Genomic DNA, 56,222 nt, shown 5'->3' with positions numbered 1-56,222 from the left:
CGCTACAAGACCACGGATACGTATTTCGGCACCTCGTTCTATCACCTGGATATCAGCGCGCAACAGCCGCTGATCACGCGCAAGAAGGTGGTACTGAAAAACGATTACATCCATCAGGTCATCGACATCTATCACGTCTGAGGACAGACCCATGAAGTATTCCATAGCGCTCAATTTTGAGGACGGGGTGACCCGTTTCATCGACTGCAAAGTAGGTGAAAAGGTGCTGGACGCGGCCTTTCGGCAGCGCATCAATCTGCCCATGGACTGCTCGGACGGGGTTTGCGGTACCTGCAAATGCCGATGCGAAACCGGCGCCTATGACCTAGGTGACGACTACATCGAGGACGCGCTGAGTGAGGATGAAGCGCAAGAGCGGCAAGTGTTGACCTGCCAGATGGTGCCTCAATCAGACTGCGTTCTCGCCGTGCCGGTCCCTTCCAGCACGTGCAAGACCGGCACCGGCCGTTTCTCTGCCAGTATCACCCGCATTACTCGCCATGCCGATGCAGCGCTGGAAGTCAGTTTCGAACTGGATCAGGCGCCGGTTTTCCTACCCGGCCAATACGTCAACATTGACGTGCCGGGCAGTGGACAGACGCGCTCGTATTCATTCAGCAGTCGCCCGGGAGAAAAACACGCGAGCTTTCTGATCAAGCAAGTGCCCAACGGGCTGATGAGTAGCTGGCTGGAGCGCGCTCGGGAATCCGAGGAAGTCTCAATGACTGGACCATTGGGTAGTTTCTATCTTCGTGAGGTCACTCGACCGCTGCTGTTCCTGGCCGGCGGAACCGGGCTTGCGCCGTTTCTGTCAATGCTCGAAGTGCTCGCCGAACGTGATGAAATTCAGAAGGTATCGCTGATCTATGGCGTGACCCGGGATCAGGATCTGGTGATGGTCGAGGCCCTGAAAGCTCTCACTGAGCGCTTGCCCAATTTCAGCTTCGTCACCTGCGTTGCCGACCCTCAGACCTTCCATCCTCAGCAAGGCTATGTCACCCAGCACATGACCGCTGACATGCTCAACGGTGGCAACGTTGACGCGTATCTCTGCGGACCACCACCGATGGTCGACGCGGTGCGACAGTACTTCAAAGATCAGGGCGTCGTCCCGGCCAACTTCCATTATGAGAAGTTTACGCCCAATGCAATTGTTAGCGGCGACGCCGACCGAGGACAGTGAAATGAACCCACGTTTCAAAGCAAAAGTTGCGCTAGTGACCGGCGCAGCCCAGGGCATTGGTCGGCGTGTCGCCGAGCGTTTGTTGGAGGAGGGCGCGTTCCTGGTCGCCGTCGACCGTTCTGAACTCGTTCATGAACTGCAGCATGACCGTGCGCTGACCTTGACCGCTGACCTGGAGCGGCACGCAGAATGCGCGCAGGTGATGGCCACGACCAAAGCGCGTTTTGGGCGCATTGATATCCTGATCAACAACGTCGGTGGAACGATCTGGGCCAAACCCTTCGAGCACTACGCCGAGAGTGAAATCGAATCCGAAGTGCGCCGCTCTCTGTTCCCCACGTTGTGGTGCTGCCACAGCGCGTTGCCCTACATGCTCGAACAGGGCATCGGCGCCATCGTCAATGTCTCATCGATCGCCACACGGGGCGTGAATCGGGTGCCGTATGGCGCAGCCAAGGGCGGCGTTAACGCACTGACTGCCTGCCTGGCGCTGGAAACTGCCGGCAGTGGCATCCGCGTCAATGCTACCGCGCCAGGCGGAACTGAGGCTCCACCGCGCCGTATCCCGCGTAACAACCAACCGCAAAGCGAACAGGAGCGGATCTGGTACCAGCAAATCGTCAATCAAACCATCGACAGCAGTTTGATGAAGCGCTACGGGACCATTGATGAGCAAGCGGGCGCAATTCTTTTCCTGGCCTCGGACGAGGCTTCCTACATTACGGGCGTGACGTTGCCGGTGGGAGGCGGCGACCTAGGCTGACTCAGCGGTAACATCTGCGGATCCCACATATACAACAAAAATAATGAGACTAACGCCATGAAAACTATCTACGTACCTGGTTTTGCCGTAATTAAACTTTGCTATGGTTTTTTTGGTGTTGTTCTATGCACGTCGCAGGATGTATTTGCTAATAATGGCGTGATGTTGCCCGGCTACGGTTCACTCCCTAGAACTTTTCAGCGCGGATGAGGGCGTAGCCTAGGTAAGCGAACAGGCCCACGGCACATAAACCGCTGGCGACATAAATGAAGGTCAGTGTGAGCACGGTGTAACTCCCCTTGTTGAAGAAGCGGGGGGAGGTTATGCGCTTGGGTATCAAGCCCGGGCACTGATTACAGCGGGCGGTATTAAGACGGTATATAGATGAGTGATTGCCGGGCGAACGAAAACAAGGGATAGCCCGGTGTCGGGGTATCCCTTGGAAAACTGGGGTTCTGCTGATTTCAGGGATCAGCTTATTTGGCTTTCTTTTTCTTTTCGCCGCGGGTGGCGAGGTGCTCGAAGCAAAACGCGGCGGTGCCGAAGAGCGCAATCATTGACAGGACGACCATGCCTAAAGTTGAACTTTCCACGATGACTTCCTACGGGTTTTGGGGGTAGGAATTGACGGTAGAGGGTGGGGGGGGGGGGTAGTTGCTCAATAGGGACGACGGAATCGTTATGGGGAAGTTGGGATTTATACGGGTTCTTTACGGGCCGGGGGGGGGGGAGGGTGCATATCCGTTGCTGCGGTAACGGCGGCTGGCGGTTCCGCTCTTACAGCGGGTCACTTTTGGCAAATGCCCGGAATGCCGGCCCAGCCAAAGGTAACCAAAAGGTCTTTGCCCCACCACTCGGTGCCTCGCCTAGGCTCGGCATGCCTTCACTTCGGCCAGCGTGGTTGACGGGGCCTGTCAGATCACAAGCAAGATCAAAAGCAAAAGCACGGCGGCCTGAAAGCCGACCTGAGTGATAGAAGCAAAAGCACAGCAACACACTTCTACCTGATGCACAGAGCTCCAAATGTGGGAGCGGGCTTGCTCGCGAATGCGGTGGGTCAGTCAGCTCATGTGTCACTGGCACACCGCCTTCGCGAGCAAGCCCGCTCCCACAATTTCACCGAGTGCAGCCCGCCAGCACCGCACCGCTTTGATTTTCTGTGGGAGCTGGCTTGCCTGCGATGCAGACACCTCGGTGTATCAGGCATAACCAGTTGATGCCATCGCAGGCAAGCCAGCTCCCACATTTGATTGAGTTCAGCTTCCAAGATCAGGTCGGCTGTCAGGCCGCCTCGGCTCAGCTTCTACCACTCAGGTCGGCTACTAGGCCGCCGTGCTCTGCTTTTGATCTCAGGCACACCGAAGCCTAAGCGAGGTGCCGAGTGGTGGGGCAAGAGCCCTTTGGTTACTTTGGGGCTTTTCCAACGTGACCCGCCGTAAGGGCGGAACCCATACCCGCCATCACCCAAAAAACGGATATGTACTCACCCCCGACACCTCACAAATTACGACTATGCCGATAGTCGCTCACAGCCTCATACACCGCCTTACGCAACCGATTAATCCCCCCAATCGGCCGGTGCGCCTCCAGCCCAAACCACGGATTAAACGACTGGTTGTCACAAGCAAGATTCAACGCCGGGGTATCAAAATCCTGCGCCTCAACCCGCACGGTCGCCACGGTCTCATACGGCGCATCGCTCTCCTTCCATTCAATGCTGGTGTCTTCAATCGGCATGAATTTCTGCGGATTCTGCCGCTGAACCTGCAACACAAAACACGCTGGCACACGGTCGGTCGACAGCTGCTGGCTCAAGGCACTGCGCAGAAAGTTCGGCAGGTCCTGGTTCTGCTTGGGCAACACATACTCAGGGCAACTGAGCGGGTCAGGCGCTACGCGAAACTTGGCATTGGCTGCGCCGAACTTGTAGGGCGACACCGAAAAGTAAGTCGTCTGCGTCGGGCTGGCCGGGGCAGGCGACAGTGTGGCCAGCGCGATAAACAAATGGCGCACCTGCCAGCTGCGCGGGTCTGCCTTGGGAAAGAACGCCAGGACCTTCTTGCCGTCGGCCTGGGCGCCGATGTTTTGCGCGTACTCCGCCACATCGCTGACAAAGAAATTCGGATGGCTGAACATCACGAAATCCTGTTCGGTGCGCGCCTGCTGATCTGCCATCAACTGTTTGCCCGGAACATCCAGCAACTTGATCGCCATGCCCCGCGCATCGCGAATGCTGTCGAATTGCGGATAAGCATTGCCATTGGACAGACGCATCAGCGCCTGCCAGGTTTTGCCCGGCTCGGCGAACACCCCTTGGCGCAATGCCGGGTCAAGATCCGCCACTACGCTGACTTGCGCCTTCACGCAGCCGTGAGCCTTGGCATGCGCATCGCGCAGGTAGCGCGTGCCTTCGCGGTGCTGATCGACGATGCGCACGGCCGTCTGAATGATGCCCTGGGTCATGGCCGCTTCACCGGGCGGGATCTGCTCGTCCGGCGACACCGGGCCGCTGTGCTGCCAGGCAAACCAGGCGGCAGCGATCAGCCAGCCCAGCAGCCCCAGGCCCACCAGCCATAACAGGGTTTTACCCAGAAACGCGCCGAGGCGCAGCCACAGACGCGCGAGCATCGAAGATTCCTTGTAGTCAGATCGGATATTCATGGCAACTGTTGCTCCAGCGGGCCGCCCAGTACTTTGAGGTATTCCAGCAGCGCCCAGCGTTCCTGCGGTTGCAGGCCGCGGCCGATCACGCCATTGCCACGTTGGCCGGCGCGAAACTCGTGGCCGCTGTTGTGATTGCCGGTGATCTTGGTATCGAACAGGAAGCCATTCTTGAACGCCTGCGTTTCAAAGCCCAGGTGGCGCGGGTCGTAGGCGAACGTGCCTTTATAGAAAGTGGTGCTGCGCTCGTCCTGAGGCGAGAGCAATTGGTAGATCGTCGGCACCGAGCCGTTATGCAGGAAGGGCGGCGTGGCCCACACGCCGGCCAGTGGCCGCGCTTTGTAGGCACGCACCTCGCGCACACCGATAGGCAGGCCGAAACCGTCCAGGCCTGGCCGCTCGGCCGGGGTCACGCCGGCGGCGCGGTAGGCGTGGTCTTCGACAAAGGCGGTGACGTAGGCCAGGCCTTGCGCCACCGACATATTGTGCAGGTCCAGCGGCGCGGTCGGCGTGGGGTGCAGTTCGACGTTGAGCCTGGCCAGTTCCGCCGGGTCCCATTGCAGCGCGCTGAGGTCGTAGCGCTGGTCAGCGATGTTGCTGGCGGTGCCAGGGTCGGTGCCGATGTATTCAACGGGGAGCATTTTCAACTGCTGCACCGGGCGGCCATTGACCTGGCTGACGGCGGGCACATGGCAACCGGCGCAGTTCTCGGCGAACAACGCGCGGCCCTGGGCGGCGAGGGGTTTGTCGATGGCGCCGAACAAGTCTTCCGGCCAAGTGGGCGGCTTGAGGCGTTGCAGGGTTTCTTCGATCAGGTTGAGGTCACGCACGCGCACGCTGGATGGGTAGCGTGCTTCGCCTTGAAGGGGCTGACCGGCGCTGTCGAAGAAGTCCAGTGTCGCACCGACGCCGAGGGCTTCGCCGATGTTGCGCGCCATGGGTTGCTGGGCCGAACCGTTCCATTGCACCCAGTCGAAGGTCCAGATATCCCACAGGTGCGGGTAGTCCACCGGAGCATTGGCCACGCGGTAATTGTCCGGCGAGATAGCGTCGCCAAAGCTGGCATTGGCGATGCGGCCAAACGCGTCGGTACGGCCCGGGCCTTCTTCGGTGGGGTAGAGGCCGCGGTGGGTGTCATTCCAGGCGACTTTGAGGAACTGGTTGAGCGACCGTTTGAAGTCCTGACGCAGCTGGCCATGTTCGGCGTCGTATCGATCCCCCAGCACCTGGCGGGCAAAGCGCTCGAATTTCCATGGGTTGTAATAGGTGGCGGCCAGGCTGGCCACCAGTGCCTGGCCGAAGCTGCCGCCGCGCAAGGTGGGCACGCTGGAGGGCAGCACGTGCTGGGCCGAGCCGCCATCAATGCGCAGAGCCTGGCCTTTGAAGTGCAGCTCGCCGGTGTGGCAGGCGGCGCAGGTGATATCCAGGTATTCAACCTTGCTGCCGGCATTCTGATGGCGGGCAAAACCGACTGGCAGATTGCCGGGGTTCTGCGCGGTGGGGACCTGCTTGGGGTCGACCAGAAAACCAAAGCGCGCCAGGTACTCGGGCGTGGCAAAACGCTGTTCGGAGAACGGCAGCTCCAGGGCGGTGAACCAGTCGTAGTGCAGGCCTTTCACTTGAGTGCCCTGAGGCGTGAAGTAGTAGGTCTGGCGATCGGCGGCACTCCATTGATCCTGGTAGCGCACCTGCTGCACGGGCACGTAGTCGGGCAGCTTGGGGTTGATGGTGTAATAGAGCACGACGGCCAGCAGCAGGCCGAGTGCGAGCAATATCAGAAGCAAAACACGGGAAAAAATGCGCAAGATAACTATCCTTGTCGAGTTGTCGCGTTGTTATGCCACTACGCCATAGGTGCGGCAAGTGGCCATGAGCCTGGTTGCAGGCAGTCCCGCGATCCGTCGCGGGCCTCCATCATGAATGAAAATGCTTTTAAACACGTGAACTTATCGGAAGTTTCCTGCTCACATGCCGGTAGCCATTGGTCGTGGCCGCCTGATAAGCTCGCGACTTTACTCGAATGCCCTTTTGGCGCACGAACAAGGAAATAGCATGAAACAGCATCGGTTGGCGGCGGCGGTGGCCCTGGTTAGCCTGGTACTTGCGGGTTGTGATTCGCAGACCAGCGTAGAGCTGAAAACCCCGGCGCAGAAAGCTTCCTACGGTATCGGCCTGAACATGGGCAAAAGTCTTGCCCAGGAAGGCATGGATGACCTGGACTCCAAAGCGGTAGCCCAAGGCATCGAAGATGCCGTCGGCAAGAAAGAACAGAAGCTGAAAGACGACGAACTGGTTGAAGCGTTTGCCGCACTGCAGAAGCGTGCAGAAGAACGTATGACCAAAATGAGCGAAGAGTCGGCAGCCGCCGGCAAGAAATTCCTCGAAGAAAACGCCAAGAAAGACGGCGTAGTGACCACTGCTTCCGGTCTGCAGTACAAGATCGTGAAGAAGGCCGACGGCGCTCAGCCTAAGCCAACCGACGTGGTGACTGTTCACTACACCGGCAAGCTCACCAACGGCACGACCTTTGACAGCTCCGTTGATCGCGGTAGCCCGATTGACCTGCCGGTCAGCGGCGTGATCCCGGGTTGGGTCGAAGGCCTGCAACTGATGCACGTTGGCGAGAAGGTCGAGTTGTACATCCCGTCTGACCTGGCCTACGGCGCTCAGAGCCCGAGCCCGGCGATTCCAGCCAACTCCGTGCTGGTATTCGACCTGGAACTGCTGGGCATCAAGGACCCAGCCAAGGCTGAAGCCCCTGACGCACCTGCTGCTCCAGCCGCCAAGAAGTAATCGGCGCCTGTACAGACAACGCCCCGTTTCGACGGGGCGTTGTCGTATCTGCGGCCCGGTAAATCCGCGTGATTCACACCCGACGTAAATTCAAACGAACCCCCGCAAACTGAAACAGTCTGATATAAGACTCGAGCACGGGTAGCCGCACATCAACGCCAAGTCAATGAAATCTTGGGTTTTTTTTATGTGCGCAAAAAACGCCCGATCTGACTGCAAGCCTTGTAGTCCGTGGCTTTCAGCCGATAAAACAGGCTCTGTTCACAAGGTTATCCACAATTTGTGTGGATAACCTTTTATGTCGCCTGGAACTGGAGTGACAGATGAAACCACCGTTCAATTTCACCCGTTTTTTGCCCATGGCCGCGCGTCTGCTTGGCCGTGGGCGTTTGCCAACCCTGCTGTTTGCCGTCGCCGCAAAAGGCTCAAGCCAGGGCAATCGCCTGGGTAAGCTCAAGGATGATCTCAAATTGCTTCAGGCCCTGTGCCTGGCCTACTGGCGCGGCGAATACCGGGCGATCAGCCCCAAGGCGCTGATTTCAGTGGTGGCGGGCTTGATGTACTTCCTCAGCCCGATTGACGCGATCCCGGACTTTATCCCGGTATTTGGCATGCTCGATGACATCGCGGTGCTGGCATGGGTCATGAAGACCCTGGACGGAGAACTGAGCGCCTTTCGCGCCTGGCGTGACGCCCAGCGCCCGGAAAAGCTCGCAGTGGTTGAGCGCTTGCCTGCGACGCCTGCGCTGCTGGCTGAGGAAAACCCGCAAAAAAACTGATCACACGGCTATCCCCCTGCGACCTTTGTGGCTGTTAGGATTACACTCCTAAGGAAAGAGCTTACTTAGTGAGTGTTGTTATCCTACGGGGCAGTCATGGATATTCAGATAATTTCACGCAATGGCGAACCCGAGTACGCGGTGTTGCCATGGGACCAGTACCAGGCGCTACTAAAAGCCGCCGGTCAGCAACAACCAGCACTCCCTCCTTCTTCTGACGCTCAGGTCGCTCCCGATCAGGCTTTGCGCCCGCTCGCGGACCTGCGCGGCCTGCGTGAAACCCGGGGGCTGGCCATCGAAACCCTGGCCCGCACCGTGGGTATCAGCCCCTCGTATCTCGGATTGATTGAAAGTGGTGAACGCCAGCCGGATGCCGCCATTCGCCGCAGCCTGGCCTGGGAATTGGGCGTTGCAGGTTGGAGGGATGAATCTTGAGCCTACGTATCAGCCGTCAACACTGGGATGGATTACTCAACGAACTGGATCAGGCGCGCCGCCAGCGCCACCTGCTGACCTACCGCGCGCTGCTGGAGCGTCTGCAATTTCCCACGCCGGCCATGCAGACCCTGGCCGCCGCCCTTGAGCACCTGGCCGCGCTGGACGCCAAGGCCGAGCAGCCGTTGCGCAGCTCACTGGTGATCAGCCAGGGTGCCAGCCGCCTGCCGCGTACCGGTTTCTTCGAATGCGTGGAGCGCCTGGGGCGTTTCAGCGGGCCATCCGATGGCGTGGCCGCCGCCTCCTGGCACGCCTCGGAAGTGGTGCGCGTGTTCGAATACGATTACCCGGAATCTGCCGAGGCTTAAAGCGCCTGGGCCAGCATGTCCATGCTGTCGATCACATGAATGCTGTAGCCCGCCACATCCTTGGCGTGGTGCTTGGCCTGCGAGGCCAGCTCCGCCAACTGGCTGGCATCGAGTTGCCCACAGGCCTGTGGATATAAGTGAACCACGCCGATCGACAGCGACAGCAAGGCGAATTCCTGACGCGCGCCCTGGCGGTTCAATGCCACAAAGCAGCCGGCGTCGAGGTGTTCAGCGCGGTAGAAGCGTCGGCACTGGGTGTGAAAATCATCCAGCAACTGGTTGAGACGCTTGCGCCAATCCTGTGGGCCCAGCACCAGCAAAAAATCATCGCCGCCGATATGCCCGACAAAGTCGCGGCTGGGGTCAACCCGGTCGTTGAGGCATTGCGCCAGGCAGAGCAAGACCTCATCCCCGCGCCCGTAGCCGTAGATATCGTTGAACGGCTTGAAGCTGTCGATATCCACGTAGCAGATCACTGACTCTCTTTGTTGCTGCAACAGCCGCGTCAGGCATTGCTGGATCGGCACGTTGCCCGGCAGCAGCGTCAGCGGGTTGGCGTAACGCGCCTGCTGGATCTTCAGCTCGGTGATCAGCTTGAGCACATCGATCACCCGCCCCAGGCCCAGGTAATCGCCATTGAGCGTGATGATGAAATCCTCTTCAATCCGTTGCCGTGCGCGGCTGGTCAGCAGGCGGCTGACTTGCTGCAGCGATTGGCTCAACTCAACCGCCAAAAAGTCATCGCTCATCAAACGGCTGATGGGCTTGCGTGCGAACAGATCGGTGGCGAAGGGCTTGAGCAGTGCGTCCGATAACGAATGCCGGTGCACGATGCCGACCGGGTGGCCACGCCCGTCCAGTACCGCCAGCGAATTGAGATTGGCCTGACGGCGGAACGATTCCAGCACCTGGGCGGTGGCCGTGTCCTGATCCACCGCCGGTTGCTCGTTCAGCAGGGCACTGAGGTCGCTGCCTTCTTCGCTCAGGGCGAGGTTGGCGTTGTCCTGCTTGGGCAGCATCAGGCGTGCTTCCTGGGGCGGCTGTTCCTGCGGGCGGCAGAGCAGGTAGCCCTGGACCAGGTCCACGCCCATCTCGGTCAACACCGCCAATTCTTCGGGTAACTCAATACCTTCGGCAATGACCTGTGCCCGCGACGCCCTGGCGATTTGCAGGATGGAGCCGACGAACTCACGCTTGAGCGCGTCCTGATGGATGCCGTCGATAAAATGCCGGTCAATCTTCACGTAGTCCGGGCGCAGCTCCGACCACAACCGCAGGCTGGAATAGCCGGCGCCCAGGTCATCCAGGGCGATGGCGAAGCCCATGTCGCGGTAATGGTGCAGTGCGGTTTGCAGCAGATCGAAGTCGTCGGTAGGGGTCTGCTCGGTGAGTTCGATCACCACTTGGCTTGGGGGAATGCCGACGTCGCGCAGCAGTTGCAAGGTGCGCCCCGGTTGATGCGCGGTCTCCATCAAGGATTCCGGCGAGATATTCAGGAACAGCTTGCCTGGCAGTTTCTGTTCGCTGAACCGTCGACACGCGCTTTCGCGACAGGCCATTTCCAGTTCACTGAGGCGCCCGATATGCCTGGCCACGGAAAACAGCGCGACCGGGGAGTGCAATGGGCTATTGGAGGGGCCACGGCTGAGGGCTTCGTAGCCGAGGATGCGCCGTTCAGACAGGCAAATGATCGGTTGGAACAGGCTGTGCAAACTGCCTTGAGCCAGGATAGAGCCCAATGCATTCAGCTGTTCGGTCATGGTCATGGCGATCTCGATCGAAAAAAAAGGACCGCGGGCTTGGCGCCTGCGGTCCTTCATTTCACGACAGAATGATGTCTATATGATGACACTCCGAGGAGCGTTCACATTAAACTGCCATCGTTTACTGCTTGGCCACCTGCTTGCTGATCTTCAGGTAGTCGAGCAGGATCCGGCCTGTTTCAGACAGGTAGGCGTCGTCTTCCGGCTTGGTTTTTTCCGGCTCGGTCGGCAGCGCATCTTCATCTTCTTTCTTCAGTTCCTTGAGCGGGTCTTCGCCTTTGGCCTTGCGGCGGGCGTTTTCCAGTACCAGTTGCTGATTTTCGATGCTGGTGTGCTGCGCACGGCGATCGGCTTCGTTGAGGCTGACGGTTTTCTCTTCCATCAGCTTCTTGGCCAGGGCCAGTTTGTCGCGGATGAACACAAACTCGGCATCCTTGGCGGAGCGCGCGTCATGGTCAGCCTTCAACTGCGTCAGGAACGGTTTGAACGGGTCCGATGCCGGCTTGATCGCAGGGCGGATGGTGTCCCACGGCATGGCTTCAGGCAGGGCGCTCTCGCCGATTTCCTTGGTGTCGATGATCGACGGGAAGTCGACATCCGGCAGCACACCCTGATGCTGGGTGCTCTGCCCGGAAACCCGGTAGAACTTGGCCAGGGTCAGTTTCAGCTCGCCATGGTTGAGCGGCTGAATGGTCTGCACGGTGCCTTTACCGAAGGTCTGGCCGCCGATGATCAGCGCACGGTGGTAGTCCTGCATCGCGCCGGCGAAAATCTCCGAGGCCGAAGCCGAGAGACGGTTGACCAGCAGCGCCATCGGCCCTTTGTAGAAGGCACCCGGGTTCTCGTCTTCAAGCACGTCGACGCGGCCGTCAGCGTTGCGTACCAACACGGTTGGGCCTTTGTCGATAAACAGGCTGGTCAGCTCGGTGGCTTCCTGCAGGGAACCGCCGCCGTTGTTGCGCAGATCGATCACTACGCCGTCGACTTTGTCCTTCTGCAGCTCGGTCAGGATTTTCTTCACGTCGCGGGTGGTGGACTTGTAGTCCGGATCACCGGCACGGAACGCTTTGAAGTCCAGGTAGAAGGCCGGGATCACAATCACGCCGAGCTTGTAATCCTTGCCATCCTGCTTGAGGTTCAGGATCTGCTTCTGCACGGCCTGGTCTTCAAGCTTCACCGCTTCACGGGTGATGGACACGATTTTGCTGGTCTGGTCGTTCGGTGCATTGGTGTGCGGAATCACTTCCAGGCGCACCACGCTGCCTTTCGGCCCGCGGATCAGCTTGACCACTTCGTCCAGACGCCAGCCGACCACGTCGACCATCTCTTTGTCGGCCTGGGCCACGCCGATGATCTTGTCGGCCGGAGCAACCTGCTTGGTCTTGTCTGCCGGACCTGCCGGTACCAGACGCACGATCTTGACCTGGTCATTGTCGCTTTGCAGGACGGCACCGATGCCCTCCAGCGACAGACTCATGTTGATATCAAAGTTTTCCGCGTTATCTGGTGACAGATAATTGGTGTGCGGGTCGTAGGACATCGCGAAGGTGTTGATGTAGGCCTGGAAGATATCTTCGGCACGGGTCTGGTCCAGACGTGCCAGCTGATTCTTGTAGCGCTTGGTCAACAGCTCTTGAATGGCCTTGGGCTCTTTGCCGGCGATCTTCAAGCGCAGCACTTCGTCCTTGACGCGTTTGCGCCACAGGTCGTCAAGGGCGGCGCTGCTGGTCAGCCAAGGCGCGTCCTTGCGATCCACCAGAAGGGTTTCCTTCTGGGTGAAGTCGAGCTTGTCGACGCCTTTGTCCAGCTCAGCCAGGGCGAAGTCCAGACGCGCTTTGACACGGTCCAGGTAACGCTTGTAGATGGTGAAGCCGGGCTGCAGGTCGCCGCTTTTGAGGAAGTCGTCGAACTGGGTCTTCCACTTGTCGAACTCAGCGATATCGCTGGCCAGGAAGTAGCTGCGCGACGGATCCAGCAGCTTGAGGTAGCTGTCGTAGATGATCACCGAGCGCGCGTCGTCCAGCGGCGGCTTGCTGTAGTGATGACGCTTGAGCAACTCGACGACGTTAAGGCTTGCAATCACCTCATCGCGATCAGGCTGAAGGTTGTCCCAGCTGTTGGCTGCGAACGTATTGGTCGACATCGACGCGAAGCCGAGACCAATGAAAAAAGCGAGGGCGGTGCTGGGGAACAGATGCTTCATGCTGATTCGACGCGGGGGCAATTGATAACGCATATTAGGCCGTCTTTGAGGGAGCCGGTTCCATATGATCCGGTCGCATAATGCAAAAAGCCCGGCGCTACAGCTACGGGCTCAGTCCAGACTCACTATGGAGGCACTGTGAAAGCATTGCAAGGCGTTGAAGGTCATGTGGAGTGGCTGACAGAACCCAGCCCTACCTGCGATGTAGGCCAAGTTCGCATTCGTGTGGCGGCTGCGGGCCTTAATCGCGCCGATTTATTACAGCGCGCCGGGCTCTACCCGCCGCCGCCTGGCGCCAGCCACGTGTTGGGTCTTGAGTGCTCCGGGGTCATCAGTGAGGTCGGGCCGGGGTCGTCCTGGCAGGTCGGTGACCGCGTTTGCGCATTGCTCGCCGGGGGCGGCATGGCCGAAGAAGTGGTGGTGGACGCGCGCCACGTCCTGCCGGTGCCGGAAGGCTTGTCGCTGACCGAAGCGGCGGCATTGCCTGAGGTGTACAGCACCGCGTGGCAGAATCTGTTCCAGCTGGCGGGCCTCAAGCCCGGTGAAAAAGTCTTGCTGCATGCTGGCGCCAGTGGCGTGGGTTCGGCGGCGATCCAGCTGTGCAAAGCGTTTGGCAGCCCGTGCTGGGTCAGCGTCGGCTCGGCGCAGCGCCTGGCGTACTGCGAAGCACTCGGTGCCCAGGGCGGCGTGGTACGTACTGACGGCATTGAAGGGCTAAGCGATTTCGGGCCGTTCGATGTGATCCTCGACCCGGTGGGTGGCAACTACGCCGCGCTGGACCTCAAGCTGCTGGCCCTGGACGGCCGTTGGGTATTGATCGGCTTGATGGGCGGGCGCGATGCGCAGCTCGACCTGGCGCAGGTGCTGGGCAAGCGCATTCAGTTGCTCGGCTCGACTCTGCGCAGCCGCAGCGATCAGTTCAAGGCAGATTTGTTCAGCGATTTGAGCCAGCATGTATGGCCGCTGTTTGCCGAGGGACGCTTGAGCCCGCAACTGGCCAAGACCTTCCCGATCAAGGATGCCGAGGCGGCGTTTGCTGAGTTGGCGAGCAATCAGATTTCGGGGAAATTGGTGTTGGTGATTGACGAGACGTTGGCCTGATCTCAAGTTGAATGCAGCTCCCACCGTTGATTGCATTTCAATTAAATAGAGTCACACCCAGTGATGAATCGGCCACCCAGCCTTTTGCGCATGCTCACGTAACACCGGATCCGGATTCACCACCTGCGGGTGATCCACTTTCAGCAGCAACGGCAAATCATTGCGTGAATCCGAGTAGAAATACGCGCCGTCCAATGTCTCGCCTGCCTGCTCCAGCCATTCCAGCAACCGCGTGATCTTGCCTTCACGGTACGTCAGCACGCCCACGGTATGGCCGCTGTACACGCCATGGCTGACATCCAGGTCGATGCCCAGCACTTCATCAATACCGATACGTGCCGCAATCGGTTTGACCAAGTGAGTGCCCGACGCGGAAATCACCAGAATCCGGTAGCCATTCGCGCGGTGGCGGGCGATGGTCTTGGTGGCGTCGCTGTAGATCAGCGGCTCGATGACGTCCTCGACCCATGGCTCTACCAGGTGCTCGATCTCTTCCGGCGTGCGGCCTATCATTGGCTCCAGGCTGAAGTCCATGAAGTCTTCCATGCGCAGCTTGCCCTGGCCGTAGGCGTCCATCAGTTCGTTGTTCTTGCGCATGAATGACTCGGGGTCGACCCAGCCCAGGCGGCCCATCTGCTCGCTCCACAGCGTGGCGCAGTCGCCGTGGATCAAGGTGTCGTCCAAATCAAAAATTACCAATGCCATCCGTCATGCTCTCTGAAATAAATCGTGGCGTCAGGCTACTTCACACAACGCACTGGGGTCGATGGAAAGTGCCAGGCGCTGGCCATCCGGGTGCAGATCGTCGGCGGAACGGTTGAGCACATCCACCACCAATTCCACGCCGCGCGCCTCGATGCGGTAGCGAATCACGTTGCCCAGCAGGCTGTGGCTGCGCACCAGTGCGTCCAGTTCGCCGCTGCGGCTCAGTTCGATGGCCTCTGGGCGAATCGCAATGCGCCCACTGATCGGGCGCTGCAGCAATTGGCTGGCCTTGTCGGCGTCGAGCAGGTTGTAGTTGCCGATGAAACCGGCGGCGAACACATCCACCGGCGCGGTGTAGAGCGTCTCGGCATCGCCGCTCTGCACGATCTTGCCCTGGTTCATCAGGAAGATGCGGTCGGACATGGTCAGGGCTTCTTCCTGGTCATGGGTGACGAAAATCGTGGTCAGCCCCAATTCGCGCTGAATCTGCCGGATCTGCTCGCGCAGGTGCTTGCGGATCCGCGCGTCCAGCGCCGACAGGGGCTCATCGAGCAGCAACAGGCGTGGGCGGGTCACCAGCGAGCGGGCGAGGGCCACGCGCTGGCACTGGCCACCGGACATCTGATGCGGGTAGCGGCCGGCGAGCTCCTTGAGCTCCACCAGTTGCAGCACTTCCTGCACGCGCTTGTGGCTGTCGTCGGCGTTGACCTTTTGCATGCGCAGGCCGAAGGCAACGTTCTGCTCCACGGTCATGTTGGGGAACAGCGCATAGCTTTGGAACACCATGCCGATGTGGCGTTTCTGCGGGCTGAGGGGAACGATGTCCTGGCCATCCAGCAGAATTTTGCCACTGTCTACCGACGTGAGGCCGGCGATGCAACGCAGCAAAGTCGACTTGCCGCAACCGGACGGGCCGAGCAGGGTGACGAATTCGCCCTTGGCGATCTCGCAGTTGATGTCACTGAACACCGGGGTGCCGGCGTAGCCTTTTTGCAGGTGTTGGACGCTGACGAAGCTCATTGGCTTTTGTCCTTGTTCAAGATATTGGCGGCCCAGGTCAGCACCAGCACAAAGAAGAAATAGGAAATGACGACAGCACTGGTGAAGTGGCCGCTGCTGTTGCGCATGTTGTTGAGGTACACCTGCAGGGTTTCGTAGCGGGTGCCCACCAGGATGTTGGCGAACACGAACTCACCGAACAGGAACGAGAACGACAGCAGCAGCGCCACCATCAAGCCCTTGCGCAGGTTCGGCAGCACCACTAGGATTGCTGCCTGCCAAGTGCTCGCGCCGAGCAGTTGCGAGGCGTCCATCAAGTCGCGCAGGTTGATCGCTTGCAGGTTGTTGGTGATCGCGCGGTACATGAACGGCAGGGCCACGGTGAAGTAGCAGCCGATCAGAATCCACGGCGTGCCCACCATCGCCAGCGGCCCGGAACCGTAGAGTTGCAGCAGGCCCACCGACGACACCACCGGCGGCACCGCGAAGGGCAGCAGGATGAGGATGTTCATCAGCGCATCGAGCCGAGGGAAGTGGTAATGCACCACGAACAGCAGCGGCAGAATCAGCACCACCGACAGGATCAGCGCACCCACGCACACCAGCAGCGATTGGCCAAAGGCGGCCAGAAAGCGTGGGTCGCTCCACAGTTGCACATACCATTTCACCGTGAAGCCGGCGGGCAGGATCGTCGCTGACCAACTGCTGGCAATGGAGTAGACAAAGGTGCCCACCAGCGGCAACACCAAAATCGCAAACAACAGGTACACCACTACGCGATGGTAGAGGGAGGCCGAGCCGGCTTCAGCGCGAGACATGGTAGCTCCTCTTGAGCAGCAGTTGATGAACCACGGTGACCACGGTCATCAGCGCCACCAGCACCACGGCCAGGGCACTGGCCATGTTCGGGTCCAGGGAAATATCACCGGAGACCATCGCCGCGATGCGAATCGGCAGCACGTTGAAGTTGCCGGTGGTCAGCGCGTACACCGTGGCATAGGCGCCCAGAGCATTGGCCAGCAGGATCACGAAAGTGCCTAGCAGCGCAGGGGTCAGCACCGGCAAGCCGATGTGCCGCCAGAACTGCCAGCCGCTGGCGCCCAGCAGCGAGGCCGACTCGCGCCAGTCTTCACGCAACGCATCGAAGGCCGGGTAGAGCAGCAGCACGCCCAATGGAATCTGAAAGTAGGTGTACAGAATGATCAGGCCGGTTTTGGAATACAGGTTGAAGTCCTGAATGATCCCGGCCTGCTTGAGCATGATCGTGATGCTGCCGTTGAAGCCCAGCAGGATGATGAAGGCGAAGGCCAGCGGCACGCCGGCAAAGTTGCTGGTCATGTTGGCGAAGGCGGTGACGAAATTGCGCAACGGCCCATCGACGCGGCGCAACGAATAGCTGCCGAGCACCGAGATGATGATGCCGAACACGCTGGAGTAGAAGCTGATCTCCAGACTGTACTGGATGGCTTGCAGGTAGAACTTCGAACTGAAGATCTTGATGAAGTTGGCCACGCCCCAGCCGGACTCTTCCGATTGCAGGCTGTTGATCAACACCCACACCAGCGGGGCGATTTCAAACACGATAAAGAACAGCGCAAAGGGCACCAGGCACAGGATCGCCAGCCATTTGCCACGGGTTAGGGAATTCACTTCAACAGCTCCCGGCATACAGGTTTGTCGTGGGGCACACCGAGCAGTTCGCAGACAGTGCCGCACAGTTCGGTTTGCTTGGGGGTAGCGGCAGGGTCGAAGTTGAAGGCCGAGCCCAGCACGAACAGGGGCACTTCACGCTCCTCGGGCAGCAGGCCGTTGTGCGAGCGATCGTTGTTCATGCCGTGGTCGGCGGTCACCAGCACCTGGTAGCCGGCGTCGAGCCAGCCTTGCAGGTAATCGGCGAGGATGATGTCGGCCGAGCGTGCGCTGTTGCGGTATTGCGAGGTATCGAGGCCATGCTTGTGGCCGGCGTCATCGATGTTCATCGGGTGCACCACGAGGAAGTTCGGCGCGTGTTTGCGGCGCAGGCTTTCGGCGTCGGCGAACAGGTGCGAATCCGGGTAATGGTCATTCCAGTAGAAGTGCCCGTGCTGGATCGCCAGCGCCGTGTCGTCGGTATGGCGATCACGCGCGGCAATAAAGGGCGTGCGGTTATACAACTCGCTGACCCAGTGGTAAGCCGCCGCCGCTGTGGTGAGGCCGGCGTCGGTGGCGTAATGGAAAATGCTGCGCTGGTTGGACAGGCGCGAGACATGGTTGTGGACGATGCCGCTGTCGATCGGGGGTACGCCGGTGAGGATGCATTCATACAACGGCCGGGACAGGGCCGGCAGCTCACAGTCCAGTTTGTAAAGCGCTGCGCGTCCTGCGCCGATATAGGCCTGGAGATGCCCCATGGCATGTCGGGCAACCTCGTAGTTCAGGCCGTCGAGCACCACAAGGATGACGTTGTGCTTCATAGGGGCTGGGGCTCCGCGACGGATTAATCTTGGCTCGGTTTTCTTGGAGGAACCGGGTAAAAATGTGGGAGCGGGCTTGCTCGCGAAAGCAGTGTGTCAGGCAGCACTTCTTTCACTGAACCACCGCTTTCGCGAGCAAGCCCGCTCCCACACAAGCCGCTTCCACATTGGATCTCCAGTGGAGAGCCAATGTGGGTTGAAGCCTTACTGCATATTGATGATGACTTCTTCCTGCCACTTCTGCGGCAGTGCCTTGGAGGTCTTCTCCCAAGCATCGGCATCCTTGATCGGCGTGACTTTCTTGTATTGCTCGTTCGGCAGCAGCTTGGCCTGCACGTCAGCCGGCAAGGTCAAGTGCTCGGCACGGATCGGACGGGCGTTGCCGCGCGCCAGGTTGGTCTGGCCGGCGTCGCTGAAGATGTACTCACGGGTCAGCTTGGCGGCGTTCGGGTGCTTGGCGTATTTGTTGATGATGGTGGTGTAGCCGGAAATCACCGAGCCGTCCGATGGGATCAGCACCACGTAGTCATCCGGGTTGGCCATCTTGGCTTTGTAGCTCAGGCCGTTGAAGTCCCAGACCACGCCCACTTCGACTTCGCCTTTTTCCATGGTGGCGATGGTCGGGTTGGCCAGCGACAGGCGGCCTTGCTTGGCGATCTCGGCAAACATCAGCAGCGCAGGCTGGATGTTCTTCTCGTCGCCACCGTTGGCCAGGGCTGCCGCGAGCACGCCGTTGGCGGCCTGGGCGGCGGTGCTCACGTCACCGATGGAAACCTTGTATTTGCCGGTTTTCAAGTCAGCCCAGCTTGTTGGAGCTTCGGAGCCGTGCAGCAGCTTTTTATTGACGATAAAGGCGATGGTGCCGGTGTAGGCCAGGGCCCAGTTGCCGTCTTTATCTTTTGCCCAGTCCGGCACTTGCGCCCAGGTGCTCGGCTTGTACGGTTGGGCCACGCCCTGTTTCACCGCAATCGGGCCGAAGGCGGCGCCGACGTCACCGATATCGGCGCTGGCGTTGTCTTTCTCGGCGGCGAACTTGGCGATTTCCTGGGCCGAGCTCATGTCGGTGTCGATGTGCTTGAGGCCGTAGGTCTTGGCCAGGTCTTCCCAGGTGCCTTTCCAGTTGGCCCAGTCATCGGGCATGCCGACGCTGTTGACGGCGCCTTCGGCTTTCGCGGCGGCTTCCAGAGTCTTTAGATCGGTATCAGCAGCCATGGCGGCGGTGCACATGGCAATGGTCGAGCCTAACAGTGATGCCAGGAAAAGCTTTTTCATCCGAAGCTCCTTTGGGCGTTTTCAACGCGGCGTTTTTATGAACGTTTGCGGTGGTGTTGGTCTAGGTCAGAGCAATACCTGAGCCAATCTAGGCTCGGTGCATGACAGTTTCATGTCGATGTCGTTTTTAAATCGCTTTTATCGCGCAGTGCAGGCTTAGCGTAGACCATGCTCAAGTGCCCGCAGGACCTGGACTTGGCCGATGTATTGCAGGGTGTGGTGCAGGGCGCGGACAGGGACTGTCATCTGTCGGTCATCTGTAATGCCTAGGCTGGCAAGCAGAAGCAAAAGCCCATTTACGGAGCGGTATGTGCACCTGAACGGTGCTGGTCTAGTCCAGATAGGTAACGTTGATGCGTGATGAGGCAATCAAGGCGGTGACATCCATCGGCCTGGCGCTGCAAGAGCAGATCGACCACGGTCTGTTGCCGCCTGCGAGTAAATTGCCCGCCGAGCGCAAGCTCAGCGAGTTGTTTGGTACCACTCGCATTACCGTGCGGGAAGCCTTGTTACAGCTGGAAGCCCAAGGGCAGATTTACCGTGAGGAGCGCCGTGGCTGGTTTGTCTCGCCGCCACGGCTGGCCTACAACCTGATGCAACGCAGCCACTTCCACGCGATGGTTGGGGATCAGGGCCGGGTGGCGTCCACCGAAGTGATTTCTGCGCGGCTGCAACCGGCGTCGGCGGCGGTGTGTGCGTGGTTGCAGTTGCCGGCGCTGTCGAGTGTGATCCAGATCTGCCGAGGCCGGCGGATTGATGGGCGCCTGGTGTTGTATGTGGAGCACTACCTGAACCCGCAGTATTTTCCAGGGATTCTGGCGTGTGATCTGAATCAGTCGATGACCGAACTGTATGCGCGCAAGTACGACCTGCACTATGGCCGTGTGCGCTTTGAAATCGTGCCGACGTCACTGCCGGTGGAAGCCGCCGCCGCGTTGCGCGTGTCGGTGGGCAGCCCTGGGTTGCGCATTGCTAGGGTCAACTATGACCAGCACCAGCGGTTGATCGACTGCGACCTGGAGTTCTGGCGCCATGATGCGATTCATGTGGGCGTGGATGTGGTGTAACCCGGTGGCTGGCAGGTTGGGTGTGGCGAGCAGGCTTGCCCTGCGTTGGGCTGCGAAGCAGGCCCACAGGCTGCGACGGGGATTTGTCTGAAAGGAACGCGGTGGCTTTATTGGGGCTGCTTCGCAGCCCAACGCGGGGCAAGCCCGCTCGCCACAACACGCGCGCGGTCAGTCCGGCATCAGCGTCTTGGGCGGCATGATGCGATTCATGTGGGGGGGATGTGGTGTGACTTGGTGGCTGGTGGGTTGGGTGTGGCGAGCAGGCTTGCCCTGCGTTGGGCTGCGAAGCAGGCCCACAGCCTGCAAAGGGGATTTGCCTGAAAGAAACGCGGTGGCTTTATTGGGGCTGCTCCGCAGCCCAACGCGGGGCAAGCCCGCTCGCCACAACACGCGCGCGGTCAGTCCGGCATCAGCGTCTTGGGCGGCATGATGCGATTCATGTGGGGGGGATGTGGTGTGACTTGGTGGCTGGTGGGTTGGGTGTGGCGAGCAGGCTTGCCCTGCGTTGGGCTGCGAAGCAGGCCCACAGGCTGCGACGGGGATTTGTCTGAAAGGAACGCGGTGGCTTTATTGGGGCTGCTTCGCAGCCCAACGCGGGGCAAGCCCGCTCGCCACACAAGCATGCTCGCCACAACATGCCCGCTGTCAGTCAGGCATCAGTGTCTTGATCACCTGATCCACGTTGCCTTCCAACTCCGCCACCGGGTCGGTACCGTCGACGTTCAACACCAATAGCTGCGCACCGGATGCCGTCACTGCTGCTTTCACCGCTTCGCTCGGTTGACGATGGTGCAGCACCACGGCCACGTCGCTGTCCTTCAAGCTGGCGGTTAACCCCTGTAGCGCTTCGGGTGTCCAGTCTGCGTCCGGCCGTGCATCGGTGCTGACCACTTCCAGGTTCAAACTGCTGACCAGGTACGCAAAGTGATCGCTCAGGCTGACCACGCTCAGGTTATCGGCCTGCGCCAGTCGCGCTTCGCTGTCGGCGTTGAGTTTGAGCAGGCGTTGCTTGAGGGCGGCGAGGTTGGCATCAATCGTCGGTTTGGCATTCGGCGCCAGCCGGCTCAGGTCGGCGGCCATCACATCGGCCATGCGCCCCATATTGTTGCTTGACTGCCAGGGCTGGCTGTTCAGCCCGTCGGTGCTGCCTGGTTGCACGGCAATGCCCGGCAGGCCGCCGTCCACCGGGCGCGCAGCGTCGATTTCGACGATGCGGATATTGCTGCGCCGCGCCACCGGATACAGCGGGTCATCCGACCACAACGAGCGCAGGCCGATGGCGGCGTCGGCGTCCAGTGCCAGGCTGTTCAACGCGGGTGCGCCACGGCCGGTGAAATAAGACACTTGCCGCGAGCCGGGCAAATTGGCGGGGGCGGCGCGTTCCAGTTTCACCCCGGTGCCTTTGAGCAGCACCTCGGCCAAGCCGTAAGTGATGGGCAACGAGGCCAGGACTTTGACCGGCTTCTTTGCTTTGGTCAGGGCGGCATGGCCGAGACCTTGGTTGACTTTGAAGTCGTTGGGATTAAAACCATCGACGGCGGCCAGCGCCGAAGTGCCGACCAAACAAGCGATGGCCAAGGTCAGTGGGCGAAAAAAAGGGCGCATTATCCAAGATTCCCTTTGAGGCTGGGCACGGTGCCGCGCGCGATGGCGGCGAAGGCGAAAGCGATACCGGCGACCAGAATGATCGCGGCGCCGGACGGGATAGGCAGGTCGAAGATGATCGGCAGCAAGATGCCGCACAGCGTGCTCACGGTGGCGATCACGACCGACACCCAGAAAAAACCTTTGAGCGACTGGCTCAGCAGGCGCGCCGCCGCGGCTGGAATCACCAGCAGGGCGCCCACCAGGATCGCGCCGATGACCTTGACCGCCGCCACGGTGATCAGCGTCACCAGAATCACGAACAGGTAGTCCAGGGTCTTCACCGCCACGCCGCGCACGGCAGCCAGTTGCGGGTTGAAGCTGGCCAGCATGATGCGGTTGTACAGCGGCAACGCCAGCGCCATCACCAGCGAACCCACCACGGCCAGTACCAGCAAATCATTGCCGTTGACCGTCAGCACCGAACCAAACAGCACGTTTTCCAGAATGTGCACGTTGATCTTGCCCGCCAGAATCAGCAACAGGCTCGCGCCCAACGCCAGCGACACGGAGAGGAACACGCCGATCAAGGTGTCCGGCGCCAGGCCGGTGCGGTTGCGCAGGTAATTGAGCAGGATGCCGAACAGCAGGCAGTAGCCGAACAGTGCGCCATACGGCCCGGTGTAGGGCTCACCGAGCAAAATGCCCACGGCTACGCCGGTCAGCGCGGCATGCCCGACCGCTTCGGAGAAAAACGCAAAACGCTTGACCACCACCAGCGTGCCCAGGCCACCCAGTACCGGGCCGATCAGCAAGCCGGCGAGCAAGGCATTGACCACAAACCCATAGGCCAGCGCTTGCGGCAGATAGCCGGAAGAGGCCCAGCCCTGGACCATCAGACGAAACGCTTCATAACTCATGGTGCCGGGCTCCGTGGGTGAGTGGAGAACAGGGTCAGCAGGCGATCGGGTGTCAGCGCCGCTTTCGGCGCGGCGTCGAACAGCACGCGACGGTTCAGGCCAGTCACACGGTCGGCCAGGCGACCCACGGCTTCGAGGTCGTGCTCGATCCACAGCACGGTAATCCCGGCCAGGCGCCAGTCATTCAGCAGGCGTTCGAAAACCTGGATGCCGGCTTCATCGAGCGCCGACATCGGTTCATCCAGCACCAGCAGGTGCGGAGCCGGAATCAGGCCCTGGGCCAGCAATACACGCTGACGCTCGCCGCCCGACAACGCGCCCATGCGGCGTTTACGTTTGTCCTGCATGCCCACCCGCTCCAGTGCCTCGCCGATTGCCCCGGCGTAGTGCCTGGACAGACCGAGAAACGCCGGGCGCCGTTGACACATGGCGGCCATGAAATCGTCGACGGTCATCGGCAAGCCACGGTCGAACTCCAGCGCCTGGGGGACATACCCGATGGTGCCGGGCGTGGCCTGCCAGTGCAGGCGCAAGTGGCCCTGGTGCGGCATTTGCCCCAACAGGGTCTTGATCAGCGAGCTTTTACCGCCGCCGTTCGGGCCCACCAGTGCATGGATGCTGCCCGGCTCTACCTTCAAGCTCACACCGTCAAGAATGGTCGTGCGGCCCAGGGTCAGCGATACCGTGTCGAACTCGATCGTCGGGCCAATGCTGGCCACCTTCAGCTGCTCCGCCGCCGTCATGCCCCGGACTCCTGAATCGCCCGCACCACGGTGTTGAGGTTGCCGGTCATTTCCACTTCGTACTTCTCAGGCGTGTATTGGCCATAGGAAATATGCGACAGCGGGTAAAGTTTCACGCCGGATTCGCGCTGGATGGTCTCGACATAGGTGGACGGGAAATCCATCTCCGAGAAGATCACCTTCACATCCAGCGCGCGCAGTTCGTCGATGGTCTTTTTCAACTGGCTAGGGCTTGGTTCGATGCCGTGGGCGGGCTCGACCACAGCCGTGACTTCCAGGCCGAATTCGCGCAGCAGGTAGTCGTAGGCCGCATGCACGGTGGCCACGCGCAGGTCGGGGTTGGGCGCGCTGGTCAGCTTGGCCAGGGCGTCGGCGCGCATCTGGCGCAGGCGCTTGCCGTAGGCACGCGCGTTCTGGGTATAGGTCCTGGCGTTGTCCGGGTCGAGTTTGCCCAGCTCGCGGGCGATGTTGTTGACCTGGGCAATCGAGGCGCTGATCGACAGGAAGGTGTGCGGGTTGACCACCTTGCCTGCACCGCGCGCGGCATTGCCGGTGGCAGCCAGCAGTGGCACGTTGGCGTTGGCCTCGATCACCGGGATGTCCGGGCGCTCGCTGGTGGCGATCATGCGGTCGGCGAAATCGTCATGGCCGACGCCGTTGAGCACGATCACGTCGAGGGTGCCGATGCGCTTGATGTCTTCGGCGCGCGGCTCGTAGGCGTGTGGGTTGAAACCCGCCGGTATCAATGGCACCACCTCGGCCTTGTCGCCGACGATGTTGGTCACGTAGCTGTAATAAGGGTGCAGGGTGATGCCGATGCGCAGGCGTTTGGCCGCCTCGGCGTTCGCCAAAGGCGCCAGCAGCAAGCTGAACAGGCTGACCAGCAACAGGCGCAACAGGGGAGATGAAATAGACATGGGCACTCGGTCTTCTCGGGTCAGTGACGGTGCTGGCGCGTGACGCCGGCATCGAATTGCGCGACCACCTGCTGCCAGCCGGCCGCGATCAGCGCCTGGTCAGAGAGGTCGGAAGGGGCGGCGAGGTTGGCCTGGCGGTTGAGCCAGATATCCGGCTCGGCGCCGTGCACGCGCATCAGCAGCGAGCCGCTGATGCTGGGCGTCTGGCTCACGCCCAAGTAGGCCGAAGGCTCCAGCAATTGCCAGCGATGGTCGCCACGGCTGACCGAACTGGCGTCCTGGGCAAACGGCGCAAACCCTTCTTCGGCCAATTGTCCAGGCGTCGGCAGGGCGCCTTGCTCCTGTTGCAGCAACTGGATTTCATCCAGGGTCACCCGCAGGTCGGCGTAGATGCCTTGCTCGGAGGCACTGAGGTCGCGGCGTGCATCCAGCTGGTGGCTGGGCAGCGCTGCAACTTCCTGGGTTTCACCGTGCAGGGCGACCACCGAGCCTGCCACCGCCAGGATGATCAGGCACAGCAATAGCACGTAGAGGGTTTCGTGGCCGGCACCGGCGGGGCGTACAACCTGTGTGGTGCTCATTGAGGTTGGATATCCGCTTGGTCGATTTCCACCACGTGACCGGGGCCGGCATCAAACAGCACATAGAACTCGGCCGAGGGCTTCTTGAAGGTCAGCGTCGAGTCCTGGCCGAGCTTGCCGGGCAGCAGGATGGTTTCGTCGTAGCCGATCACGTCCAGGGTCACGCCCGGGGCGCCGCTGCCGTCGGAGAAACCGCCGGTGCACTGGATCTGCTCGCCGGGGATTTCCTTGCATTCGCACATCGGGTTGTGGGCGAGGGCGGTGGTACTGAAGCCGGCGCACAGCAACAGCGCTGCACCGGCGCGGGTCAGGCGCATCAACGTCATGGTTTGACTCCTTGCTTGTTCAGCCAGGCAATAGTGGCAGGCGAGGCCTGGCTCAGCGGAATGGAACCCTGGTGCATCGTGCCGTCCCAGCCTTCCATGGTGATCCACAGTTCGGCGTCGGCCGGCGTGCGTTCCGGCACCGGCAGGGCGGCGCCCATGCGGTACGGCGTGCCGAAGAAGATCACTCCGGCGGCGCGCAGGCTGCGGGGCTTGCCGATACGCAGGTAAGTGGCCTTGACCTGCTCGGCGCAGGTGTCGCACAGGGCGGCATTGAAAAATTTCATCGGGCCGGCCGGGTCCGGGCGCGGGCCCTCATTGCGGAATTCGGCGAGTTTCAGGCTCCAAGGCCCGACCTGCACGTCACCGACCACTCGCTCACCAATGCCGGTGTCGCCGCGAAACAACGCGGCATCGGCAAAGTACTTGGGCATGAACCCCAGCGGCACCAGCAACAGCAGGATGTTGATATGAAACCGCCATTTCAGCCAAAAGGCGCGCAGCGGCGAAGGCGGTGTTGCAGCACTGACCTTGCTCATTATTTGGCCTCCGAGGTTTCAGCCTGCAGGGCTGCAGCGGCAGCAGGCACACGTTGGGTCTTGGCTTCGCGCTTGAGGGCATTGAGGGTCGCCAGCGCGGTGCGTTTGGTCCAGATCAGCAGGCCGCTCAACACCATCATGCTCAGCACCAGGCCGAAGAACGCCCAGATCAGCTTGATCCACAGCCCGCCAAAGTCGCCGGTGTGCAGCGGGCGCATGGATTCGGTGACGAACTCCAGCGTCGAGCGATCGGAGAGCAGATGCGACACCGCGATTTCACCGCTGTAGGGGTTGAGTTGAGCGGTCTGGAACATCAACGGGTACCAGCCGCGCCCGCCGATTTGCAGGTGGCTGTAGGCGTTGAGCGGCAGGAACACGAATGTGGCGTCCAGCCCGGGAATGCGTTGGGTGGCGATTTCGATGGCTTCGTCCAGCGCGATCATCGGTGCCGGCACGCCGGGCGCCGACATCGGCACTTTCTCGCGGGCAATCACTGGGACGATCGGTTCGCTGGAGATGGAAATCTGGTTGTCGCCCAAAATCGCCTGGATCAAGAACCAGGTGCCGGTGATGGAAATCACCGCGATAAACCAGATCGACCAGATACCGCTGAGGCGATGGAAGTCGCCCCAGAAGATTCGCGCGCCGTGGCGGATGCGCAGGGTAGGGCGCAGAAACCCTTTCCAGAAGCGTTTGTAGACGACCAGCCCGGTTACCAGCGACGCCAGCAACGGCAGGCCGAGCGCCGAAACCAGGTACCAGCCCCAGCTGAAGCCGTTGGTGAACGGCACCAGCCACCAACCATGCAGAGCGCGGGTAAATTGCTTGAAATCGAACGACGGGCTGATGCCTTGGATCGCCCCGGTGTACGGGTTGACGTAGACCTCCACGGAACGCCCGTCCGGGTAGCTGAGGTCGACACTCAGCGCAAAGTGCGTTTCATCCGGGCGGATGATCGATTGCACGATCACCTGGGGTTCTTCGCGCTTGATGGCGGCAATCACCTGGTCAAAGCTCAGCATTTGGGCATCATCCGCCGGCTTGCTCGCGCGGATATCCGGGTTGGCCAGCCAGACGATTTCCTGGCTGACCACCGCCAGGGTGCCGGTGACGCAGACGATCAGTACAAAAAACCAGATGGGCAATGCCAGCCAGCTGTGTACGAGAAACCAGAGTTTTGAGCGTGACTTCTTCGACATGTGAATGCGGGTCTTGATCGGAGAGGGGCGAAGGAGGCCCGGAAAAGGCCGGTCGTAGCTTTTGCTGACGCGACGGGCTGTATCTAAGTTAAGACGGATGAGGTCTGGAAATCCCTAACCCGGATATGAAAGAAAATGTTTCAGGTTTCCATTCAAAGTGCTGACAGGGCCTTCATCGAACACGAAACATGTTCCAAGCCATCACCCGGTCGCCATTGATAGGGCCCAAGGGCTGCGTAGGATGGATTTATACCGTTGAGCCCGCCTCCAGAAACGTGAGCCCTGAGAAAAATGACTGCCAGAACCCTCTACGACAAACACATCGATTCCCACACGGTGTGCCCCCTGGATGACCAGGGCCATGTCCTGCTTTACATAGACCGCCAGGTGATCAACGAATACACCAGCCCCCAGGCCTTCAGCGGCCTGCGCGATGCCGGGCGTGAGGTGTGGCGCCCCGGCACGGCGCTGGCGGTGGTCGACCATGTAAACCCCACCACGCCCAAGCGCATCGCGGCGATGCCCGACGCAGGCGGGGCGCGGCAAGTTTCGTACCTGGCCGAAAACTGCCGCGATTTCGGCATCGAGCTGCTGGATATCCTCGACAAACGCCAAGGCATCGAACACGTGATTGCCCCGGAGCAGGGCTTTATCCTGCCGGGCATGGTGATCGCCGCCGGCGACAGCCACACCACCACCTACGGTGCGCTCGGCGCGTTCGGGTTTGGCATCGGCACTTCGGAGATCGAGCACCTGCTGGCCTCGCAGACGCTGGTCTACAAACGCCTGAAAAGCATGCGCGTGACGGTTGAAGGCGACCTGGCGCCAGGCCTCACGTCCAAGGACGTCATCATGGCCTTGATCGGCAAGATCGGCGCCTCCGGTGCCACCGGCTACGCCATCGAATTTCGCGGTTCCACCATCGACGCGTTGAGCGTCGAGGCACGCATGACTATCTGCAACATGGCGGTCGAAGCCGGTGCGCGCGGCGCCTTCATGGCGCCGGACGAAAAAGTCTTCGCCTACCTCAAGGGCAAACCCCGCGCGCCCAAGGGCAAGTTATGGGAGCAGGCACTTGTGGGCTGGCGCCAACTGCATTCGGACGCCGACGCCGTGTTCGACCAGGAAGTGCACCTGGATGCCCACACCCTGGAACCCATGGTCACCTGGGGCACCAGCCCCGACCAGGCTGCGCCGATTGGCGCCCGCGTGCCCGACCCGCAGGACGTCAGCGACCTGATCCTGCGCCAGGACATGCGCCGCGCCCTCAACTACATGGGCCTGGAAGCTGGCATGCCGCTGAGCGACATCGTCATCAGCCATGCGTTTATCGGCTCCTGCACCAATGCCCGCATCGAAGACCTGCGCGACGCTGCCAGCGTGGTGCGCGGCAAACACGTGGCCGAGCACGTACGGGCGATGATCGTGCCCGGCTCCACCGAGGTGCGCGACCAGGCCGAAGCCGAAGGGTTGGCGGCGATCTTTATCGACGCCGGCTTCGAGTGGCGCCAGTCCGGCTGCTCGATGTGCCTGGCGATGAACGACGATGTGCTGGCCCCTGGCGACCGCTGTGCCTCCAGCACCAACCGCAACTTTGAAGGCCGCCAGGGCGCCGGCGCGCGCACGCACCTGATGAGCCCGGCAATGGTCGCCGCTGCCGCGATCACCGGCCGCCTCACTGATATTCGCCACTTTGGAGACCGTGCATGAGCCTGCAACCTTTTACTGTGGTCACCGGCAAGGCCGCGCCGATGCTGGCGGCCAATATCGACACCGACGTGATCATGCCCAAGCAGTTTCTCAAGGGCATCGACCGCAGCGGCCTGGACCGGGGGCTGTTCTTCGATCTGCGCTTTCTGGCTTCCGGCGAGCCCAACCCCGCGTTCGTGTTGAACCAGCCGGGCTGGCAGGGCGCATGCTTCATGGTCGTCGGGCCCAACTTCGGCTGCGGGTCCAGCCGCGAGCACGCGGTGTGGGGCTTGAAACAAATGGGCATTCGCGCGCTGATCGGCAGCAGTTTTGCCGGGATCTTTTATGACAACTGCCAGCGCAACGGGGTGTTGCTGATCACCCTGGACGAAGCGCTGCTGCACACACTCGCACAGGCTGTCAGCCAGGCAGACCAGGCGCAGATCAGTGTCGACCTGGAGGCTCAGCAGATTCGTCTGGCGGATGGCCAGGTCATTGCGTTCCAGATCGACACCTTGCGCAAGACCGCACTGCTGCTGGGCCTGGATGCCATTGGCAGCACGTTGCAACGCAGTGAACACATCAAAGCATTTGAACGCGAGCATTTGGCTGCCAACCCTTGGCTCAGTTGATAAACACGTAGTTATATAAGTAGCCAACACAGCGCCCTCTTTAATAAGAGGGCGTTTTTGTGTGCTATTTACTTTTCAAATAACAGTCATTAAATGCCGGCTTCGCCCATTATTACGGGGGGTGTGGCCAGTTGAAAGAGTAATCCCGGAAAAACCACAAGGGTATTGGGTTGACACCCCGCAGACCATCGGCTTAAGTGGGGGCTGGCTTGGAAAGTCAGCACATTATAAGAAAGGGAAGTTAATACTATGACCGTTGAGTTAGTGAGTGGTTATGTCTCTTGGGTGTCGGTGATCACGTTAATAACCTGATTGCGCGCGCTCGCCTGTAAACGATTGTCTTTGTTGCAGATATTTATGTTGTTCCGGTCCAGGAATGGCAGGCATTTATCTGCCCTTAACATAAGTTAAAACACAGAGAGTACATACTCATGTCGATTTTTGATCAGGCCACCCATCGCTCGGTTCAATGGCAAGATTGGCGCTGGCAGCAAAAGAACGCCCTGCGTGATGAACCGGCCTTGCGCATTGCCTGCGGGGGGTGGAGTGAGGAAATAACGGCGCATATCGAGCACAACTTGCAAGACCGCAAGATGCAGATCACGCCTTATTACATTGACCTGATCAAGCGCTCACTCACCAGCGGCCCGATAACCGACCATCCGCTGTGGCGCCAGGTAGTGCCGTACTGGAGCGAGCAGGTGGCGGGCGATTACGACGGAACGTCGGAGAACTGGGAACTCGGGCATGAGATGAAAACGCCCATCTGCCAGCACAAGTACGACAACCGCGTGATCCTGCGCATGACCAACACCTGCAATGCCTATTGCCAGTTCTGCTTTGAAGCACTGCGCACCTTGCAGGTCGGCACGGACAAGCCCAACGCCAGCACTGACTCATTCAAGGATTCGGTGGCGTACATCCGCAGCAACCCGGCAATTGAAGAGGTGATCCTCAGCGGCGGTGACCCGTTGATGCTGGCCGACCGCAGGCTGGAAGAAAACCTCGCGGCGTTGCGTTCGATCCGCGACGACCTGCTGATTCGAATCCATTCACGGGCGTTGAGTTTCAACCCGTTCCGGGTAACCGATGAATTGGTGGCCATGCTCAAGAAGTACAACGTCAATGCATTTGGGGTGCACGTTTGCCACCCGCTTGAACTGACGGCTGATTTTGCGGCGGCGGTTAAACGTATTCAGAGTGCCGTGCCGATAGTGTTCTCCAACATGCCATTGTTGCGCGGCGTCAATGATGATGAAGCCACCTTGCATAAACTCTTTATTGATCTTTATCGTCTGGGCGTAAAACCGTATTACTTGTATCACTTCATGCCGTTTTCGCCGGGGGCGTCCGAATATAAAGCCTCGATCAGCCAGGCGATCGCTATTATGGATCGTCTTAAACGGCGCGTGTCGAACATTGCCCTGCCCGAATATGTACTGCCGCACGCACAAGGCAAGTTTACGGTGCCGTTGCTGGACTTTGAAAAGCCTGAAGACTTGCCCCATTTTGAAGTGCACGACGGGCAGCGCCATTATCGTTTCCGTAATTGGGAAGGGCACTGGTGCACTTGGCAGGATGCCTGAATTAACTCACGGAAGAGGCAATGATGGTCATGAAGCAAGAGGCAGTTCTTTTTATTGATGTCGATGACAGTGCCACGGTGCGTTACAGCTACCGCGAGCCGCACTTTGCGGTCGCCCGCGCACAAGGCCTGGCCTGCTTAACCGCCGGGGTCGTGGGGCGTCATCACCTGCAGCGGCTGCGCGACGACAGTGATGAAGTGTTCCTGCTCGACGCCTTAAGCGAACAATCGATTCTGGACCTGGTGGGCCGGCTGGACGGGCGTTACCAGATTCGCGCGATTTTCTGCCAGGCCGGGCACCCGTCTGCATTGGGCGAAGTGGGTTGCATCGTTGCAAACACCTGCAAGCGCCTGGGGCTGGTGCACAGCTGTGCCGAGGCGATTGCAGCGTGTAATAACAAGTACCTGATGCGCAGCGTGCTGCAAAAACATGGGCTGCGCTCGGTGCCGTTTGCGCTGTGCAATAACGAGCAGGCGCTTCAAGCCGGCGCCGAGCGGGTGGGCTATCCGCTCATTGCCAAACCGCCTTTTGGCGGTGCGTCGGCCTTTATCAAGAAGTGCTCCAACTGGGCCCAGTTGCGCAGCCATTACGCGCAGTTCGTGAGCGGCCACGGCGCGGCAGCTTACGCGGATTTCTACGGTTGCGCGCACCGTTTGCCGGCAGTCGACGGGCAGGCGTGCGAGTACATTCCGGGGCGTAGCATCCTGCTCGAAGGCTACATCCCGGGCATTGAGGGCAGCGTGGAGTGCGTGGTTGTCGGCGAGCGCAACCATGCGCTGCTGATCAACGAGAAACTCATGCTGACCGAGCGCAGCGGCACAGTGTTGGAGAACCTGCTGATTTCTCCGCCGACCTCTTTCACGGCCGAGCAGTGCGAGCAGATCCGCACGTACGCCACGGCATGCCTGCGCGCGGTCGGGCTGACCAACGCGGTGGTGCATTTTGAATTTCGCATGACCGATCAAGGCCCCGTGGTCATTGAGATCAACCCGCGCGTGGGCGGGCTGTATGTCAACGCGGCGTTCCGAGACCTGGCCGCGATCAATCCGTACCAACTGTATCTGTCGCTGCTGCTGGGCGAGCCGGACGTTAACGCGCAACTGGAGGCTGGCGCGCACAAAGTCGCCAACGGCAACCAGCACTACGCGATGCTGGCGATTTACCCGGAGCACAGTGGCCGCTTCAAGGGGATCGAGGGCGTGCAGTTTCTCGATCATCACGCCGCGGTACTGGAGTACGCGCAACTGGACGCTGGCCACTGCCTCGACGCCGATATCGAGGAGCACTATTTGCTCAAGTGCTGGGCCAAGGTCGACGGTGCCGCCGACGCCCACGCCGTGCATGACGCGATCAGGCACAACCTGCACGTGATCATCGAGGATAAGGTTTAGCGCTATGGACATCCCACAGATCTCAGCGCATTTGCGCGACCATCACTACTGCCATCGCCGCGACTATGGCGCGTTGATCGGCGTTGAGCCCGGGCAGGAGCAGAGCTTTCGTGCCTACTGGGCCAACCTGGTGCGGGACGAGGCATTCAAGGCATACACCCACCGCGAGCGCCGCATCCTGCGCTATCGTTTATTGCCTTCGCGGCAGTTGCAGCTCGACCGCAACACCGCGTTTACGTCGCCGGTCACCTACGCCGTCAATTATCGGCAGGGCGTGAACCATTTGAGCTATTGCGAGGACGGTTTTATCGAGCACCCGCTGATGCAGAAGCTGTTGGCCACCGACCTTGCGGTGATTGCCCCGCACTTGGGCGAGCAGGCGTATACGATCGATATTCACCAGTTCCGCGTTCGCGCGGATGGGCAATCGAGCAGTCCGACGACCTCGGGGATTCACCAGGATGGCCTGGACTGGGTGTTCATGCACTTCATTGGCCAGAGCAATACGGTGCCGGTGGTTTCGGAGGTATTTACCTCGCCGGCCGAGCAAAGCCGGGTGTTCAACCTGGCGATGGAGGCGTTTCTGGAAACCATCGTGATCAACGACCGTGGGCTCTACCATCGCGCCAGCGATGTGCGGCCCCATGCCGATGCGGCGCCGGCCTGGCGCGACGTGCTGCTGGTGAGCCTGCGCGGCGTGCCGACTGACGAAGAGGCGCAATCTGCATGAGCCATGATCCGCAGCTGACCCTGTCGACCCGCAATGCCCGCTTGATCATCTTTGCGCGCGGCGTGTCGGATTTTGGCGCGTTCCTCAACCTGGTGGCGCTGTCCACTTACGTTTACTGGCTCAGCCAGAGCGTGGTGTTTGTCAGTGTGTTTCTGGCGTGCCGCGTCACCGGCGGGATAGTCGCCAGCCTGTTCGGCATTCCGTTTTTTCGGCGTTTTCCCGGACGCAGCACACTGGCCGGGCTGGACCTGGCCAGGGCATTGCTGCTGTTGCCGCTGCTGGTGCTGATACCGGCGTATCAGCTGCACGTGCTGCCCTTTATCGCGTTTGGCATTGGCTTGTGCAACTCGCTGTTTGCCATTGGCCTGAACAGCCAGCTGCCCACCTGGGTCGCGCTTGAGCAGCGGGTGAGCACCAATGCGTGGATCACGTCGGCGGCGGCAACCGGTGCGGTGTTCGGCAGCCTGCTCTCCGGGTTGTTGATCGCCACGGGAGGCTTCGAGGCGGTGTTTGCCGTCAACATTGGCACCTACGTTTTGGCGGCCTGCCTGATCCTGCCGTTGCGCGCGTTGTTCTCGGTCGCCGTTGCCGTGCACCGCGGGCTCGCGGCTGAATGGCGCGAGCTGACCCAAGGCCTGCGCGGCGCGCCCGTGCTGGCGGCGATGTTGTTGATCAGCATGCTCGACACCCTCGGCAGCGCTGCGCATAACGTCGGCTGGCCGGTGTTGTCGCAGTACATTTCGCCAGACACGGCCAAGACCGTCATGGGCTATCTGCTGGCGGTGTGGGCGTGCGGCAAGTTTGTCGGTGCGCGCATTGCCAGTGCGCTGTTGAAAGGGCGTGGCACTCAGGCCATGGAGCGCCTGTTCATGCTGGGCGTGGCGCTGATGTCCAGTGGCTTTATCCTGACCTTCCAGCAAACCGAGCTGTGGCTGGCGCTGCTGTTGGTGGTGTGGGCCGGGCTGGGCGATGGTGTGTCCGAGGTCGCGTTGGTCTCACGCGCGCAAAGCGAACCGGATAGCCTGCGCTTGCCGCTGTTCAGCCTGTTGACCCTGATCCAGATGGCCGGCTTCGGGGTGGGCATGCTGGTGGTGGGGCCGTTCTACCTGACGTGGACGCCGGCCCAGGTGATCGTGTTGTTCCATGGCCTGCCGCTGACCGCGTTGCTGGTCATGACGGTGTGGCTGGGTTACAGCGCCCACCGGAGCGTCAGATCGACAAGCCCTTGAAGTGCTCCTGCAAAAACTCCACGCAGGCTCTTAATTTCCCGGAGTAGGCCAACCGTGTCGGGTACACCGCCCACACGTTGGCACTCTGGGTGCAGTCGTGCAGCACCTGCACCAGCTTGCCTTGTTCCAGCAGTGGCTTCACATCCCACATCGAGCGCAGCAATACGCCGCGCCCATCCAGCGCCCATTGCAACACGATCTCGCCGTTGTTGGAGGACAGCGGCCCGCGCACGCGCACGCTTTCGGCGGCGCCATCGCGCTCCAGGTTCCAGATGCCGAAGGCGTTGTCGCGCTCCTTGAGCACCAGGCAGTCGTGCTGCTCCAGGTCACTCAACTGCTGCGGTGTGCCGCGCCGCTTGAGGTAGGACGGCGCGGCGCACAGCACGCGGCGATTGCTCACCAGACGTCGGCCGATATGCTGGCCGGGGATGTCATCGCCTACGCGAATTTCCAGGTCAAAGCCCTCGCTGACGATATCCACCACGCGGTCAAACAGGTCCAGGCGAATTTCCAGGTCCGGGTATTGCTCGGCCAACAAGGACAGGGCAGGCGCCACATGGTTACGACCAAAACCGAAGCTGCTGCACAGGTGCAGGTGGCCACGCGGGCTGTCGTGGGCGTCAGACAGCTCATCGGCCAGTTGCTGGAAATCTTCGAGGATGCGCACGGCCCAGCGCTGCACCCGCTCGCCGTCTTCGGTCAAGGCGATGCGGCGGCTGGTACGGTGCAGCAGGCGCGTGGCCAAGGTGGTTTCGAGGATCTGGATGCGCTTGCTGACGTACGCAGGCGACAGCCCCAGTTCATCGGCGGCGGCGGCAAAGCCGGCCTTGCGGATCACGGTCAGGAACACCCGCAGGTCTTCGGGTAGGGGCACGGTATCTTTCTTATGGGTCATCAGAAACAGACGTGGCGGCATGAGCCGCCAGAATAGCACCGGATCGGCGCGCCTTCCGGCACGCCCAGGCGTTATTGCTTACTCGGCAGCGATCTTCGCCTGTGCCGCCTGGGCAGCCCGCGCATGGCGGCCGCGCTTGAGGGCGATGGGCGCCATTTTTTCGCGATCCAACTCACCTTCCCACGCTGCCACCACCAGGGCTGCGACGGCGTTGCCGATGATATTGGTCAGCGAGCGGCATTCAGCCATGAAGCGGTCAACGCCCAGGATCAGCACCATCGCCGCCACCGGCACCGTCGGCACCACCGCCAGGCTGGCGGCCAATGCCACAAAGCCGGCGCCAACCACGGCACCGGCGCCCTTGGAGGTGAGCATGGCCACCGCCAGCAAGGTCAATTGTTGTTCCAGCGGCAGGGGTGTATTGGTCGCCTGGGCCAGGAACAGCACGGCCAGGGTCATATAGATGTTGGTGCCGTCGAGGTTGAAGGTGTAGCCGGTAGGCACCACGATGCCCACCACGCCTTTGGAGGCACCCAGGCTTTCAAGTTTCTGGATCAGTTGCGGCAGCGCCGATTCCGACGAGCTGGTGCCGAGTACGATCAACAGCTCCGACTTGATATAGCCCATCAGTTTGAAAATGCTGAAGCCTGCGTAACGCGAGATGCCGCCCAGCACCACTGCGACAAAGAAGAACGCGGTGAGGTAGAAGGTGCCGACCAGCTTCAGCAGCGGCAGCAGCGAACCCACGCCTTACTTGCCGATGGTGAAGGCAATGGCGCCGAAGGCGCCGATCGGGGCGACGCGGCTGATCATGCCGACGATGCGGAAAAACACCTCGCTGGCCTGGTTGATCACTCCAACCAGCGGTCGTGCCTTTTCGCCGACCATCACCAGGCCCAGGCCGAACAAGACGGAAATAAACAGTACCGGCAGGATCTCGCCCTTGGCGAAAGCGTCGAAAAACGTGCCCGGGATTACGTTCAGCAGAAAACCGGTGACGCCTTCACCGTGCTGCGCCTGGCCGACGAAACCGGCGATGGCCGAACCGTCCAGGGTCTTCACATCGATGTTGAAGCCCACGCCGGGGTGCAGCAGGTGAGCAGAGAGAATGCCGATCAGCAGGGCAATGCTGGAGACGATTTCAAAGTACAACAGCGCCTTGCCGCCGACCCGACCGACCTGTTTCACATCGTGCATGCTGGTGATGCCGGAGACCACCGTGCAGAAGATGATCGGGCCGATGATCATCTTGATCAGCTTGATAAACCCGTCGCCCAAGGGCTTGAGGTCGATGCCGACTTGCGGCCATTGATGGCCGATCAACACACCCAGTGCAATGGCGATGAGCACCTGCACATACAGGGTTCCCAGCAGTTTTTTGATTGTCATTGTTATTATCTCAATCGTTTTTTGGGCAAGCAGAACCCGTCGCAGGCCATCAGCAGCCTGCGAGGCGGGTCTTTCAGGTCACGGAGCTACAGCGTTCAGAGCTGGTTCAGCGAAGGAAGGTCAGGACTTCGCCGAGCAATAATTCAGGCACTTCTTCGGCAATGTAATGGCCGGCCGGCAGGGCCTTGCCACGCACGTCGGTGGCGACTTTCTGCCACTCCTTGAGTGGCTCGAAACAGCGGCCGACAGTGCCTTCGGCGCCCCACATCACCAGCAAGGGCAGGTTCAGGTGATGGCCGGCGTCGATATCCGCCTGGTCGTGCTCAAGGTCGATGCCGGCGGCGGCACGGTAGTCTTCGCAGATGCCGCGCGCAGTGCCCGGCAGTTGCAGGCAGCGCAGGTATTCGGCGAGGGCTTCTTCGGTAAACGGTTTGAGGCCCGCGCTGCGGCTGCCGATGACGCTGCGCAGGTACAGCTCGGGGTTGGACTCGATGAAGGTTTCCGGGAGCGGCGCCGGGCGTATCAGGAAGAACCAATGCCAGTAGGCGCGGGCAAACGCTTCGTTGGTCTGGGCATACATGGCCAGCGTCGGCGCGATATCCAGCAGCACCATGCGCTGCACGGCGTCGGGATGGTCGAGTGCCAGGCGATGCGCGACGCGGGCGCCTCGGTCGTGGGCGAGTACCGAGAACTGCGCGAAGCCCAGCGCCTGCATCAGTTCGACACCATCGCGGGCCATTTCGCGTTTTGAGTAGTGTGTGTGCTGGTCATTGGCCGGCGGCTTGCTGCTGTCGCCATAACCGCGCAGGTCGGCAGCCACCACGGTGAAATGCTCGGCCAGTTGCTCGGCAACTTTGTGCCAGATGACGTGGGTTTGCGGGTGCCCGTGCAGCAGGAGCAGACCGGGACCTGTACCGCCTTTGGGGTAGCTGATGTCCACGCCGTTGACGTGGCACTGGTCTTTTTGGAATCCGGCGAACATGGAATGACTCCTTGTAATGATTGCCTGCATCCTGGAATCACGCGGCGTGCGGGGCAAGGGGGAAAGCGTGGAGGGGTTGTTCATGAAGTGTGTAGGAGCCTCAACCTTTCAAACACTGAGGACTCCTGTGGGAGCTGGCTTGCCTGCGATGCAGACACCTCGGTATGCCTGTCACACCGCGGCGATGCCATCGCAGGCAAGCCAGCTCCCACATTGAGCAAGTCTGCAGGTCAGGAGGGTGGCGTCGGTTCCAGCAACTGGGCGCCCGGCCCGAGCTCGCCGAGTTGGTCATCCTGATTGCGCAGCGGGCACGCCTCCAGCGACAAACACCCACAGCCGATACAGCCACTCAGCTTGTCGCGCAGCAGCAACAATTTGTTGATGCGAGCGTCCAGGTCCTCTCGCCACAGCGCCGACAAGCGTTCCCAGTCTTCAGTGGTGGGCGTGCGCCCATCCGGCAAGGTTTGCAGCGCCTCGCCAATCGTCGCCAGCGGAATGCCCAAGCGCTGGGCGATCTTGATGACCACCACCCGCCGCAACACATCCCGTGGGTAGCGCCGTTGGTTGCCGGCATTGCGCTGGCTCTTGATCAGTCCCTTGGACTCATAAAAATGCAGGGCCGTGACCGCCACGCCACTGCGGGCGGCCAACTGGCCGACGGTGAGTGCTTTGTTGAGCATGAAAACTCCGAAACAATGCTTGACCTTGACTTAACTAGAGGTTTTACCCTGCGTGGCATCGAATCGCAAGATTTTGCCTACACCGAAAGAGTAGTGTTCATGCAGGTATCAGAGAAGAATCGCAGCTTCACTCAATTGATCGAATTTCAGATCGAGCCCCGGCAGCAACGTGCTCTGGTGGCGGCCTTGTCCACTCAAAGCGAGCGCCTGGCCCAGGGCCATGGCGGCTTTATCAATGCGAGTGTGCAGGTCAGCGACGACGGCCGGCGGGTGCTCAACTACCTGCAATGGCGCTCGCGCGAGGAGGGCGAGGCAGCCTTCAAATGCTTTGAGCATGGCGAGGAAGATTTCTGGACGCTGATCCGCGCCCACCAGGCCACGGCGGTGACCTTCGACTCCTTCCAGGTACTGCGCAGCTTTGAGCGCAGCCATGACAACGCGTTGCACTGTCGCCTAAATGGATAGGTGCAACATGCGCTCGCCTTGCACGTTTTCACCGGGCCTGCGCTTGTTTACCGCCAGCTCACCGATCTTGATCAGGCGTGTGCGCGTGACGTTGCGGCTCAGGCCCAGCAGGTTGGCGGTGTGCACCTGGTTGTAATGGCTGAAGCGGTACGCGGCGCGCAGTAACGCGTCCTCGACCTTCTCATGCAGGGCGCCGGCCTGTTCCTCGAAGAGCTTTTGAAACGCGCGCGCCAGCAGGGCTTCGGCGCTGTTGTCGGTGCCGTGCTGGCTGTCGTCCTGGCGCTCGATGCGCATGTTCGACAAGCGCAAATCATCGCGCTCGATCACGCCGTTGCGGCAGATCAGCAGGGTGTGGTGAATCACGTTCTCCAGCTCGCGAATATTGCCCGGCCAGCTGTAGCTTTTGAGTTTGTGCTCGGCCTCGCGGCTGATGGTGATCGGGCCGTAACCCAGGCGCTGGCTGTAGGCTTCGATGAAGTGCCGGGTCAGCGGCAGGATATCGCCGGGGCGCTCGCGCAATGGGCTGAGTTCCAGGCTGACCACGTCGAGGCGGTAGTAGAGGTCTTCGCGGAAATGCCCGGCGTTGATGGCCTTTTCCAGTTGCACGTTGGTGGCGGCCAGTACACGCACATCAATAGGAATGCTCTTGCGTGAGCCCAGGCGCACCACTTCGCGCTCCTGCAACACGCGCAGCAACTTGACCTGGATCGCCATCGGCAAGTCGCCGATCTCATCGAGGAACAAAGTGCCGCCGTCGGCCTCCTCGAACCAGCCGGCCTTGGCGCTGAGGGCGCCGGTAAACGCGCCTTTTTCATGGCCGAACAATTCGGCTTCCACCAGCGACTCGGAGAATGCGCCACAGTTGACCGCCACGAATGGCCGGTTGCGGCGCGCGCTCAGGTTATGGATGTGGCGTGCCACCAGCTCTTTACCGGTGCCGGTCTCGCCGATGATCAGCACGCTCGCTTCGCTGGGTGCCACTTGCTGGATGTGGTCGAGCAGCGCCTGGGATTTGGGGTCTTCGAAGACCTGGGCCGTGGCGCGGATCGAGGTCGCAAGGGCGGGCGAGGGCGGTAAGGTTAAAAGCTGCATGGGCACCTCTCTTAGGAATAGAACGTGGGAATCGGCAGGGACTGGTTCAACGCCCAGTCCCCCAGCTCGTGAAGTTTGTAGTCCACCGGGTCGTGCAAGGTTTGTGTGCGCAGGTTGCGCCAGTGGCGGTCCAGGCGCAGTGAGGCGTGGGTGGAGCGCGCGCCGGTGACTTCAAACAGGCGGCTGCACAGCTCCAGGCCCTGGCGGGTGGCGGCAACCTTGGCGGTGGCAATCGCGATGGCCAGTTGGCCGCGTTCGTGCTCGCTGAGCTTGGCGCCTTTGGCCCAGGCCTGGTCGAGCAGATCGGTGGCGCGCTCGACCAGCAGGCGCACGCCTTCCAGCGCCACCCAGAACTCGCCGTAGTGGTGCAGCACGTAAGGGTCCTGGCGCACGTCGTCGGCCGAGGATTTGTGCCACGAACGGGTTTCGGTCAGGGTGTAATTGCGCGCTTCTTCAAACGCGCCCTCGGCAATCCCGAGAAACATGTGCGTGAATGTCAGCTGCGCGATCAGCGGGCGCAGGCAGGCGAAGGGCGTGCTCAGTGGGCCTGGATCGAGCAGCAGTTCCGATTCTTCGACACGCACCCGTTCAAAGCTGGCGCTGCCGCTGTCGGTCTGGCGCTGGCCGATGTTGTTCCAGTCATTGTGCAAGGTGATGCCGCTGCGCCCGCTGGGGATGGCCGCGATCAACAGTTTGCCGCCGGCACTTTCATCCACCGCCGAGGCGATGAGCATTTCCGAGTCGCTGGCGCCGGAACAGAAACTTTTTTTACCCGAGAATTCGCGCCAGCCGCCGAAATCCTTGACCACCGTGCGGGTGTCCAGCGGGTTGAGGGCATTGCCCCAGAACCAGTTTTTGCGCGCGGTCTGTTCGAACCAGGGTTGCCATTGGTCCGGGCGTGCAAACAGGCGCACGGTGGCGAGCATCAAGTGGTGGAAGCCAAAGACATGGGCGATGGAGCTGTCGACCTTGGCGAATTCGCGCACGATGCCCAGGGTTTCGCTCCAACGCGCGCCGAGGCCGCCGTATTGCGTGGGTATGCTCAGGGCCAGCAGGCCGCTTTGGCGCAGGGCGTCACGTTCGGCTTTCGGGGTGCCGCCACGCTCGTCGCGCTCGACGGCCGTGAGGGCGAATTCGGCGGCCAGCAGTTTGGCGGTTTGCAGCGGCGATGGCAGGACGCTGTGGGGGTTGGCTGTCACGGGGTTTCCTCAATTGGCTCAGAAGCCGTGCGCTGTAGGTCTGGCAATGCAGCTCAAATGTGGGCGCTGGCTTGTCGAGTCGTCGCACCGCTGCGATGGCATCAACCGGGGTTCACTGAAACACCGAGTCGCCTGTATCGCGGGCAAGCCCGGCTCCCACAGAAAAGCAGTTGCCCTATCAGGCCGATTTCAACGTGCTCAGGCCTTTGTTTTGGGCAGCACATCATTGGCAATCATTTCGCCAAACGGGCCGGTGAGGTTGGTGACGCCACGCCCGGCGAGGCTGGCGTAAGGTTCCGGCAATAACGGGAACACCAGCTCGGCAAAGCGATACGCCTCTTCCAGGTGTGGGTAGCCGGAGAAAATGAAGCTCTCGATGCCCAGGTCGGCGTATTCCTTGATGCGCTCGGCCACCTGCTGCGGGTTACCGACCAATGCCGTACCGGCACCGCCTCGGACCAGGCCGACGCCGGCCCACAGGTTGGGGGCGATTTCCAGGTTGTCGCGGCGCCCATCGTGCAAGGCGGCCATGCGGCGCTGCCCTTCGGAGTCAAAGCGCGAGAAAGATTTTTGCGCGGCCGCGATGGTTTCGTCGCTGATGTGCTCGATCAGTTTGTCGGCGGCTTTCCAGGCGTCTTCTTCGGTTTCGCGCACGATCACGTGCAGGCGAATGCCGAACTTCACGGTGCGGCCGTGGCGTGCGGCGCGTTCACGCACATCCGCGAGTTTTTCCGCGACGGCGGCGGGCGGCTCGCCCCAGGTCAGGTACACGTCCACCTGTTCGGCGGCCAGGTCGTGGGCCGCGTCTGAAGAACCGCCGAAGTACAGCGGCGGATAGGGCTTCTGCACCGGTGGGTAAAGGGCCTTGGCATTCTGTACGCGCAGGTGTTTGCCTTCGAAATCCACCGATTCGCCCTGCAACACACGGCGCCAGATCTGCAGGAATTCGTCGGAGACTTCGTAGCGTTCGCTGTGGTCAAGGAAACTGCCGTCGCCGCGGTTTTCGTCGGGGTCGCCGCCAGTCACCACATTGATCAGCAAGCGGCCGTTGGACAGCCGATCCAGTGTGGCGGCCATGCGCGCCGAGACGGTGGGCGAGATGATGCCCGGACGAATCGCCACCAGATAACGCAGGCGTTCGGTCAACGGCACCAGCGCCGAGGCGATGACCCAGGAGTCTTCGCACGAACGACCGGTAGGAATCAGCACACCGTAGTAGCCCAGGTTGTCAGCCGCTTGCGCCACTTGTTTCAGATAATTGAGGGTGACCGGCCGTGCACCTTGGGTGGTGCCCAGGTAGTGACCGTCGCCATGCGTCGGCAGAAACCAGAAAACATCCATGACAAATCCTTAAGCGATTTTCAGCAGAGAGGGGGAGTGCGCGGCAAACAAAGGTGCTGCGCGTTCTGCGGCAAGGCGTATGCGGCCCTTCAAGGGCTCGCTGGTTATTTGGTAGTCGGTGAAGTCGGCTTCGGTGGCATACACACCGATCGGCAAGGTCAATGCCTGGAAGAAGCTGAACAGCGGGCGCAGCTGATGATCGAGCACCAGCGCGTGACGTTCGCTGCCGCCGGTGGCAGCGAGCAATACCGGCGTGTTGATCAGTGAATTGAGGCCGACCAGATCGAACAAGTGCTTGAGCAGGCCGGGGTAGGAGCCGCGGTACACCGGTGCGGCGACGATCAGCAGGTCAGCCTGTTCGATGGCCAACAGTTGCGATTCAACCTCGGCCGGCAGTTCGTCACGCGACAGGGCGCCGCCCAATGGCCGGGCAATGTCGCCCAGTTCGATCAGCGTGGTCTGGATCGGCAGCAACGTCGCCAGCTCGGCCAACACGGCCTGGGTCAGCACCAGGGTGCGCGAGGGGCGCCAGGTTCCGCCGGAGAGGGCAACGACATTCAGGGGACGGGTCATGAACAGTTCCTTTATCAACAGGGGTACATAGCGGGTGAAGTGGAGCGTGTTGAGCAAGAGCTGTACCAACGGCTGGAAGCCTTGATTGGCGTGGGCTTCAGGCTCACTGCTGAACGGTGAAGCTGTTGGCTGACTGGTGTTTTGTTGAATGACTGTTGCTGGCGCAACAGTTGCGTGGCGAACAGTGTTGATTCGATATGGGGCTATTTATAGAGGGTTAGGTTTATTCCGTAAATGAACGTATTTCCATATTTATAGATCTTAAATGAATATGCATGGCTGGCTATTGCAGGTGTCTGAACGGTTGATAGCGACTATCACGGCGGGTGATTTTTCACCGTGCAGGGGCGGGAGTAGCCTGTGTTCATTGACTCGAAACCTCCTTCGCAGGGCCTCCACCATGAACCATTTTCTGGCTGTTTCCTTACTCGTTGTCAGCGCCGTCCTTGCTGGCTGTGCGACTCATCCATCACCTGAATCACGCCCTTACACGGCTGAAGAAACCAAGCAATTGGCCCTGGAAGCGCTGAGCCGTCGCGGCTTGTCGTTTGATGAATACCAACAGCAGCGCGCCGCACTGACCGCCCAGCCACAGAAGCCGTTCGGCTTTGATCACCAAGGCGAAATGAACGCCGAACGCAGCGTGGTGCTGCATGGTCGTCCCAGTTGAGCCGGCGCTCAGCAGCAAAAAGCCCGAGGATTCCCCTAAGGAACCTCGGGCTTTTTGTTTGCCATTGGGCTACTTCAGCCTGTTAAGCTGAATTTCAGGAGCGTTCCTACGCACATTTGCATAAAGTTGTTCTTCTTTAATGGCATTCGATCGGTTAAACCTGACGACCTCTGTTCCGGTTGATGCCCCTGAGACGTTGCTCTCGGGAATACGCTCTGCGAGTCTTAAACGTCATGAATAAACGTCCGTTGTATTTCGACTACGCCGCCACCACGCCGGTGGATGAGCGGGTCATCCAGGTGATGGTCGAGTGTCTGGGCTTCAATGCCAATTTCGGTAACCCAGCGTCCAGTTCCCATGCGTACGGCCAGGCGGCCCGGCAAACGGTTGAACAGGCGCGGCGCCAGGTCGCCGAGCTGGTCGGTGCCAGCCCTGAGCAGATCGTCTGGACCTCCGGTGCGACTGAATCCAACAACCTCGGGATCAAAGGCGTGGCCCAGGCGCGCGGCGTGGCGGGCGGGCACATCATTACCAGCCAGATCGAACACAAGGCCACGCTGGATACCGCGCGGCAGTTGCAGGAAGCCGGGGTGGCCGTCACTTATCTGGTGCCGGACGCCGACGGGCTGATCAGCGCCACCGCGGTGAGTGAAGCGTTACGTGACGACACCTTTCTGGTGTCGCTGATGCTGGTCAATAACGAATTGGGCACCTTGAACGACATCCCTGCCATCGGCGCACGGGTGCGTGAGCACGGCGCGCTGTTGCATGTGGATGCCGCGCAAGGTGCCGGCAAAGTCGCGATCGACCTGGCTCAATGGCCGGTGGACTTGATGTCGTTTTCTGCGCACAAGCTGTACGGCCCCAAGGGCATCGGCGCGTTGTATGTCGGCCCGCGAGCGCAGCAAAAGGTGTTGGCGCAGATTCACGGCGGTGGTCACGAAGGCGGCCTGCGCTCCGGCACCCTGGCGACACATCAGATTGCGGGCATGGGCACCGCGTTTGCCTTGGCGGCGCAGTCCTTTGCTGAGGAAAAGGCCAGCATCGTCGCCTTGCGTCAGCGTCTGCTCGACCAGTTGGAAACAGTGGCGGGCGTGCGCCTCAACGGCAGCGCCACACAGCGCATTCCTCATACGCTCAGCCTGACGTTCAGTGAGGGTGAGTTCAATTCCGCCGCACTCAGTGCCGGCATGGCGTTCTCGGCGACCTCGGCGTGTAATTCCGCAAGCAACGCGCCGTCCCACGTGCTTTTGGCCCTGGGCCATGACGCACGCAGCGCTGGTCGTACCATTCGCCTGAGCCTGGGCCGGTTTACCACCGAACAGGACATCGATCAGGCCGTGCAGTTGATCAAAGCCGCACTCGCCAGTGCCCCGGCGTTCTGGGCGGTCTGATTTTTCATTCGCAACACATAACAATTATTAGTGGTTAGCAGGAGACACAATGAGTACGCAGCCTTTGACCCATGGAACGGTTCCCCAGCGCCTGGCGCACACCCGTGAACTGATGCGCCGCGAGGGCATCCACGCCCTGTTGGTACCGTCGGCCGACCCGCACTTGTCCGAGTACTTGCCGGGCTACTGGCAGGGGCGGCAATGGCTGTCGGGGTTTCATGGTTCGGTGGGCACGCTGATTGTCACTGCAGATTTCGCCGGTGTCTGGGCCGATAGCCGTTACTGGGAACAGGCGACCAAGGAACTCAAGGGCAGCGGTATCGAGCTGGTGAAGTTGCAGCCCGGCCAACCCGGCCCGCTGGAATGGCTGGCCGAGCAAACCCCCGAAGGTGGTGTGGTGGCGGTGGATGGAGCGGTCATGGCCGTGGCCTCGGCGCGTACCCTGGGCGGCAAGCTGACAGAGCGCGGCGCGCGCCTGCGTACCGATATCGATGTGCTCAACGAAGTCTGGCAAGACCGCCCGGCATTGCCGAACCAGCCGATCTATCAACACCTGCCTCCGCAGGCGACAGTCAGCCGCGGCGAGAAGCTCGCCGCGCTGCGTGCCAGCCTGAAAGAGAAGGGTGCCGACTGGCACTTTATCGCCACCCTGGATGACATCGCCTGGCTGTTCAACCTGCGTGGCGGCGATGTGTCGTTCAACCCGGTGTTTGTGTCGTTTGCCTTGATCAATCAGCAGCAGGCCACCTTGTTTGTGGCGCTGAGCAAGGTCGATGCCGAGTTACGCGCGGTGCTGGAGCAAGAGGGTGTGACCCTGCGCGACTACAGCGAAGTGGCGGATGCGCTGCGGGCTGTGCCGTCGGGCGCGAGCTTGCATGTTGACCCGGCGCGGGTGACGGCCGGTTTGCTGGAAAACCTCGATGCCGGCGTCAAGCTGGTCGAAGGGCTGAACCCGACCACGCTGGCCAAGTCGCGCAAGAGCCTGGCCGACGCCGAGCATATCCGCCAAGCCATGGAGCAGGACGGCGCGGCGTTGTGCGAATTCTTCGCCTGGCTGGACAGTGCGCTGGGCCGTGAGCGCATTACCGAACTGACTATTGATGAACACCTGACGGCGGCGCGTACCCGTCGCCCCGGTTATGTGTCGTTGAGTTTCAACACCATCGCGGCCTTCAACGCCAATGGCGCGATGCCGCACTACCACGCCACTGAAGAAGAACACGCACTGATCGAAGGCGATGGCTTGCTGCTGATCGATTCGGGCGGACAGTACCTGGGCGGCACCACGGACATCACGCGGATGGTGCCGATCGGCACGCCGAGCGAAGAGCAGAAGCGTGACTGCACGCGGGTGCTCAAGGGCGTGATTGCCTTGTCGCGTGCGCAGTTTCCCAAGGGCATTCTGTCGCCGCTGCTGGACGCCATTGCGCGTGCGCCGATCTGGGCCGAAGGCGTGGACTACGGCCACGGCACGGGTCACGGTGTAGGCTATTTCCTGAATGTGCATGAGGGCCCGCAAGTGATTGCCTACCAGGCCGCCACTGCGCCGCAAACGGCGATGCAGCCGGGGATGATCACCTCGATTGAGCCGGGCACTTATCGCCCAGGCCGTTGGGGCGTTCGCATCGAGAACCTGGTGTTGAACCGTGAAGCGGGCAAGACCGAGTTCGGTGAGTTTCTCAAGTTCGAAACCCTGACCCTGTGCCCGATCGACACCCGTTGCCTGGTGCCGTCGCTGCTGACGGCGGACGAGCGCGAGTGGTTCAACGCTTACCACGCCGAGGTGCGCGAGCGGCTTAGCCCGCTGCTCAGCGGTGCCGCACTGGAATGGTTGCAGGTGCGTACAGCGGCGATTTGATCGGTTGCAGTTCGGGCGCCTGGGCCAGGGCGTCGGCCATATCGTCGACGAACGCCTTGACCCGGGCCGACTGGCGGCGATTGGGCGCCGAGGCCGCGTAAATGGGCAGTGACAGCGGGGTGTAGTCCTGCACACCGATACTGGCCGACGCGGCCAGGTTGATCGATGCGGGCAAGCTCAAGCCGATCATGGACCCGCATCAATTCGACCTGCTGACGGCAAATGCCGCTTACGATTTGCTCGCAAGCGGCGCTCGGGGGCGATTGGTGATAGCGATTAGCTGAGGGCTTCGCGCACAAATTCCAGACGGTCCTGACCGAAGAACAGCTGGTTGCCTACAAACATGCTGGGCGCACCAAACACGCCGCGCTGAACGGCCTGTTCCGTGTTGTCCTTGAGGGCGGCTTTCACGCTTTCGTCATTGGCCAGGGCCAGCACTTCTTCCGGGTTGAAACCGGCTTCGGTCAACACCGCGGCCACGACAGCGGGATCGCTCATATTCCGACCTTCGACCCAGAGGGCGTGGAACAGGCAGTCGATGAAGCCTTGGAAGCGCTCGGGCTGGTGACGCTGCATGCCGGTCACTGCGCGCATCAGCATCAGGGTATTGATGGGGAAGTGCGGGTTGAACTTGAGCGTCACGTTGTAGCGTTGGGCATACCGCGCTAGGTCATTAAACATGTAACGGCCCTTGGCCGGGACGCTGATGGGGGATGCATTGCCGGTGGCTTTGAACACGCCTCCGAGCAACATCGGCTGGTACACCAGGGTCGCGCCGGTTGCGGCGCACAGGGCAGGCAGTTGGGTGTAGGCCAGGTACGTGGCGGGACTGCCGAGGTCAAAGAAGAATTCCAGGGTTTTACTCATGGTCGATGCTCGCTGCTTATTGTTGTGGAGGCGTGCTTACCAAGGTTCATTCCAGGGGCGCAGGTCCAGTTCGAAGGTCCAGGCGTCGCGTGGTTGGCTGTGCAGGTACCAATAGTTGTCGGCGATGTGTTCGGGGTTGAGGATGCCGTCCTGATCCTTCAGGGCGTATTTTTGCGGGAAGTTGTCGCGAATGAAGTCGGTGTCGATGGCGCCGTCGACCACTACGTGGGCCACATGGATATTCCTGGGGCCCAGCTCTCGCGCCATGCTTTGTGCGAGTGCGCGGATGCCGTGCTTGGCGCCGGCAAACGCAGCGAAACCCGCAGCGCCGCGCAAGCCTGCGGTAGCGCCGGTGAACAGGATGGTGCCGCGGTTGCGGGTGACCATGCGCTTGGCCACTTCGCGTGCATTCAGGAAGCCGGAGAAGCAGGCCATCTCCCAGATCTTGAAGTACTTGCGCGCGGTTTCTTCAAGGATGCTGCAAGGCACGTTGGCGCCGATATTGAAGACGAACGCTTCGATCGGGCCCAACTCGCTTTCGATCTGTTCGATCAGCGCGATGACCTCGTCTTCCTTGCGTGCATCACAGGCAAAGCCGTGGGCTTGGCCACCGGCCGCCTGGATGCTGTCGACCAAGGGCTGCAGTTTGTCTGCGCTGCGGCGGGTGACGCAGGCCACGTAGCCTTCGCGCGCGAAGCGCTTGGCAATGGCGCCGCCGGTGGCATCACCGGCACCCACTACCAATACGATTTTGTTGTTTTCTGTCATGGGAACTCCGTTGCTCGATAGTCGAGCAGGAGTGTAGCCGCAGCGTCGCAAAGGGCCGGGTCGAGATCAGGTTTTCAGAAAAGAGGAGCAGTCGGATGAAGACTGCTCGGGTGCTCACTTACAGATGACGATCATGCTGCGACTGGTGTAGCCGGCAGGGTTGAGGCCGAAGGGGTAGTCTCCAGGCTCCTCGGAGTTGTCACCGGACTTGGCGATAACCCGGTAGCCCTTGGCACCGCATGAATTGGCTGCGCTGGTGTAGCACTGGTCCCAGGAGGAGGACAGCCCCGAACAGTTGATATGCAGCCCTTTTTTGCCCCGTTTCACTTCTGTCTTGGTGGTCGCAGCACAGCCCGCAATGCCCACGACCATGAACAGTATCAATATTCTTTTCATCACTATCCTTAATAGCCGCTTCGCAAAAAGGCTCGATGCAGGCTTCACTCGCTCTCGATTGTAGCGTTCAGCTGTCCTTGTCGAAATTCTCCATGAAAGACATTCATTTACGGCCTAAACATGGCCTAAATAAGCGGCAAATACCAGAGCTACCTTTGATAGCGATCAATCGGCCGGCACCAGCGGTTTGGATTCATTGCGCATCGTCAGCGTAGCGCCTACAGAGGCCAGGATAATGCAGGTGATGGCCAGCCACTGAGCCAGCGACAAGTGCTCTTGCAGGAAGAACAGCCCGGAAAGCGCGCCGAATGCAGGCTCGATGCTCATCAGGGTGCCGAAGGTGCGGGCAGGAAGGCGGGTGAGTGCGACCATTTCCAGGGTATAGGGCAGGGCCGTGGACAAGATGGCGACAGCCAGGGCGACGGGGATCAGTGCTGGGGTCAGCAGTGCGGCGCCTGCGTGGACGATGCCAATCGGCGCGACAAACAAGGCAGCAATCATTACGCCGAGTGCTGCGGTCTGGACGCCATTGTCGTTGCCGGCCTTTTGGCCAAACAGAATATAGAGCGCCCAGCAGATACCCGCGCCGAGGGCATAGGCTGCGCCCGTCAGATCGATACCACTGCTGGCTTCGCCTATGGGTATGAGCAGTAGAAGGCCGGCGATCGCGAGGCCGATCCATAGAAAGTCCACCGCCCGGCGCGAAGCGTAGATCGCAACGGCGAGCGGGCCTGTGAATTCCAGCGCTACTGCGATGCCCAGGGGCACTGTGCGCAAGGACATATAGAAGAGGAAATTCATGCCACCCAGTGCCATGCCATAAATGACGACGGTACGCAGGGACTTGGCCGTGAGCTTGGCGCGCCATGGGCGTAATAGAAGCAGCATGATCACACTGGCAAATATCAGCCGCAGGGTGGTCGTGCCTTGGGCGCCGACGATGGGAAACATGCTTTTGGCCAGCGAGGCGCCGGACTGGATCGACGCCATGGCTATTAATAGCAGGCCGACCGGGAACAGTGCCGATGCCAGGCTGCGGGGTGGGGTGGTCATTGGGGGTGTTTGTCCAAAGTCGTGGTGGAGAGGCAGGGGGCATATGATGCTCAACTGGTGAGCTTTGAGCAATATATTGCTCAGTTGCTGGATTTTGGCCGTCTATATAGAAGGTGTCGTTAGGTTTTCGGGGAGTTTGATAGAAAATCCAAATTAAGGGTTGACGGCAGATTCTGGAAGTCTATAATTCGCCCCACTTCCGGCGCAGTCGAAACGGAAAACTCCTTGGTAAACAAAGAGTTACGCGAGATTCGACAGCGAGTTGCTTCAGTTCATCGAAGCCCAGAAGGAGTTGGTAGGGCAGTGTTGTTTGGCTCTATTAACGTTTCGATCTTCTCGGTCGAAAGCGGAGAAAAAGAGGTGTTGACAGCAGCGTGTAACGCTGTAGAATTCGCCTCCCGCTAACGAGAGATCGGAAGCGCAAGTGGTTGAAGTTGTTGAAGAAATCTTCGAAAACTTCTGAAAATAATCACTTGACAGCAAATGAGGCTGCTGTAGAATGCGCGCCTCGGTTGAGACGAAAGATCTTAACCAACCGCTCTTTAACAACTGAATCAAGCAATTCGTGTGGGTGCTTGTGGAGTCAGACTGATAGTCAACAAGATTATCAGCATCACAAGTTACTCCGCGAGAAATCAAAGATGTAACCAACGATTGCTGAGCCAAGTTTAGGGTTTCTTAAAAACCCAAAGATGTTTGAACTGAAGAGTTTGATCATGGCTCAGATTGAACGCTGGCGGCAGGCCTAACACATGCAAGTCGAGCGGTAGAGAGAAGCTTGCTTCTCTTGAGAGCGGCGGACGGGTGAGTAATGCCTAGGAATCTGCCTGGTAGTGGGGGATAACGTTCGGAAACGGACGCTAATACCGCATACGTCCTACGGGAGAAAGCAGGGGACCTTCGGGCCTTGCGCTATCAGATGAGCCTAGGTCGGATTAGCTAGTTGGTGAGGTAATGGCTCACCAAGGCGACGATCCGTAACTGGTCTGAGAGGATGATCAGTCACACTGGAACTGAGACACGGTCCAGACTCCTACGGGAGGCAGCAGTGGGGAATATTGGACAATGGGCGAAAGCCTGATCCAGCCATGCCGCGTGTGTGAAGAAGGTCTTCGGATTGTAAAGCACTTTAAGTTGGGAGGAAGGGCATTAACCTAATACGTTAGTGTTTTGACGTTACCGACAGAATAAGCACCGGCTAACTCTGTGCCAGCAGCCGCGGTAATACAGAGGGTGCAAGCGTTAATCGGAATTACTGGGCGTAAAGCGCGCGTAGGTGGTTTGTTAAGTTGGATGTGAAATCCCCGGGCTCAACCTGGGAACTGCATTCAAAACTGACTGACTAGAGTATGGTAGAGGGTGGTGGAATTTCCTGTGTAGCGGTGAAATGCGTAGATATAGGAAGGAACACCAGTGGCGAAGGCGACCACCTGGACTAATACTGACACTGAGGTGCGAAAGCGTGGGGAGCAAACAGGATTAGATACCCTGGTAGTCCACGCCGTAAACGATGTCAACTAGCCGTTGGAAGCCTTGAGCTTTTAGTGGCGCAGCTAACGCATTAAGTTGACCGCCTGGGGAGTACGGCCGCAAGGTTAAAACTCAAATGAATTGACGGGGGCCCGCACAAGCGGTGGAGCATGTGGTTTAATTCGAAGCAACGCGAAGAACCTTACCAGGCCTTGACATCCAATGAACTTTCTAGAGATAGATTGGTGCCTTCGGGAACATTGAGACAGGTGCTGCATGGCTGTCGTCAGCTCGTGTCGTGAGATGTTGGGTTAAGTCCCGTAACGAGCGCAACCCTTGTCCTTAGTTACCAGCACGTAATGGTGGGCACTCTAAGGAGACTGCCGGTGACAAACCGGAGGAAGGTGGGGATGACGTCAAGTCATCATGGCCCTTACGGCCTGGGCTACACACGTGCTACAATGGTCGGTACAGAGGGTTGCCAAGCCGCGAGGTGGAGCTAATCCCATAAAACCGATCGTAGTCCGGATCGCAGTCTGCAACTCGACTGCGTGAAGTCGGAATCGCTAGTAATCGCGAATCAGAATGTCGCGGTGAATACGTTCCCGGGCCTTGTACACACCGCCCGTCACACCATGGGAGTGGGTTGCACCAGAAGTAGCTAGTCTAACCTTCGGGAGGACGGTTACCACGGTGTGATTCATGACTGGGGTGAAGTCGTAACAAGGTAGCCGTAGGGGAACCTGCGGCTGGATCACCTCCTTAATCGACGACATCAGCTGCTCCATAAGTTCCCACACGAATTGCTTGATTCATTGAAGAAGACGATAAAGAAGCAGCCCGAAATTGGGTCTGTAGCTCAGTTGGTTAGAGCGCACCCCTGATAAGGGTGAGGTCGGCAGTTCGAATCTGCCCAGACCCACCAATTTTGTGTGGGAAACGCCTGTAGAAATACGGGGCCATAGCTCAGCTGGGAGAGCGCCTGCCTTGCACGCAGGAGGTCAACGGTTCGATCCCGTTTGGCTCCACCACTACTGCTTCTGAAAGTTTTGAAAGCTTAGAAATGAGCATTCCATCCAGGTGATGGTGAATGTTGATTTCTAGTCTTTGATTAGATCGTTCTTTAAAAATTTGGGTATGTGATAGAAAGATAGACTGAACGTTACTTTCACTGGTAACGGATCAGGCTAAGGTAAAATTTGTGAGTTACTCGTAATTGAGTATTATCGAATTTTCGGCGAATGTTGTCTTCACAGTATAACCAGATTGCTTGGGGTTATATGGTCAAGTGAAGAAGCGCATACGGTGGATGCCTTGGCAGTCAGAGGCGATGAAAGACGTGGTAGCCTGCGAAAAGCTTCGGGGAGTCGGCAAACAGACTTTGATCCGGAGATGTCTGAATGGGGGAACCCAGCCATCATAAGATGGTTACCTTACACTGAATACATAGGTGTAAGGGGCGAACCAGGGGAACTGAAACATCTAAGTACCCTGAGGAAAAGAAATCAACCGAGATTCCCTTAGTAGTGGCGAGCGAACGGGGACTAGCCCTTAAGTGGCTTTGAGATTAGCGGAACGCTCTGGAAAGTGCGGCCATAGTGGGTGATAGCCCTGTACGCGAAAATCTCTTAGTCATGAAATCGAGTAGGACGGAGCACGAGAAACTTTGTCTGAATATGGGGGGACCATCCTCCAAGGCTAAATACTACTGACTGACCGATAGTGAACTAGTACCGTGAGGGAAAGGCGAAAAGAACCCCGGAGAGGGGAGTGAAATAGATCCTGAAACCGTATGCGTACAAGCAGTGGGAGCAGACTTTGTTCTGTGACTGCGTACCTTTTGTATAATGGGTCAGCGACTTATTTTCAGTGGCGAGCTTAACCGAATAGGGGAGGCGTAGCGAAAGCGAGTCTTAATAGGGCGTCTAGTCGCTGGGAATAGACCCGAAACCGGGCGATCTATCCATGGGCAGGTTGAAGGTTGGGTAACACTAACTGGAGGACCGAACCGACTACCGTTGAAAAGTTAGCGGATGACCTGTGGATCGGAGTGAAAGGCTAATCAAGCTCGGAGATAGCTGGTTCTCCTCGAAAGCTATTTAGGTAGCGCCTCATGTATCACTGTAGGGGGTAGAGCACTGTTTCGGCTAGGGGGTCATCCCGACTTACCAAACCGATGCAAACTCCGAATACCTACAAGTGCCGAGCATGGGAGACACACGGCGGGTGCTAACGTCCGTCGTGAAAAGGGAAACAACCCAGACCGTCAGCTAAGGTCCCAAAGTTATGGTTAAGTGGGAAACGATGTGGGAAGGCTTAGACAGCTAGGAGGTTGGCTTAGAAGCAGCCACCCTTTAAAGAAAGCGTAATAGCTCACTAGTCGAGTCGGCCTGCGCGGAAGATGTAACGGGGCTCAAACCATACACCGAAGCTACGGGTATCACGTAAGTGATGCGGTAGAGGAGCGTTCTGTAAGCCTGTGAAGGTGAGTTGAGAAGCTTGCTGGAGGTATCAGAAGTGCGAATGCTGACATGAGTAACGACAATGGGTGTGAAAAACACCCACGCCGAAAGACCAAGGTTTCCTGCGCAACGTTAATCGACGCAGGGTTAGTCGGTCCCTAAGGCGAGGCTGAAAAGCGTAGTCGATGGAAAACAGGTTAATATTCCTGTACTTCTGGTTATTGCGATGGAGGGACGGAGAAGGCTAGGCCAGCTTGGCGTTGGTTGTCCAAGTTTAAGGTGGTAGGCTGAGATCTTAGGTAAATCCGGGATCTTAAGGCCGAGAGCTGATGACGAGTTAACTTTTAGTTAACGAAGTGGTTGATGCCATGCTTCCAAGAAAAGCTTCTAAGCTTCAGGTAACCAGGAACCGTACCCCAAACCGACACAGGTGGTTGGGTAGAGAATACCAAGGCGCTTGAGAGAACTCGGGTGAAGGAACTAGGCAAAATGGCACCGTAACTTCGGGAGAAGGTGCGCCGGTGAGGGTGAAGGACTTGCTCCGTAAGCTCATGCCGGTCGAAGATACCAGGCCGCTGCGACTGTTTATTAAAAACACAGCACTCTGCAAACACGAAAGTGGACGTATAGGGTGTGACGCCTGCCCGGTGCCGGAAGGTTAATTGATGGGGTTAGCTAACGCGAAGCTCTTGATCGAAGCCCCGGTAAACGGCGGCCGTAACTATAACGGTCCTAAGGTAGCGAAATTCCTTGTCGGGTAAGTTCCGACCTGCACGAATGGCGTAACGATGGCGGCGCTGTCTCCACCCGAGACTCAGTGAAATTGAAATCGCTGTGAAGATGCAGTGTATCCGCGGCTAGACGGAAAGACCCCGTGAACCTTTACTATAGCTTTGCACTGGACTTTGAATTTGCTTGTGTAGGATAGGTGGGAGGCTTTGAAGCGTGGACGCCAGTCTGCGTGGAGCCAACCTTGAAATACCACCCTGGCAACTTTGAGGTTCTAACTCAGGTCCGTTATCCGGATCGAGGACAGTGTATGGTGGGTAGTTTGACTGGGGCGGTCTCCTCCTAAAGAGTAACGGAGGAGTACGAAGGTGCGCTCAGACCGGTCGGAAATCGGTCGTAGAGTATAAAGGCAAAAGCGCGCTTGACTGCGAGACAGACACGTCGAGCAGGTACGAAAGTAGGTCTTAGTGATCCGGTGGTTCTGTATGGAAGGGCCATCGCTCAACGGATAAAAGGTACTCCGGGGATAACAGGCTGATACCGCCCAAGAGTTCATATCGACGGCGGTGTTTGGCACCTCGATGTCGGCTCATCACATCCTGGGGCTGAAGCCGGTCCCAAGGGTATGGCTGTTCGCCATTTAAAGTGGTACGCGAGCTGGGTTTAGAACGTCGTGAGACAGTTCGGTCCCTATCTGCCGTGGACGTTTGAGATTTGAGAGGGGCTGCTCCTAGTACGAGAGGACCGGAGTGGACGAACCTCTGGTGTTCCGGTTGTCACGCCAGTGGCATTGCCGGGTAGCTATGTTCGGAATAGATAACCGCTGAAAGCATCTAAGCGGGAAACTAGCCTCAAGATGAGATCTCACTGGAACCTTGAGTTCCCTGAAGGGCCGTCGAAGACTACGACGTTGATAGGTTGGGTGTGTAAGCGCTGTGAGGCGTTGAGCTAACCAATACTAATTGCCCGTGAGGCTTGACCATATAACACCCAAGCAATTTGCTTGCTTCGAGCTGAAAAGCGAAAGAGCACCAGATTGCGGTGTGTGAAGACGAAATGAACCGAAAGTTCGAATCTCACAAAACACCGAAAGCTGTCACATACCCAATTTGCTGAAGCGAGACCACATGGTCACGACTCAGTACCCGAATTTCTTGACGACCATAGAGCATTGGAACCACCTGATCCCATCCCGAACTCAGCAGTGAAACGATGCATCGCCGATGGTAGTGTGGGGTTTCCCCATGTGAGAGTAGGTCATCGTCAAGATTAAATTCCAAAGCCCCTGTTTGCTAACGCAAACAGGGGCTTTGTTTTGGGCGGTCGAAAAG

The 56,222-nt window shown here is 59.8% G+C and carries 49 protein-coding genes, 2 tRNA genes, 3 rRNA genes and 3 pseudogenes (1 of these 57 running past the window's edge); 25 read left to right on the top strand and 32 right to left on the bottom strand.

The genetic code is table 11. The features are described 5' to 3' along the window. The 3 genes in view from benB to ACM530_RS00275 are tightly spaced (at most 10 nt apart) and all read left to right on the top strand, a layout consistent with a single transcriptional unit that may run on beyond the window. Positions 1-141, top strand: partial view of a benzoate 1,2-dioxygenase small subunit gene (gene benB, locus ACM530_RS00285; protein WP_145166171.1) — the 3' end only. 348 nt of this gene lie to the left of the window's left edge; the window shows 141 of its 489 coding nt (coding positions 349-489); the start codon falls outside the window, past its left edge; the stop codon is at positions 139-141. A 10-nt stretch (positions 142-151) separates the two neighbouring features. Then, positions 152-1,183, top strand: a complete 1,032-nt coding sequence (gene benC, locus ACM530_RS00280; protein WP_369302635.1) for a benzoate 1,2-dioxygenase electron transfer component BenC — start codon at positions 152-154, stop codon at positions 1,181-1,183. A gap of 1 nt (position 1,184) precedes the next feature. Continuing rightward, entirely contained in the window at positions 1,185-1,946 is a 762-nt protein-coding gene (locus tag ACM530_RS00275) for a 1,6-dihydroxycyclohexa-2,4-diene-1-carboxylate dehydrogenase (RefSeq protein WP_416364025.1), read from the top strand. Positions 1,947-2,133: 187 nt separating this feature from the next. On the opposite strand, the gene kdpF is transcribed toward ACM530_RS00275, so the two are convergent. From kdpF to ACM530_RS00260, 3 genes are all read right to left on the bottom strand, one after another. Further along, entirely contained in the window at positions 2,134-2,232 is a 99-nt protein-coding gene (gene kdpF, locus ACM530_RS00270; protein ID WP_053255293.1) for a K(+)-transporting ATPase subunit F, read from the bottom strand. A 1,211-nt stretch (positions 2,233-3,443) separates the two neighbouring features. Beyond that, positions 3,444-4,607, bottom strand: a complete 1,164-nt coding sequence (locus ACM530_RS00265) for a catalase family protein (protein WP_178119759.1) — start codon at positions 4,605-4,607, stop codon at positions 3,444-3,446. Then, the gene (locus ACM530_RS00260) at positions 4,604-6,412 is read right to left on the bottom strand and encodes a di-heme-cytochrome C peroxidase (protein WP_416364024.1); all 1,809 of its coding nucleotides are present in this window, start codon (positions 6,410-6,412) and stop codon (positions 4,604-4,606) included. Before ACM530_RS00260 ends, ACM530_RS00265 begins: the two co-directional genes overlap by 4 nt. A 247-nt stretch (positions 6,413-6,659) precedes the next feature. On the opposite strand from ACM530_RS00260, the gene ACM530_RS00255 reads away from it, so the two are divergent. The 4 genes from ACM530_RS00255 to ACM530_RS00240 all read left to right on the top strand — a co-directional run bounded on the left by ACM530_RS00255 (position 6,660) and on the right by ACM530_RS00240 (position 8,982). Then, positions 6,660-7,400, top strand: a complete 741-nt coding sequence (locus tag ACM530_RS00255) for an FKBP-type peptidyl-prolyl cis-trans isomerase (protein ID WP_053255296.1) — start codon at positions 6,660-6,662, stop codon at positions 7,398-7,400. 323 nt (positions 7,401-7,723) lie between these two features. After that, positions 7,724-8,179 (top strand): YkvA family protein, encoded by a 456-nt coding sequence (locus ACM530_RS00250; RefSeq protein ID WP_058420139.1) that lies wholly within the window; start codon positions 7,724-7,726, stop codon positions 8,177-8,179. A gap of 96 nt (positions 8,180-8,275) precedes the next feature. After that, positions 8,276-8,614 carry a helix-turn-helix domain-containing protein gene (locus ACM530_RS00245; RefSeq protein WP_119735601.1) on the top strand — a complete coding sequence of 113 codons (339 nt, stop codon included), beginning with the start codon at positions 8,276-8,278 and terminating at the stop codon, positions 8,612-8,614. Next, positions 8,611-8,982 carry a hypothetical protein gene (locus tag ACM530_RS00240; protein WP_010565198.1) on the top strand — a complete coding sequence of 124 codons (372 nt, stop codon included), beginning with the start codon at positions 8,611-8,613 and terminating at the stop codon, positions 8,980-8,982. Before ACM530_RS00245 ends, ACM530_RS00240 begins: the two co-directional genes overlap by 4 nt. On the opposite strand, the gene ACM530_RS00235 is transcribed toward ACM530_RS00240, so the two are convergent. Then, entirely contained in the window at positions 8,979-10,748 is a 1,770-nt protein-coding gene (locus tag ACM530_RS00235) for a bifunctional diguanylate cyclase/phosphodiesterase (RefSeq protein ID WP_242193609.1), read from the bottom strand. The genes ACM530_RS00240 and ACM530_RS00235 overlap by 4 nt on opposite strands. A gap of 118 nt (positions 10,749-10,866) precedes the next feature. Further along, the gene (locus tag ACM530_RS00230; RefSeq protein ID WP_242193608.1) at positions 10,867-12,948 is read right to left on the bottom strand and encodes a carboxy terminal-processing peptidase; all 2,082 of its coding nucleotides are present in this window, start codon (positions 12,946-12,948) and stop codon (positions 10,867-10,869) included. A gap of 138 nt (positions 12,949-13,086) precedes the next feature. Here ACM530_RS00230 and ACM530_RS00225 point away from each other — a divergent pair, with 138 nt between their 5' ends. Further along, positions 13,087-14,049 (top strand): zinc-binding dehydrogenase, encoded by a 963-nt coding sequence (locus tag ACM530_RS00225; RefSeq protein ID WP_416364023.1) that lies wholly within the window; start codon positions 13,087-13,089, stop codon positions 14,047-14,049. Positions 14,050-14,100: 51 nt separating this feature from the next. Here ACM530_RS00225 and ACM530_RS00220 read toward each other — a convergent pair whose 3' ends face one another. The 6 genes from ACM530_RS00220 to ACM530_RS00195 form a co-directional block, all read right to left on the bottom strand. Beyond that, on the bottom strand, positions 14,101-14,754 hold the full coding sequence (locus tag ACM530_RS00220) for an HAD family hydrolase (RefSeq protein WP_416364022.1): 654 nt from the start codon (positions 14,752-14,754) through the stop codon (positions 14,101-14,103). Between the two features lie 30 nt (positions 14,755-14,784). Continuing rightward, entirely contained in the window at positions 14,785-15,774 is a 990-nt protein-coding gene (locus ACM530_RS00215) for an ABC transporter ATP-binding protein (RefSeq protein WP_010565203.1), read from the bottom strand. Continuing rightward, positions 15,771-16,571 carry an ABC transporter permease gene (locus ACM530_RS00210; RefSeq protein ID WP_106580568.1) on the bottom strand — a complete coding sequence of 267 codons (801 nt, stop codon included), beginning with the start codon at positions 16,569-16,571 and terminating at the stop codon, positions 15,771-15,773. The genes ACM530_RS00215 and ACM530_RS00210 overlap by 4 nt, the downstream gene beginning before the upstream one ends. Further along, entirely contained in the window at positions 16,558-17,421 is an 864-nt protein-coding gene (locus ACM530_RS00205) for an ABC transporter permease (RefSeq protein ID WP_277933486.1), read from the bottom strand. The genes ACM530_RS00210 and ACM530_RS00205 overlap by 14 nt, the downstream gene beginning before the upstream one ends. Next, positions 17,400-18,206 carry an alkaline phosphatase family protein gene (locus tag ACM530_RS00200; RefSeq protein WP_145165953.1) on the bottom strand — a complete coding sequence of 269 codons (807 nt, stop codon included), beginning with the start codon at positions 18,204-18,206 and terminating at the stop codon, positions 17,400-17,402. The genes ACM530_RS00205 and ACM530_RS00200 overlap by 22 nt, the downstream gene beginning before the upstream one ends. 204 nt (positions 18,207-18,410) lie before the next feature. Continuing rightward, positions 18,411-19,478, bottom strand: a complete 1,068-nt coding sequence (locus ACM530_RS00195; protein WP_416364021.1) for an ABC transporter substrate-binding protein — start codon at positions 19,476-19,478, stop codon at positions 18,411-18,413. Positions 19,479-19,831: 353 nt separating this feature from the next. On the opposite strand from ACM530_RS00195, the gene ACM530_RS00190 reads away from it, so the two are divergent. Next, positions 19,832-20,545, top strand: a complete 714-nt coding sequence (locus ACM530_RS00190) for a UTRA domain-containing protein (protein WP_145165952.1) — start codon at positions 19,832-19,834, stop codon at positions 20,543-20,545. A gap of 645 nt (positions 20,546-21,190) precedes the next feature. On the opposite strand, the gene ACM530_RS00185 is transcribed toward ACM530_RS00190, so the two are convergent. The 8 genes from ACM530_RS00185 to ACM530_RS00150 are packed head-to-tail and all read right to left on the bottom strand — an operon-like array spanning position 21,191 to position 27,351. Beyond that, a complete protein-coding gene (locus ACM530_RS00185) occupies positions 21,191-22,150 on the bottom strand; it encodes a metal ABC transporter solute-binding protein, Zn/Mn family (protein ID WP_416364020.1) in 960 nt (319 codons plus the stop codon). Next, a complete protein-coding gene (locus ACM530_RS00180) occupies positions 22,150-23,049 on the bottom strand; it encodes a metal ABC transporter permease (protein ID WP_242193598.1) in 900 nt (299 codons plus the stop codon). Before ACM530_RS00180 ends, ACM530_RS00185 begins: the two co-directional genes overlap by 1 nt. Beyond that, positions 23,046-23,792, bottom strand: a complete 747-nt coding sequence (locus tag ACM530_RS00175; RefSeq protein ID WP_369302629.1) for a metal ABC transporter ATP-binding protein — start codon at positions 23,790-23,792, stop codon at positions 23,046-23,048. Before ACM530_RS00175 ends, ACM530_RS00180 begins: the two co-directional genes overlap by 4 nt. Beyond that, a complete protein-coding gene (locus ACM530_RS00170) occupies positions 23,789-24,709 on the bottom strand; it encodes a metal ABC transporter substrate-binding protein (protein ID WP_242193593.1) in 921 nt (306 codons plus the stop codon). Before ACM530_RS00170 ends, ACM530_RS00175 begins: the two co-directional genes overlap by 4 nt. Before the next feature lie 20 nt (positions 24,710-24,729). Beyond that, positions 24,730-25,290 carry a DUF6162 family protein gene (locus ACM530_RS00165; RefSeq protein ID WP_416364019.1) on the bottom strand — a complete coding sequence of 187 codons (561 nt, stop codon included), beginning with the start codon at positions 25,288-25,290 and terminating at the stop codon, positions 24,730-24,732. After that, entirely contained in the window at positions 25,287-25,616 is a 330-nt protein-coding gene (locus ACM530_RS00160; protein ID WP_404487498.1) for a hypothetical protein, read from the bottom strand. Before ACM530_RS00160 ends, ACM530_RS00165 begins: the two co-directional genes overlap by 4 nt. After that, positions 25,613-26,152 (bottom strand): thiamine pyrophosphate-binding protein, encoded by a 540-nt coding sequence (locus ACM530_RS00155; RefSeq protein ID WP_145165945.1) that lies wholly within the window; start codon positions 26,150-26,152, stop codon positions 25,613-25,615. Before ACM530_RS00155 ends, ACM530_RS00160 begins: the two co-directional genes overlap by 4 nt. After that, entirely contained in the window at positions 26,152-27,351 is a 1,200-nt protein-coding gene (locus ACM530_RS00150; RefSeq protein ID WP_416364018.1) for a PepSY-associated TM helix domain-containing protein, read from the bottom strand. Before ACM530_RS00150 ends, ACM530_RS00155 begins: the two co-directional genes overlap by 1 nt. A gap of 291 nt (positions 27,352-27,642) precedes the next feature. Between ACM530_RS00150 and leuC the strand changes: the two genes are divergently transcribed. From leuC to ACM530_RS00120, 6 genes are all read left to right on the top strand, one after another. After that, positions 27,643-29,061 (top strand): 3-isopropylmalate dehydratase large subunit, encoded by a 1,419-nt coding sequence (gene leuC, locus ACM530_RS00145; protein WP_416364017.1) that lies wholly within the window; start codon positions 27,643-27,645, stop codon positions 29,059-29,061. Further along, on the top strand, positions 29,058-29,672 hold the full coding sequence (gene leuD / locus ACM530_RS00140) for a 3-isopropylmalate dehydratase small subunit (RefSeq protein ID WP_369302623.1): 615 nt from the start codon (positions 29,058-29,060) through the stop codon (positions 29,670-29,672). The genes leuC and leuD overlap by 4 nt, the downstream gene beginning before the upstream one ends. 431 nt (positions 29,673-30,103) lie before the next feature. After that, on the top strand, positions 30,104-31,258 hold the full coding sequence (locus tag ACM530_RS00135; RefSeq protein ID WP_416364016.1) for a KamA family radical SAM protein: 1,155 nt from the start codon (positions 30,104-30,106) through the stop codon (positions 31,256-31,258). A 20-nt stretch (positions 31,259-31,278) separates the two neighbouring features. Beyond that, complete coding sequence (locus ACM530_RS00130; RefSeq protein WP_416364015.1) at positions 31,279-32,649, top strand: ATP-grasp domain-containing protein; 1,371 nt, start codon at positions 31,279-31,281, stop codon at positions 32,647-32,649. A gap of 4 nt (positions 32,650-32,653) precedes the next feature. Further along, positions 32,654-33,379: a 2OG-Fe dioxygenase family protein gene (locus ACM530_RS00125; protein ID WP_416364014.1), complete on the top strand. Its 726-nt coding sequence runs from the start codon at positions 32,654-32,656 to the stop codon at positions 33,377-33,379. Beyond that, entirely contained in the window at positions 33,376-34,608 is a 1,233-nt protein-coding gene (locus tag ACM530_RS00120; protein WP_262206521.1) for an MFS transporter, read from the top strand. Before ACM530_RS00125 ends, ACM530_RS00120 begins: the two co-directional genes overlap by 4 nt. Here the strand turns inward: ACM530_RS00120 and ACM530_RS00115 are convergent. The 4 genes and pseudogenes from ACM530_RS00115 to soxR all read right to left on the bottom strand — a co-directional run bounded on the left by ACM530_RS00115 (position 34,589) and on the right by soxR (position 38,554). Further along, positions 34,589-35,503, bottom strand: coding sequence for a LysR substrate-binding domain-containing protein (locus ACM530_RS00115; RefSeq protein WP_218570672.1), 915 nt, complete (start codon positions 35,501-35,503; stop codon positions 34,589-34,591). The genes ACM530_RS00120 and ACM530_RS00115 overlap by 20 nt on opposite strands. Positions 35,504-35,581: 78 nt before the next feature. Continuing rightward, positions 35,582-36,892, bottom strand: a pseudogene (locus ACM530_RS00110) (dicarboxylate/amino acid:cation symporter). Positions 36,893-36,998: 106 nt separating this feature from the next. After that, the gene (locus tag ACM530_RS00105; protein WP_416364013.1) at positions 36,999-37,874 is read right to left on the bottom strand and encodes an alpha/beta fold hydrolase; all 876 of its coding nucleotides are present in this window, start codon (positions 37,872-37,874) and stop codon (positions 36,999-37,001) included. Positions 37,875-38,104: 230 nt separating this feature from the next. Beyond that, a complete protein-coding gene (soxR, locus tag ACM530_RS00100; protein WP_416364012.1) occupies positions 38,105-38,554 on the bottom strand; it encodes a redox-sensitive transcriptional activator SoxR in 450 nt (149 codons plus the stop codon). Between the two features lie 99 nt (positions 38,555-38,653). Here soxR and ACM530_RS00095 point away from each other — a divergent pair, with 99 nt between their 5' ends. Next, positions 38,654-39,019: an antibiotic biosynthesis monooxygenase gene (locus ACM530_RS00095; protein WP_145165932.1), complete on the top strand. Its 366-nt coding sequence runs from the start codon at positions 38,654-38,656 to the stop codon at positions 39,017-39,019. Here the strand turns inward: ACM530_RS00095 and ACM530_RS00090 are convergent. The 4 genes from ACM530_RS00090 to msuE all read right to left on the bottom strand — a co-directional run bounded on the left by ACM530_RS00090 (position 39,008) and on the right by msuE (position 43,224). Then, a complete protein-coding gene (locus ACM530_RS00090; protein ID WP_106580595.1) occupies positions 39,008-40,111 on the bottom strand; it encodes a sigma-54 interaction domain-containing protein in 1,104 nt (367 codons plus the stop codon). The two genes, ACM530_RS00095 and ACM530_RS00090, sit on opposite strands and share 12 nt — an antisense overlap. An 11-nt stretch (positions 40,112-40,122) precedes the next feature. Further along, on the bottom strand, positions 40,123-41,310 hold the full coding sequence (locus tag ACM530_RS00085; RefSeq protein ID WP_242193570.1) for an acyl-CoA dehydrogenase family protein: 1,188 nt from the start codon (positions 41,308-41,310) through the stop codon (positions 40,123-40,125). 198 nt (positions 41,311-41,508) lie between these two features. Next, positions 41,509-42,651 (bottom strand): FMNH2-dependent alkanesulfonate monooxygenase, encoded by a 1,143-nt coding sequence (ssuD, locus tag ACM530_RS00080; RefSeq protein ID WP_416364011.1) that lies wholly within the window; start codon positions 42,649-42,651, stop codon positions 41,509-41,511. Between the two features lie 9 nt (positions 42,652-42,660). Then, the gene (gene msuE / locus ACM530_RS00075; RefSeq protein WP_106580598.1) at positions 42,661-43,224 is read right to left on the bottom strand and encodes an FMN reductase; all 564 of its coding nucleotides are present in this window, start codon (positions 43,222-43,224) and stop codon (positions 42,661-42,663) included. Positions 43,225-43,624: 400 nt separating this feature from the next. Between msuE and ACM530_RS00070 the strand changes: the two genes are divergently transcribed. The 3 genes from ACM530_RS00070 to ACM530_RS00060 all read left to right on the top strand — a co-directional run bounded on the left by ACM530_RS00070 (position 43,625) and on the right by ACM530_RS00060 (position 47,146). Next, positions 43,625-43,894 (top strand): hypothetical protein, encoded by a 270-nt coding sequence (locus ACM530_RS00070; protein WP_145165928.1) that lies wholly within the window; start codon positions 43,625-43,627, stop codon positions 43,892-43,894. Positions 43,895-44,127: 233 nt separating this feature from the next. Further along, positions 44,128-45,288, top strand: coding sequence for a cysteine desulfurase family protein (locus ACM530_RS00065; RefSeq protein WP_416364010.1), 1,161 nt, complete (start codon positions 44,128-44,130; stop codon positions 45,286-45,288). Positions 45,289-45,337: 49 nt separating this feature from the next. After that, positions 45,338-47,146 (top strand): aminopeptidase P family protein, encoded by a 1,809-nt coding sequence (locus tag ACM530_RS00060; protein WP_416364009.1) that lies wholly within the window; start codon positions 45,338-45,340, stop codon positions 47,144-47,146. Here ACM530_RS00060 and ACM530_RS00055 read toward each other — a convergent pair. Continuing rightward, positions 47,097-47,279: pseudogene (locus ACM530_RS00055) on the bottom strand (hypothetical protein); the annotation flags it as partial. The gene ACM530_RS00060 and the pseudogene ACM530_RS00055 overlap by 50 nt on opposite strands. A gap of 4 nt (positions 47,280-47,283) precedes the next feature. Here ACM530_RS00055 and ACM530_RS00050 point away from each other — a divergent pair. Beyond that, positions 47,284-47,430 (top strand): annotated as a pseudogene (locus tag ACM530_RS00050) (quinone oxidoreductase); the annotation flags it as partial. On the opposite strand, the gene ACM530_RS00045 reads toward ACM530_RS00050, so the two are convergent. The 4 genes from ACM530_RS00045 to rhtA form a co-directional block, all read right to left on the bottom strand. Then, positions 47,423-48,013, bottom strand: a complete 591-nt coding sequence (locus ACM530_RS00045; protein ID WP_369302613.1) for a 2-hydroxychromene-2-carboxylate isomerase — start codon at positions 48,011-48,013, stop codon at positions 47,423-47,425. The pseudogene ACM530_RS00050 and the gene ACM530_RS00045 sit on opposite strands and share 8 nt — an antisense overlap. A gap of 36 nt (positions 48,014-48,049) precedes the next feature. Further along, positions 48,050-48,781 (bottom strand): SDR family oxidoreductase, encoded by a 732-nt coding sequence (locus ACM530_RS00040; protein WP_145165924.1) that lies wholly within the window; start codon positions 48,779-48,781, stop codon positions 48,050-48,052. A 114-nt stretch (positions 48,782-48,895) separates the two neighbouring features. Further along, positions 48,896-49,177 (bottom strand): hypothetical protein, encoded by a 282-nt coding sequence (locus tag ACM530_RS00035; RefSeq protein ID WP_145165923.1) that lies wholly within the window; start codon positions 49,175-49,177, stop codon positions 48,896-48,898. A gap of 165 nt (positions 49,178-49,342) precedes the next feature. Further along, on the bottom strand, positions 49,343-50,230 hold the full coding sequence (rhtA, locus tag ACM530_RS00030; protein ID WP_106580606.1) for a threonine/homoserine exporter RhtA: 888 nt from the start codon (positions 50,228-50,230) through the stop codon (positions 49,343-49,345). A 698-nt stretch (positions 50,231-50,928) separates the two neighbouring features. Between rhtA and ACM530_RS00025 the strand changes: the two genes are divergently transcribed. The 5 genes from ACM530_RS00025 to rrf all read left to right on the top strand — a co-directional run bounded on the left by ACM530_RS00025 (position 50,929) and on the right by rrf (position 56,160). Continuing rightward, positions 50,929-52,465, top strand: a 16S ribosomal RNA gene (locus tag ACM530_RS00025). An 83-nt stretch (positions 52,466-52,548) separates the two neighbouring features. Next, a tRNA-Ile gene (locus ACM530_RS00020) sits at positions 52,549-52,625 on the top strand. 30 nt (positions 52,626-52,655) lie between these two features. After that, positions 52,656-52,731, top strand: a tRNA-Ala gene (locus ACM530_RS00015). 251 nt (positions 52,732-52,982) lie between these two features. Continuing rightward, positions 52,983-55,874 (top strand): 23S ribosomal RNA (locus ACM530_RS00010). Between the two features lie 170 nt (positions 55,875-56,044). Continuing rightward, positions 56,045-56,160, top strand: a 5S ribosomal RNA gene (rrf, locus tag ACM530_RS00005). The 16S, 23S and 5S rRNA genes sit together here with 2 tRNA genes alongside, the layout of an rRNA operon. Positions 56,161-56,222 lie beyond the last annotated feature (62 nt).

It is taken from the genome of Pseudomonas sp. NFX183 (genome assembly GCF_047943075.1).
GTDB lineage: Bacteria > Pseudomonadota > Gammaproteobacteria > Pseudomonadales > Pseudomonadaceae > Aquipseudomonas.
Note: the sequence above shows the minus strand (reverse complement) of the source record. Positions and strands in the feature narration are given on the sequence as shown.

What these genes read in the sequence shown, in the direction of transcription:
- leuC (WP_416364017.1), top strand. Translation starts at nt 27,643, where the DNA reads ATGACTGCCAGAACCCTCTACGACAAACACATCGATTCCCACACGGTG.
- ACM530_RS00045 (WP_369302613.1), bottom strand. Translation starts at nt 48,013, where the DNA reads ATGAGTAAAACCCTGGAATTCTTCTTTGACCTCGGCAGTCCCGCCACG.
- ACM530_RS00210 (WP_106580568.1), bottom strand. Translation starts at nt 16,571, where the DNA reads ATGTCTCGCGCTGAAGCCGGCTCGGCCTCCCTCTACCATCGCGTAGTG.
- ACM530_RS00125 (WP_416364014.1), top strand. Translation starts at nt 32,654, where the DNA reads ATGGACATCCCACAGATCTCAGCGCATTTGCGCGACCATCACTACTGC.
- ACM530_RS00275 (WP_416364025.1), top strand. Translation starts at nt 1,185, where the DNA reads ATGAACCCACGTTTCAAAGCAAAAGTTGCGCTAGTGACCGGCGCAGCC.
- ACM530_RS00120 (WP_262206521.1), top strand. Translation starts at nt 33,376, where the DNA reads ATGAGCCATGATCCGCAGCTGACCCTGTCGACCCGCAATGCCCGCTTG.
- ACM530_RS00230 (WP_242193608.1), bottom strand. Translation starts at nt 12,948, where the DNA reads ATGAAGCATCTGTTCCCCAGCACCGCCCTCGCTTTTTTCATTGGTCTC.
- ACM530_RS00130 (WP_416364015.1), top strand. Translation starts at nt 31,279, where the DNA reads ATGATGGTCATGAAGCAAGAGGCAGTTCTTTTTATTGATGTCGATGAC.
- ACM530_RS00205 (WP_277933486.1), bottom strand. Translation starts at nt 17,421, where the DNA reads ATGCCGGGAGCTGTTGAAGTGAATTCCCTAACCCGTGGCAAATGGCTG.
- ACM530_RS00065 (WP_416364010.1), top strand. Translation starts at nt 44,128, where the DNA reads ATGAATAAACGTCCGTTGTATTTCGACTACGCCGCCACCACGCCGGTG.
- ACM530_RS00185 (WP_416364020.1), bottom strand. Translation starts at nt 22,150, where the DNA reads ATGCGCCCTTTTTTTCGCCCACTGACCTTGGCCATCGCTTGTTTGGTC.
- benC (WP_369302635.1), top strand. Translation starts at nt 152, where the DNA reads ATGAAGTATTCCATAGCGCTCAATTTTGAGGACGGGGTGACCCGTTTC.
- ACM530_RS00255 (WP_053255296.1), top strand. Translation starts at nt 6,660, where the DNA reads ATGAAACAGCATCGGTTGGCGGCGGCGGTGGCCCTGGTTAGCCTGGTA.
- ACM530_RS00150 (WP_416364018.1), bottom strand. Translation starts at nt 27,351, where the DNA reads ATGTCGAAGAAGTCACGCTCAAAACTCTGGTTTCTCGTACACAGCTGG.
- rhtA (WP_106580606.1), bottom strand. Translation starts at nt 50,230, where the DNA reads ATGACCACCCCACCCCGCAGCCTGGCATCGGCACTGTTCCCGGTCGGC.
- ACM530_RS00200 (WP_145165953.1), bottom strand. Translation starts at nt 18,206, where the DNA reads ATGAAGCACAACGTCATCCTTGTGGTGCTCGACGGCCTGAACTACGAG.
- ACM530_RS00090 (WP_106580595.1), bottom strand. Translation starts at nt 40,111, where the DNA reads ATGCAGCTTTTAACCTTACCGCCCTCGCCCGCCCTTGCGACCTCGATC.
- ACM530_RS00155 (WP_145165945.1), bottom strand. Translation starts at nt 26,152, where the DNA reads ATGAGCAAGGTCAGTGCTGCAACACCGCCTTCGCCGCTGCGCGCCTTT.
- ACM530_RS00215 (WP_010565203.1), bottom strand. Translation starts at nt 15,774, where the DNA reads ATGAGCTTCGTCAGCGTCCAACACCTGCAAAAAGGCTACGCCGGCACC.
- ACM530_RS00235 (WP_242193609.1), bottom strand. Translation starts at nt 10,748, where the DNA reads ATGACCATGACCGAACAGCTGAATGCATTGGGCTCTATCCTGGCTCAA.
- ACM530_RS00195 (WP_416364021.1), bottom strand. Translation starts at nt 19,478, where the DNA reads ATGAAAAAGCTTTTCCTGGCATCACTGTTAGGCTCGACCATTGCCATG.
- ACM530_RS00220 (WP_416364022.1), bottom strand. Translation starts at nt 14,754, where the DNA reads ATGGCATTGGTAATTTTTGATTTGGACGACACCTTGATCCACGGCGAC.
- leuD (WP_369302623.1), top strand. Translation starts at nt 29,058, where the DNA reads ATGAGCCTGCAACCTTTTACTGTGGTCACCGGCAAGGCCGCGCCGATG.
- ACM530_RS00165 (WP_416364019.1), bottom strand. Translation starts at nt 25,290, where the DNA reads ATGAGCACCACACAGGTTGTACGCCCCGCCGGTGCCGGCCACGAAACC.
- ACM530_RS00070 (WP_145165928.1), top strand. Translation starts at nt 43,625, where the DNA reads ATGAACCATTTTCTGGCTGTTTCCTTACTCGTTGTCAGCGCCGTCCTT.
- ACM530_RS00265 (WP_178119759.1), bottom strand. Translation starts at nt 4,607, where the DNA reads ATGAATATCCGATCTGACTACAAGGAATCTTCGATGCTCGCGCGTCTG.
- ACM530_RS00135 (WP_416364016.1), top strand. Translation starts at nt 30,104, where the DNA reads ATGTCGATTTTTGATCAGGCCACCCATCGCTCGGTTCAATGGCAAGAT.
- ACM530_RS00115 (WP_218570672.1), bottom strand. Translation starts at nt 35,503, where the DNA reads ATGACCCATAAGAAAGATACCGTGCCCCTACCCGAAGACCTGCGGGTG.
- ACM530_RS00160 (WP_404487498.1), bottom strand. Translation starts at nt 25,616, where the DNA reads ATGACGTTGATGCGCCTGACCCGCGCCGGTGCAGCGCTGTTGCTGTGC.
- ssuD (WP_416364011.1), bottom strand. Translation starts at nt 42,651, where the DNA reads ATGGATGTTTTCTGGTTTCTGCCGACGCATGGCGACGGTCACTACCTG.
- msuE (WP_106580598.1), bottom strand. Translation starts at nt 43,224, where the DNA reads ATGACCCGTCCCCTGAATGTCGTTGCCCTCTCCGGCGGAACCTGGCGC.
- ACM530_RS00245 (WP_119735601.1), top strand. Translation starts at nt 8,276, where the DNA reads ATGGATATTCAGATAATTTCACGCAATGGCGAACCCGAGTACGCGGTG.
- ACM530_RS00180 (WP_242193598.1), bottom strand. Translation starts at nt 23,049, where the DNA reads ATGAGTTATGAAGCGTTTCGTCTGATGGTCCAGGGCTGGGCCTCTTCC.
- ACM530_RS00060 (WP_416364009.1), top strand. Translation starts at nt 45,338, where the DNA reads ATGAGTACGCAGCCTTTGACCCATGGAACGGTTCCCCAGCGCCTGGCG.
- ACM530_RS00175 (WP_369302629.1), bottom strand. Translation starts at nt 23,792, where the DNA reads ATGACGGCGGCGGAGCAGCTGAAGGTGGCCAGCATTGGCCCGACGATC.
- ACM530_RS00035 (WP_145165923.1), bottom strand. Translation starts at nt 49,177, where the DNA reads ATGAAAAGAATATTGATACTGTTCATGGTCGTGGGCATTGCGGGCTGT.
- ACM530_RS00170 (WP_242193593.1), bottom strand. Translation starts at nt 24,709, where the DNA reads ATGTCTATTTCATCTCCCCTGTTGCGCCTGTTGCTGGTCAGCCTGTTC.
- ACM530_RS00190 (WP_145165952.1), top strand. Translation starts at nt 19,832, where the DNA reads ATGCGTGATGAGGCAATCAAGGCGGTGACATCCATCGGCCTGGCGCTG.
- ACM530_RS00105 (WP_416364013.1), bottom strand. Translation starts at nt 37,874, where the DNA reads ATGTTCGCCGGATTCCAAAAAGACCAGTGCCACGTCAACGGCGTGGAC.
- soxR (WP_416364012.1), bottom strand. Translation starts at nt 38,554, where the DNA reads ATGCTCAACAAAGCACTCACCGTCGGCCAGTTGGCCGCCCGCAGTGGC.
- ACM530_RS00095 (WP_145165932.1), top strand. Translation starts at nt 38,654, where the DNA reads ATGCAGGTATCAGAGAAGAATCGCAGCTTCACTCAATTGATCGAATTT.
- ACM530_RS00250 (WP_058420139.1), top strand. Translation starts at nt 7,724, where the DNA reads ATGAAACCACCGTTCAATTTCACCCGTTTTTTGCCCATGGCCGCGCGT.
- ACM530_RS00040 (WP_145165924.1), bottom strand. Translation starts at nt 48,781, where the DNA reads ATGACAGAAAACAACAAAATCGTATTGGTAGTGGGTGCCGGTGATGCC.